Raw genomic sequence first — 51267 nt, 5'->3', positions numbered from 1 at the left:
CCGGGCCAGAATCAACTCCCGCACTTTGGCGGCGTCGGCCTGACCGCGCAGTTCCTTCATAACGGCTCCGATCAGGGCCCCGGCGGCGGCGACCCGGCCAGCACGGATGCTGTCGGCCACGCCGGGATTGGCCTCGATCGCCCGGTCCACGGCGGCGGCCAGCGCGCCATCGTCGGAAACCACTGCCAGGCCGCGCGCCGCTACCACGTCGGCGGGATCGCCCTCGCCGGCCAGCACGCCGTCGATCACCTGGCGGGCCAGCTTGTCATTGATGGTGCCGGCGTCCACCAGGCCCTGCAGCGCGGCCACCTGAACCGGAGTGATCGCGAGTTCCTCCAACTCGACGCCGACCTCATTGGCCCGGCGGGTGAGTTCGGTCGTCCACCACTTCCGGGCGGCCTGAGGGGCGCAACCGGCCAGCACAGTGGCATCGATCAGCTCAAGGCTGCCGCCGTTGACGACGTCGCGCAGTTCCAGGTCGGTGAAGCCCCACTCGGCCTGGAGCCGGGCCCGGCGTGCCGTCGGCGGCTCCGGCAGGGTGGCCCGCAACTCCTCGACCCACGCCAGGCTGGGAGCCACCGGCACCAGGTCGGGCTCGGGAAAATAGCGATAGTCCTCCGCCTGCTCCTTCGACCGCCCCGGCGAGGTATGGCCGCCGTCCTCGTGCCAGTGTCGGGTCTCCTGGTGAACCCGGCCACCCGACGCCAGAATCGCTGCCTGACGGCGGATCTCGTAGGTGAGGGCGTTCTCGATCGAGCGCAGCGAGTTCACATTCTTGGTCTCGGTGCGCAACCCCAGCACGTCTGAACCCTTGGGCATCAACGAGACATTGGCGTCGCAGCGCAGTGAGCCCTGCTCCATCCGGACGTCCGACACTTCCAGCGCCCGCATCAACTCGCGCAGGAAGCCGACGTACGCCTTGGCGACCTGAGGAGCCTTCGCACCGGTCCCCCGGATCGGTCTGGTGACGATCTCGATCAGCGGCACCCCGGCCCGGTTGTAGTCCACCAGGGAGTAGTCAGCGCCCTGGATCCGGCCGGTAGCGCCGCCGACGTGCAGCAGCTTGCCGGCGTCCTCCTCCATGTGCGCGCGCTCGATCGGGATGGCGAAGACCTCGCCGTCCACTTCCACCTCGACCCCGCCGTCGAAGGCGATCGGCTCGTCGTACTGCGAGGTCTGGAAGTCCTTGGTCATGTCGGGGTAGAAGTAGTTCTTCCGGGCGAACCTGCTCCACGGCGCGATCGAGCAGTTCAGCGCCAGCCCGATCCGGATCGCCGACTCGATCGCGTGGGCGTTCACCACCGGCAGCGAACCGGGCAGCCCCAGGCAGACCGGGCAGGTCTGGGAGTTCGGCGGCGCGCCGAAAGCGGTCGAACAACCACAGAACATCTTCGACGCAGTGTTCAACTCGACGTGCACTTCCAGGCCCAGCACCGGGTCGAAACGCTCCATCGCCTCATCGAAGTCCATCAGCTCCACGCTCACGCCAGTTCCCCCTTCAACTGATCGAGCAGGATGCCGCCACCCCAGCGCCGGCCGAGTTCGGCTTCCAGCGCAGCGCCCACCAGGTAGAGCCGGTCGTCGGCCAGTGCCGGTGCCATGATCTGGAAGCCGACCGGGAGGCCGTCGTCCGGACTGAGCCCGCAGGGCACCGAGATCGCGCAGTTGCCCGCCAGATTGGACGGGATGGTGCACAGGTCGGCCTTGTACATCGCCAGCGGGTCGTCCACCCGCTCGCCGATCCGGAAGGCGGTCGTCGGGGTGGACGGCGACACCAGCACGTCGGCCTGCTCGAAGGCGGCCTCGAAGTCGCGCATGATCAGCGTCCTGACCTTCTGGGCCGAGCCGTAGTAGGCGTCGTAGTAGCCCGAGCTCAACGCATAGGTACCCAGGATCACCCGGCGCTTCACCTCGGCTCCGAAACCAGCGCCGCGGGTGAGACTCATCACCTCCTCGGCGCTGTGCTCGCCGTCATCGGCCACCCGCAGCCCGTAACGCATCGCGTCGAACCGGGCCAGGTTGCTGGAGACCTCGGCGGGCATGATCAGGTAGTAGGTGGCCAGCGCGTAGTCGAAGTGCGGGCAGGAGACCTCGACGATCTCGGCGCCCCGTTCCGCCAGGACGGCCAGCGCCTCGGCGAACCGCTGTTCGACCCCGGGCTGGTAGCCCTCGCCGCCGAGTTCGCGCACCACCCCGACCCGCAGCCCGGTCACGTCCGCGCGCCGGGCAGCGCCGACCACATCCGGGACGGGGGCGTTGATCGAGGTGGAATCCTTCGGATCCCAGCCGGCGATCACGGTGTGCAGCAGGGCGGCGTCCAGCACGGTCCGGGCGCAGGGCCCGGGAGTGTCCAGCGAGGACGCCATCGCGATCACGCCGTAGCGCGAGGTGGCACCGTAGGTGGGCTTCACCCCGACCGTCCCGGTGACCGAGGCCGGCTGCCGGATCGAACCACCGGTGTCGGTGCCGATCGACAGCGGCGCCTCGAAGGCCGCCAGTGCGGCCGCCGAGCCACCGCCGGAGCCGCCCGGGATCCGGTCCAGATCCCACGGGTTGTGGGTGGTGAAGAAGCCGGAATTCTCAGTCGAGGAGCCCATCGCGAACTCGTCGAGGTTGGTCTTGCCCAGAATCACCAGGTCATCGGCCAGCAGCCGCCGGGTGATGGTGGCGTCGTAGGGCGGCAGCCAACCCGCCAGGATCTTCGAACCGGCGGTGGTCGGCAGCCCCTGGTAGGCGAACAGATCCTTGACCGCCACCGGGACCCCGGCCAGCGGGCCGAGCTTCTCGCCGCCGGCGCGGCGGGCGTCGATCGCGTCCGCGGTGGCCAGCGCGCGCTCGCCGTCGACGGCCAGGAAGGCCTTCACCCTGCCGTCCACGGCCTCGATCCGGTCCAGGTGGGCGGCGGTGACCTCACGGGCGGAGACCTCGCCGGCGGTCAGTTTCTCCGACAGTTCCCAGGCCGACAGCCGCAACAGCTCGGTCATGCCTGCTCCCCCAGGATGCGCGGCACCCGGAACCGGTCATCCTCGGTGGCCGGGGCGGCAGCGAGCACCTCCGCGGCAGGTAGCGACGGGGTCACCACGTCCGCCCGGAAGACATTGGTCAGCGGCAACGCATGGGAGGTGGGAGGCACGTCCGCCGCGGCCACCTCGGTGATCCGGGCGACCGACTCCAGAATCACGTCCAGTTGCGGCGCGAGACCGTCCAGTTCCTCGGGGGTGAGGCTGATCCGCGCCAGTCCCGCGAGTTTGCCGACATCGGCTGCCGTCAGGGCCACGATCTCACTCCTGTGGTTGCTGCCCGGACGGGTGGTCCGTCCGACGCCTTCTCACTCTATCGGCGGCGGCCCGGTGATCGTCGCACCGGTCTCGCGCCGCGCTCCGACAGGACAGTTTCATGGTTTCGTGACCACTTTGTAACAGAAATCGGCCAGACTGTCGGATGTGTTCCTGTTGAGAGTTGCCCTTCCGGACCGGCCCGGCACCCTGGGTGCCGTGGCTACCGCGATGGGTACCGTCGGTGCCGACATCAACGCTGTCGAGATCGTGGAGAAGTACGAGGGCTATGCCCTGGACGACTTCATGCTCGAACTGCCCGGTGGGGTGCAACCCGACTCGCTGGTCACCGCCTGCACCTCCGTCCAGGGCGTCGAGGTGCTCTGGCTGTCGCGCTACCCGGAACCGTGGGGCTTGCAGGGCGATGTGGACGTGCTCAACCACATGACCGAGTACCCCGAACGGGCTGAGGAGATTCTCACCCTGGAGTCGCCCGAGGTGTTCCGGGTCTCCTGGGCTGTGCTGATCGACCGCGTCCGGTCGCAGGTGCTGGCCCGCACCGACCTCGCACCCGACCTCACCGCGGAGGGCATCGCAGCCCTCGGCCCGCTCGACGAGCTGCGCAGCGACGAGTTGCCGGACGGCTGGCTGAACGGCTGGAGCGAGACGCTGATCGCCGTGGCGCCGTTCCGCAGCGACGCCTCGATCGTGATCGCGCGCCGGGGCGGCCCGGAGTTCCTCCAGTCGGAGCTGGCCCGGCTGCGGCACCTCGCCGCGCTGGCGCTGTGACCGGCTACCTGACCAGGGTGTACATCCAGTAGCCGTAGCCGACCAGGGCGGCCACCACGCCAACCAGGATCAGGATCGTCCACCAGCGCATCCGGCGCTTGGCCCGGGTGGCGGGTACTTCGAGCGGACCCCACTCGCCGATCCGCGGCATCACCCGCGGCGGCGCCCCCTCGTTGAGGTTGAGGTTGGAGTTCAGCCCGTCCATGACCCCAGTGTGCCAGAGCACTCCACGGCCCTCGGGCCCGCTCAGTTCTCCTGGTCGGAGCCGGGATCGCCGAGCGCTGCCGGGCCCTCGGTCACCAGCAGGTGGAACTGGGCGGCATCGATGATCCGCAGGCCGAGAGCCTCGGCCTTGGCCAGCTTCGAGCCGGCTCCCGGCCCCGCGGCCACGAAGTCGGTCTTCTGTGAGACGCTCGACGCCGCCTTGCCCCCGGCCCGGATGATCGCCTCCTGCGCACCCTCCCGGGTGTAGCCCTCCAGGCTTCCGGTCGCCACGACGGTGAGGCCGTCCAGCACGCCGCCCCCCTCGGTCACCGCACCCGGGCCCGGGTGGCCCGGTGTTGACCACTGCACCCCCGCGGCCGTCCACCGCTCGACGATCTCGACGTGCCAGTCGACCTCGAACCAGTCGATGATCGAACCGGCAATGATGTCGCCGACCCCGTCGACGGCTGCCAGTTCCTCGCGTGTCGCGGCGCGGATCGCGGCCAGCGAGCCGAACCACTGTGCCAGGGCGCGCGCCGCGACCGGGCCGACGTGCCGGATGTTCAGTGCGACCAGCAGGCGCCACAGTTCCTTGCGCTTCGCCTTGTCCAACTCCGACAGCAACTTGACCGCGGCTTCGGACGGCAGCACCTGGCGGTAGTCCTTTCGGATCCCCCGCCGGCGCCGCTCCGCGGCGTCCATGGTGTCGGTTCCGGGCGGGTAGCTCGCCGGTCCGAGCTTCTGGAAGGGTGCGCGGCGGACGTACTCCCCGGTCTGTTCATCAACCCGGGGTTCACCGGTCTCCGGATCGCGCACGACCACCTCGATGGGCACGAGTTGGTCGAGGGTCAGGTCGAACAGGCCCGCTTCGGTGCGCAACGGCGGAACCGAGGGCACCTCGGGCTGGGTGAGAGCGGCGGCGGTCACCTCGCCGAGCACCTCGATGTCGAGGGCGCCGCGGGAACCAAGGTGCTCGACCCGCCCCCGCACCTGTGCTGGGCACGACCGGGCGTTCGGGCAGCGCAGGTCGATGTCGCCCTCCTTCATCGGCCGCAGCCCGGTGCCGCACTCGGGACAGGTGGCCGGCATGACGAACTCGCGCTCGGTTCCGTCCCGCAGCTCCGCGACCGGCCCGAGCACCTCGGGGATCACGTCGCCCGCCTTGCGCAACACAACGGTGTCACCGATCAGCACACCCTTGGCCTTGACCACGTCCTGGTTGTGCAACGTCGCCTGCCGTACCACACTGCCGGCCACCCGGGCCGGCGCCATCACCGCGAACGGGGTCGCCCGTCCGGTGCGTCCGACCGAGACCACGATGTCGAGCAGCCGGGTCTGCACCTCTTCTGGCGGGTACTTGTAGGCGATCGCCCACCGCGGCGCGCGGCTGGTCTGGCCGAGTTCGGCGTGCAGCGCCAGCTCGTCGACCTTCACCACGATGCCGTCGAGTTCATGCTCGATGTCGTGGCGGTGTTCGCCGAACCAGGTCACGAACCCGATGACCTGGTCGGCATCGTGGCAGACCCGGGTGTGGGGGCTGGTCGGCAGACCCCATTCCGCCAGCAGCCGGTACACCCCGCTCTGGGTCGGCACCGGCGGGTCGGCCCAGGCCCCGATGCCGTGGACGTAGAGAGCAAGCGAGGCGATCCGCAGCAACGCGGCCTCGCGCTCCAGTCCCTGCTTCTTGTCGAGCTGCTGGCGCAGACCCCCGCTGGCGGCATTGCGCGGGTTGGCGAAGGCCGGGAACCGGCGAGCCGCGGCGGCACGCGCTCGCTCCTGGTCGAACTCGCCAGGTCGTCCCCCGGCGCGCTCCTCCGCCTCGGCGTAGGTCCGCTCGCGGAACTCCGCCTGCGCGGCGTTGAGCCGCTCGAAGGCCGCGACCGGGATGAAGATCTCACCTCGCACCTCGACCAGCGGCGGGTGGCCGTCGCCGGCGAGCCGGCGCGGGATGCCGGCCACCCGCAACGCGTTCTCGGTCACGATCTCGCCAACCCTGCCGTCGCCCCGGGTCGCCGCGGAGGTGAGGACGCCGTGCTGGTAGCGCAGGCTGATCGCCAGCCCGTCGATCTTCAGTTCGGTGAGCCAGGTCACCTCCCGCCCGGCGGCCGCCCGGGTCTTCGCCATCCACTCCCGCAGTTCGTCGGAGGAGAAGACGTTGTCCAGGCTCAGCATCCGCTCGGCGTGCTCGATCGTCGCGGCGTCGGTCTCCCCCGCCGCGCCCACCGTCTGGGTCGGCGAATCCTGCCCGCGCAACGCCGGGAACAGCCGCTCCAGTTCTTCCAGCCGCTGGATCCACCCGTCGTAGGTCGCGTCATCGACCAGCGAGGCATCACGGCCGTAGTAGGCCTCGCGGGCGTCGAGGATGCGCGTTGTCAGCACGTCGGCCTCCGCGCGAGCGTCGTCGGGCGAGAGGGTGGCGGCACCATGATCTGACACGTCGGTCAGTCTACGAGTGGGCTCGCGGTTGCCGTGAAGCCGCTGTCGGCTCACTCCTCGTCGGGAGCAAGCGCACCGGCGATCGCCAGGTGCGCCTTCGCCTCCGGATCGCCCAGCCGCTTCAGCGCCCGGCCGAGCAGGCCGTGCAGGTAGGCGTCGCCGGGGTACCGCTCGACCAGCTTTGCCAGCTTGTCCCTGGCCGGACGCAAGCTCGCCGAGGCCAGCAACGCCCGGGCGGTCAGGATCTCCAGATTGGGATCGCCGTCGTGTTCCTGCCGCAGTGGTGCCAGCACGTACAGGCAACCGTGAGGGTCGCGACGGTCCAGCAGCGCCTCGGCCAGCCGGATCCGGCGGACCTCGTCGGGAAGCTCGCGCGGCAGGGCCGGCGCCGAGGTGATGTGGTTCACCAGGGTCTCGACCGGCTGCGCGCCGACGAGCGCAGCGCCGTGCACCACGAAGGTCGGGGACGAGGCGATGTCGCGGGCCCGTCCGGCCCAGTACGCCTCGCGGGTGGCACGCTCGCCCGGATCCTGCGGATCGAAGCCGGGCTCCAGGTAGGCAGGAGCGTGGCTGGCGTCCCCAGCCCCGGCCGGCGGTCGCAGCCCGAACCGCGCCGCGACCGCGCCCAGGAAGTCCAGCCGGTTGATGTCGGTGCCCGAGAAGTGCGCCGCCATGATCTCCTCCACCACCGCGGACTGGACCTGCGGGCCCTGATCGGCCGCGTCCTGGATCAGGCGGTGCGCCGCCCAGGTGGAGACCCGACAGGCCGGGACAGGCGTCGGCAGCCCCTCGGCGCCAGCCAGTTGCGCCACCCGCTGCTTGAGCAGGTCGACGTTGAACCCTGGCACGGACTGAAGCTGCGCGGCCTCCGCCTCCGGGTTCTCGGCCAGCGAGATCGACTGCCGTGGCGCGGTAGGGTCGAGCAGGTACGGCAGCCAGCGGACGGTGGGCGCGGCTTCGCCCAGCACCGCCAGCGCCGCCTCGAGGCGCCGCTTGCCGACCCACGTCCAGGGGCACACCACGTCGAAGTAAACCTCAATGATCACCCAGCAACGGTAGCGCGGAGGCCGCAAGCCCCGCGCTGCGCCGTCCGGCGCCTACGCAGACTCCCCCAGTTCCTCGTTCACCTGGGCGGTCGCCTTCGCCAGGACGCCGAATACCCGGCTGACCGACGCCTCACCGAAGCCCGCGAGCCCGCAGGCCGGGGTCAGGAAGAGCCGCTCGGCCAGGCCATCCACCCCCAGTCTGTCGATGAAGGCCAGGGCGCTACGTCGCACCTGGTCAACGCCGGCGACGACCAGGGGATCTGCTGTCGGCAGGCAGCCGAGGTAGATCGCGGTTCCGCTCTCCGCGGCGGCTGCCAGGGCGTCCAGGTCCACCGGCCGCACCAGGGACAGATCCAGTGAGACGCCGCCGAAGCCCGCACCGCGATGCCCACCCTGCACCATCGCGGCGATCGGCAACCCCGGTGCACAACAGTGCACGAGGGTCTCCACCTCCAGCCCTCGCCGGGCAGGCTCGGCGGTGAGCAGGGCGAGGTTCGTGGCGATCTCGGGCAGGTCGACGGCGCGGTGCCGGAAGAAGCCGCCGGGCGTCGGCACGGCTCCCGCCGCGACGGCCGGCAGCGAGGGTTCGTCCACCTGTAGTACCAGGTCGAGGTCGGGCAGGCGGCGATGCAGGTCGTCCAGCACCTCACCGATACCGTCGGCGAGGGCTCCGGCCAGGTCCCGGCGGGCCCCGGTGTCGGCCAGCACCCGTCCGGTATGGGCAACACCGGTGGCGGCGGCGAGGGTCCACGGCCCGGCGACCTGCAGCTTGAACCGCCCCCGGTAGCCCTGGGCATGCTCCTGGAGTACCTCCAAGTCGTCGCGCCAGGTCTGCCTGGCCCGGCGCTGGTCGGCCCCCGGTGCCCCCAGCCGCCACTCGCCGGCCCCGTACTCGGCATCCAGTCCGGTGAGCACTCCGAGACCGCGTCCGATCATCCCGGCCCAGGGCCCGCGTGCCGGCAACTCCGGCAGGTAGGGGAAGTCGGGCACCTTGTCGAAGGTCATCCGCACCGCGACGCCGAGGTCGACACCCGGCAGCGAGCCGAGGCCGGTGAAGCCCGCCATCAGCGGGTCTCGGCGATGGTGGCGCTGCCGACCACCCGCTCGCCGTCGTAGTAGACCACCGCCTGGCCTGGCGCGATGCCGTGGGCGGGCTCGTCCAGCTCCACGCTCATCTGCTCGCCGAGAGCACGGATCGTGGCTGGCATCGGCTCGGCGTGCGCCCGCCACTGGGCCAGGCCGCGCCAGGCTCCGGCCACCGGCGCCTCGGTCCAGGTGGGACGGATGCCCGTCATCGCGCGCACTGCCAGCAACTCCTTCGGCCCCACCGTGACCGTGTTGGTCGACGGCGACACCGCCAGCACGTACCGCGGCCGCCCGTCCGCCGCGGGAACGGACAGGTGCAGGCCGTGCCGCTGCCCGACGGTGAACTGGTGCGCCCCGGCGTGGGCTCCCACCACTGCGCCGTGGTCGTCCACGATGTCGCCGGTGCGGCGGCCCAGCCGGGAGGTGAGGAACCCGGCGGTGTCGCCGGAGGGGATGAAACAGATGTCGTGGGAGTCGGGCTTCTTGGCCAGGTAGAGTCCGCGCGCCGCGGCCTCGGCCCGAATCTCGGCCTTGGCGGTGGCCGGACCGAGCGGGAACAGCGAGTGCCGCAGCTGTTCCTGGTTCAGCACCCCCAGCACATAGGACTGGTCCTTGCGCTCCTCGGTCGAACGCAGCAACTGGACGGTGCCGCCCTCCGACCGGGTGCGGGCGTAGTGCCCGGTCGCAACCGCGTCGAAGCCGAGCGCCAGACCGCGTTCCAGGACGGCGGCGAACTTGATCTTCTCGTTGCAGCGCAGGCACGGGTTCGGGGTGCGACCGGCCGCATACTCGGCCAGGAAGTCCTGCACGACCCCGGCGTCGAACTCGTCGGAGAGATCCCAGACGTAGAACGGGATGCCCAGGACGTCAGCCGCCCGGCGGGCGTCGTGGGAATCCTCCAGCGAACAGCAGCCGCGGGCACCGGAGCGATAGGTCTGCGGGTTCTTGCTCAGCGCGAGGTGCACCCCGGTGACATCGTGGCCGGCATCCACCAGGCGCGCGGCAGCGACAGCGGAGTCGACCCCGCCCGACATGGCCGCCAGCACCCGCATCCGAACCCTTTCTTCGGGCCGGAGTCTACGCGGCCCGCCGTGCGCGCCGGACGCCTGACCCCGGGCCAGCACCGCTCAGTAGGCGGCTCGGGCACGGACCAGGGCATCGGGCAGCGCGCCGAGGAGGGCGTCGATGTCAGCCTCGCCAGTGCTCGCCCCGAACGAGAACCGCAGGCTGGCCGACGCCTCGGCAAGGGTGCGTCCCATCGCCAACAGCACCTCGCTGGGCTGATGTACCCCGGCGGTGCAGGCCGAACCGGTCGAGCAGTCGATCCCGGCCGCGTCCAGCAGCAGCAGCAGATCGTCGGCCCGGGTGCCGGCGAAGGTGGCGTTCAGGATCGCCGGGCTGGCCGGCGCGGTGCTGTTGACCACAACCCCGTCCAGTCCGGACAAACCGACCAGCAGCCGGTCACGTAAACCGGCCAGTCGTCGCGGTTCTCGGTCCAGCCGGTCCACCGCCTGCCGCAGGGCGGCAGCGAAGCCCACCGCGAGGGCCACCGGCACCGTCCCCGAGCGCAGCCTGGCCTCCTGGCCGCCGCCGAAGCCCGGAGCCAGCAGAGTGACCCCCCGCCGCACCAGCAGGGCGCCGATCCCCACTGGCCCGCCCACCTTGTGGGCCGAGACGCTCATCAGGTCCAATCCGGCCGCACCGAAGTCGACCGCCAACTGCCCGGCCGCCTGGACTGCGTCGGAATGGGCGAGCACCCCGGCCGCCCGGGCCGCTGCCGCCACCGCTGCCACCGGCTGCACGACGCCGGTCTCGTTGTTCACCCACATCACCGACACCAGCCGGGTGGCCGGCCGGACCCGGGACGGGATCACCCCGGGGTCGACCCGGCCGGAAGCATCCACCTCCAGCACCTGCGCCCGCTCGCCCAGCACGCGGCGAGCCTCGGCCACCGATGGGTGCTCGACCGCGGAGATCAGCACCTCGCCGGCAGCGCCGACCGCTCCGAGCACCGCCAGGTTGTTGGCCTCGGTGCCACCGGAGGTGAACACCACCTCCGACGGATGCGCGCCCAGATCCGCTGCGATCGACTCCCTGGCCTGCTCCAGCAGGCGACGGAACTCCCGTCCGGAGGCGTGCAGCGAGGACGGGTTGCCCGGCCGTCCCCAGACCTCGGCCATGGCCGCCGCGGCCGACCCGGTCAGCGGCGAACTGGCGGCATGGTCCAGATACACCCGTGACAACGATTTCTCCGTCCGTGGTTAAATCGGTACTTCGGTGTGTCCCTGAACGTCCTCACCCTCGGGCTGGGCCACACTCGATTGAACTGTAGATCGTTGCGAAGCGAGTTGAACACATGACGGCAACCGTCCGGCCGGGTCCGGCGGACACGACGGCGCTCGGCGCCCGCGTGGTTCCCGGAGGCACGGAGTTCACCCTGTGGGCACCCCGCGCCACCCGGGTCGAGCTCGCCCTGGTGGATCGCGACCGCCGGCAGCAGAACACCGACATGACGATGGACGACGACGGCGTGTGGTCGGTCTTCGCTCCGCAGGTCGGTGCCGGCCAGCGGTACGGCTTCCGGGTGCACGGCGAGTGGAACCCGTCCCAGGGCCAGCGGTTCAATCCGGCGAAGCTGCTGCTCGACCCGTACGCCCGCGCCATCACCGGCGGGATCGACTACGCCGGCCCGATCTTCGACCACACCCCCGACTCCAACTTCGACCTCGACCCGACTGACTCCTTCGAGTCCGTTCCGCTGAGCGTCGTGGTTGCCGAGAGCGAGCCGCCCGCCCCGCTGGCCCAGCCGGTGGCACCCTCAGAGATGGTGATCTACGAGACCCACCTGCAGGGGTTCACCCGACAGCATCCGGCGGTTCCCGAACACCTGCGCGGCAGCTATGCCGGGATGGCCTATCCGGCGGTGATCGAGCATCTGACCAGTCTGGGGGTCAACGCGGTCGAGTTCCTCCCGCTGCACCACTTCGCGTCCGAGCCGTTCGTCGTCGGACGCGGGCTGACCAACTACTGGGGCTACAACACCCTCGGCTTCTTCGCCCCTCACGGCGCCTACTCGGCCTCCGGCACCGCCGGAGAGCAGGTGGCGGAGTTCAAGGAGATGGTCACCGCCCTGCACGCGGCCGGCATCGCCGTCGTGCTCGACGTGGTCTACAACCACACCTGTGAGGGCGGCCACGAGGGCCCCACGCTCTGTTTCCGCGGTATCGACCACGGCGCCTACTACCGGCTGACCGACGACCAGCTCAACGACTACGACGTCACCGGCACCGGCAACGCCCTGGACACCTCCGACGACGTCGTCCTGCGGCTGATCCGGGACTCGCTGCGGTACTGGGTCACTAACATGGGCGTGGACGGGTTCCGCTTCGACCTGGCCACCACGCTGATCCGCGACGCCCATCACCACGTCGACCAGCACCACCGGTTCAAGCAGCTCATCGAGGACGACCCGGTGCTGCACGACATCGTGATGATCGCCGAGCCCTGGGATCTGGGCCCCTACGGCTACCAGGTCGGACGCTGGGGCCCGCGCTGGTCGGAGTGGAACGACCGGTTCCGCGGCTACACCCGCGACTTCTGGCGGGGTGCCACCCAGGGTGTCCAGGAACTCGCCACCCGGCTGTGCGGCTCGTCCGACATCTTCGACCATTCCGGACGTGAGGCAACCGCCTCGGTGAATTTCGTCACCGCCCACGACGGCTTCACGCTGCGCGATCTGGTCACCTACGACCTGAAGCACAACGAAGCCAACCGGGAACGCAACCGCGACGGGGCCGACGACAACCGCTCCTGGAACCACGGCTACGAGGGTGAGACCGACGTTCCCGAGATCAACGCCGCCCGGCAGCGCACCGCACGCAACCTGATGGCCACCCTGCTGCTGTCCGCCGGGGTGCCGATGATCACCGCCGGTGACGAGTTCGGACGCACCCAGGGTGGCAACAACAACGCCTATTGCCAGGACTCCCCGGTGTCCTGGCTGGACTGGACCGACACCTGGGCCGACCAGGTCGAGCTCACCCGCAGTCTGCTGAAGCTGCGCGCCGAGCACCCGATCCTGCGCCCGGTCGGCTTCCGCCCCTGCCACGAGATCGTCGATCCGAACGGACGGGGGCTGGGCCGCACCTCGGTCACCTGGTTCGCCGAGACCGGCACCCCGATGGCGATCGAGCAGTGGCACGACCTGGGCCGCCGCAGTCTCGGCCTGTACGTCAGCGACCTCGACACCGGTTTCCTGATCTTCTTCCATGCCGGCGACACCCCGCTGGACGTCACCCTGCCCGGGGCGCCCTGGGCGAGGAGCTACACGGTGGCTGCCCACACCGGCCTGCCGGACGAGCTGCCCGCCGACCGGCTCAGCCCCGGCAGCCAGGTGGCCGTTCCGCCCCGCACCGTCGTCGTCCTGAAAGCTGAGGTCACCCGCTGGGCACCACCACCCCGGATTCGGTAGGTTGCCGGTGTGACTGCACAGTCGAAGTCCCGCAAGCCCCGCCCCGCCCGTCCTGCCCAGGCCACAGCAGCGAGCCAGCCGAAGGTCGCGCCCGTCCCCACGCCGGCTGCTCCCCCTGCCTCCGCTCCGGTAGCGGTGACCGGCGTCGGTCCTCAGGTGGTGGGGCTCCCCCGCGGCTTCGGCCGGATCCCGGTGGCGAAGGTGTCGCCGGTGATCGAGGGCGGCGCCTATCCGGCCAAGGCTGTTGTAGGTGAACTGATCCCGATCCGGGCGAAGGTCTTCCGCGAGGGCCACGACGCGGTCAACGCCTCGGTGATCCTCTCCGACCCCGACGGCGTCGAGCTGCGGGTCGACATGGTGCCGGTCGAGCCGGTCGGTCTCGACCCGTGGGAGGCCTGGGTGCGGCCCGACCGCGCGGGTGACTGGAGCTTCCGGGTGGAGGGCTGGTCCGATCCGTGGGCCACCTGGCTGCACAACGCCGAGGCCAAGCTGCCGGCCGGGGTCGACATCGAACTGGTCTGCCTGGAGGGCCGGGCGCTGATGGAGCGGACTGCCGAGGCTGCCGAGGCTGCCGGCGATCCGGTCGAGGCCTCGATCCTGCGCGCCACGGCGATGCTGCTGATCCCGCAGCGCGACCCGTCCGACCTGCTCGAGGTGGCCACCGGCGCCGGTATCCAGCGGGCGATGAAGGCCTACGGTCCACGCGATCTGGTGACGCCCACTGCTGACTTCCCACTGCAGGTCGACCGCCGGCAGGCGCTGTTCTCCAGCTGGTACGAGTTCTTCCCGCGGTCGATCGGCGCCAGCTACGACCCGGCAACCAAGACCTGGACCTCGGGAACCTTCGACTCCTGCCACACCCGGCTGGAGGAGGTCGCCGCGATGGGCTTCGACGTGGTGTACCTGCCGCCGATCCACCCGATCGGTACCGCCTTCCGCAAGGGCAGGAACAACACTCTGATCCCGAGGCCGGCCGATCCCGGCTCACCGTGGGCGATCGGCGGCCCGGCGGGCGGGCATGACGCGATCCATCCCGACCTGGGCGACTTCGCCGCCTTCGACCGGTTCGTCGCCAAGGCCAACTCCCTGGGCCTGGAGGTGGCCCTCGACTTCGCACTGCAGGCCTCACCCGACCATCCCTGGGTGACCACCCACCCGGAGTGGTTCACCACCCGGCTGGACGGCACGATCGCCTACGCCGAGAACCCGCCGAAGAAGTACCAGGACATCTACCCGATCAACTTCGACAACGATCGCGACGGCCTCTACCGCGAGGTGCTGCGGATCCTGCGACTGTGGATCGCGCACGGCGTGACGATCTTCCGGGTGGACAACCCGCACACCAAGCCGCTGGAGTTCTGGGCCTGGTTGATGCGCGAGATCCGCACCACCAACCCCGAGGTGCTCTTCCTGGCCGAGGCCTTCACCAGGCCGGAGATGATGCATGCGCTGGGCAAGATCGGCTTCCACGAGTCCTACACCTACTTCACCTGGCGGAACGAGAAGTGGGAGCTGGAGGAGTACCTCACCGAGCTCAGTACCGAAATGGACTCTTTCTACCGTCCCAATTTTTTCGTCAACACCCCGGACATCAACCCGGCCTACCTGCAGGGCGGAAATCCGGCCGCCTTCGCTATCCGGGCGATCCTTGCCGCCACGCTCTCCCCGGCCTGGGGGGTGTACTCCGGCTACGAACTGTTCGAGCACGAGCCGCTCAAGGCCGGTGGTGAGGAGTACCGCGACTCCGAGAAGTACGAGTACCGGCCGCGTGACTTCGCCGCCGAGCCGAACCTGAACCTGCTGATCGGCACGCTCAACCAGATCCGGCGCGACCACCCCGCCCTGCAGCAGTTGCGACAGATCAGCTTCCAGCACGCCCCGCACGACCAGGTACTCGCCTTCGCCAAGACCGACGGGGACGACACGGTGGTCGTGATCGTCAGCCTCGACCAGAACAACACCGTCGAGTCCGATGTCTACCTCGACTTCGCCGCCCTCGGGCTGGCGGGGGCATCCTCGGTCACCCTGCGCGATGAGCTCACCGGGGCGACCTTCACCTGGACCGACCGCAACTTCGTCCGGCTGACCCCCGCCGCCCCGGCGCATATTCTGCACCTGGTGCACCAGGGCTGACCGTGCCGCTGGAAGAGGCCTGGCTGCGGCACGTGCAGCAGGCACGGTGGTTCGCCGGCAAGGGGCTGGAGGTCCGATCGGTCGCCATCGAGCCGCTGGGCTTCCACACCCCGGCAGGGGCACTGCCGGCCGTCCGCTCCGAGCTTGCCCGGTTCAGCCACCCCGACCGGACCGACGACTATCACCTGCTGGTCGGCTACCTCGCCCCCGGCACCGCGGGCCCGGCGGGATTCGTCGGACGCACCACCCTGCCGGGTCTCGGCCCGGTCGAGGTGGTGGACGCTACCGCCTCCCCGCTGGCCCGCACCGCCTTCCTGACCGCCGTCGGCTGGGCCGACGGTGACCCGGTGCCGCGGCTGTTCGCCGGCGAGCAGAGCAACTCGACGCTCATCGCGGGGCAGACCATGGTGAAGGTCATCCGCCGCGTCGAGGCCGGCCGCAATCCGGACGCCGAGGCGCTCGACGCTCTCACCGCTACCGGGGTGACGCCTCGCCTGCGGGGTGTCCTCTCCGACTCCGGCTACGACCTGGCGATCGCCAGCGAGCGGATCCTGGACGCTGCCGACGGCTGGGCGTTCGCCTGCCGAGCCTGTGCCGACGCGGTGCCGATCGACGCCGAACTGGTCGCTCTCGGGGCAGCGCTGCGCACCGTCCACCAGCGGCTCGCGTCCGCCTTCGGGTTGTCGGTTCGCACCGGTGACGAGATCCGTCAGACCATGCTCGAGCGGCTCGACACCGCCCGGGCCGCGGTGGTGGAACTCCGGCCGTACGCCGCCGGACTGGCCGACCGCTACGCGGTGCTGGCCGGCCGGGAGTTGCCCGTCCAGCGGGTGCATGCCGACTTCCACCTCGGCCAGGCCCTGCTCGCCCCCGACGGCTGGAAGCTCATCGACTTCGAGGGCGAGCCCGGACGTCCGCTGGCCGAACGACGGCTCCCTCACCCGGTGGAGCGAGATCTCGCCGGGCTGCTGCGCTCGCTGGACTACGCGCGCTCGGCGCACCGGCACCCGGACAGGCAGCAGGCCCGGTCCTGGTGCCGGCGTGGCCGCGAGGCCTTTCTGGACGGCTACGGCAAGGCCGGGGTCGACCTGGACGTGCTGCGGGCCTACGAGACCGACCGCGCCGTCTATGAAGTCACCTATGAGGTGCGCAATCGGCCCGATTGGGCTGCCATTCCGCTCGCGGCAGTACAGGATGGGATCAGCAGGTCAGCGGTGACCGCTGCGGCACAACAGGAGGAATCTGATGACGTATGACGTGACCGGCGGGCTCACCGGCCGGGATCTCGAAGGATTCCACAACGGTGGCGACACCGAGTGCTGGCGGCGGCTGGGGGCCCACGAGGTCACGGTCATCGATGACGAGCGCGGCGAGATCAGTGGCACCCGGTTCGCGGTCTGGGCGCCGAACGCCGCCGAGGTCAGGCTGAATGCCGATTTCAATTGGTGGACCGGAGACGCCATGCACCGGGTCCCCGGCTCGGGGGTGTGGGCACTGTTCGTCGAAGGAATCACCACCGGGGCGCTCTACAAGTACAACATCTGCGGCCGCGACGGGGTGTGGCGGGAGAAGGTCGACCCGATGGCCTTCTTCGCCGAGCAGGCACCCGCCAACTCCTCGATCGTCTATTCCAGCAAGTACCTGTGGGCTGACGACACCTGGATGGAACAGCGGGCGGAGGCCGCGCCGCACCGCGCGCCGATGTCGATCTACGAGCTGCACCTGGGCAGTTGGCGCAAGGGCAAGACCTACCTCGAACTCGCCGACGAACTGGTCGAGTACGTGACCTGGCAAGGCTTCACCCATGTCGAGTTCATGCCGGTCACCGAGCACCCCTTCGAACCGAGCTGGGGCTATCAGGTCACCAACTATTTCGCGCCGCAGTCGCGGCTGGGCCGTCCCGACGAGTTCCGCTACCTGGTCGACCGGCTCCACCAGGCCGGGATCGGCGTCATCCTCGACTGGGTGCCCGGCCACTTCCCGAAGGATGAGTGGGCACTGGGACGCTTCGACGGCACGGCCCTGTACGAGCACGCCGACCCGCGCCAGGGCGAGCACATGGACTGGGGCACCTACATCTTCAACTACGGCCGTAACGAGGTGAAGTCCTTCCTGGTCAGCAACGCGCTGTACTGGGTGACCGAATTCCATGTTGACGCCCTGCGGGTGGACGCGGTGGCGTCCATGCTCTATCTGGACTACTCCCGCGAAGACGGCCAGTGGGTTCCGAATATCTACGGCGGCAACGAGAACCTCGAAGCGATCGACTTCCTGCGCTACGTCAACAAGCATCTCTACGAGCGGGTGCCCGGGGTCGTCATGATCGCTGAGGAATCCACCTCCTTCGGCGGGGTCACCCGTCCGGTGCACCTCGGCGGGCTGGGCTTCGGCTTCAAGTGGAACATGGGCTGGATGAACGACTCGCTGCGCTACCTGGCGCTGGAGCCGATCTACCGGCAGTACCACCACCATGAGATGACCTTCGCGATGGTCTACGCCTACTCGGAGAACTTCATCCTGCCGATCAGCCACGACGAAGTCGTGCACGGCAAGGGTTCCATGATCAACAAGATCCCGCAGGACACCTGGCGACAGTTCGCCACCCTGCGGGTGTTCTACTCGTTCATGTGGGCCTTCCCGGGCAAGAAGCTGCTGTTCTCCGGCTGTGAGTTCGGGCAGCGCTCGGAGTTCAACGAGGCGGTGAGCCTGGAGTGGTGGGTCTGCGACCTGTGGGGCCACCACGGCCTGCAGCGCATGATCAAGGATCTCAACGAGCTCTACCGCTCCCATCCTGCGCTGTGGGAGCTGGATTTCGACCCGGCGGGCTTCCAGTGGATCAACGCCGACGACGCCGGTGGGAACACCTACTCGTGGGTGCGCAGCGACGAGGCCGGACAGCAGCTGGCAGTGGTCGCGAACTTCTCCGCAGAGCCGTGGACCCGCTACCGGATCGGTCTGCCGAAGCCAGGGGTGTGGACGGAGATCTTCAACTCCGACGCCGGGGTCTACGACGGTTCCGGGTTCCACGGGAACCTCGGCCAGGTGGTGGCCACCGACGAACCCTGGAACGGCTTCCCGGCCAGCACCACCGTGGTGGTGCCCCCGCTGGGGACGGTCTACCTGCGCTACGACGGCGAGGCATGATCCGGGAGTCGCTCCCCGTCCAGTCAGGCTTCGGCGGGGTGGCCCGGATCGACTTCGCGGGCGACGATCATCCCGAGCGCTACCTGCTGTTGCTGACCACGGCGGTCCGGGAGGCGTTCGCCGACCCGGCGGTGCGTCGAGTGGAGGTGAGTGTGGCTGCCGATGACTGGCCACGGCGTCGGGCACTGCACCGGGCCGGCTTCCGGCTTGAGGGCGTTCGTCGGGAGCGCTGGATCAGCCCCGACGGCTCCCCGGTTGACGAGGTCTGTTACGGCCTGCTGCGGGCCGAGCAGGACGCCAGTGGTGACGCCTTCACCGCCGTGATGAACACCGTTACGCCCCGCAAGCGTGCGATCGCCCACGTCTTGTTGACCGACCAGGCGGGTCGGGTGTGCGTCCTGGAGACCACCTTCAAGCTCGATTGGGAGCTGCCCGGCGGGATCCTCAACCCGTTCGAGACCCCTCGTGCGGGGGCGATCCGGGAGATCGAGGAGGAACTGGGCTATACCAGCGCCCTCGGGCGGCTGCTGGTGGTCGAGTGGCTGGCTCCCTACCTCGGCTGGGAGGACGCTCTGGAACTGATCTTCGACGCCGGGACGCTGAACGAACGCGCCGCGGCGCTGCTGCGGCCCGACCTGCAGGAGATCCGCGCCCTGCACTGGCTGGAGCCGGAGGCGGCCGCGGCGACGCTGGCGCCCTACGCCCGGACGAAGCTGGCCGCCGCGCTGGAGGCGCGCCGGACCGGAAGAACCGCCTATCTGGAGGCTGGCCGGGTGATCAGCTGAGGACTCAGTCCAGCAGGTCCGCCAGCCCGGCCAGCAGATAGGTCGGCTGTTCGTCGGACGGCAGTGCCTCGGCCTCCTCACGGCTGCTGTCGCCGGTCAGCACCAGCGCCGTGGCCATGCCTGCCGCGCGTCCCATCGCGATGTCGGTGGCCAACCGATCGCCCACCATCACAGCTCGCCCGGGCGGCACCGGAAGCCCCGCCAGGGCCTGCTCGACCATGATCGGATCAGGTTTGCCGAAGCTGGCCTGGCAGCGGACCTGGGTGCAGGCCTCGATGGCGGCGGTGATCGCCGCGCAGTCCGGCTCCCCGCGTCCGCCGGGAAAGGGGCAGTAACGGTCGGGATTGGTCTGCACCAGGATCGCCCGGCGGTGATACCACAGCGCGTCGAAGGCGACCTGCAGCTTGCGGTAGTCGAAGCCGCGGTCATAGGAGGCGATCACCACGTCGATCGTCGCCGGATCGTCGCTCAGGGTGAACCCGGCAGCGGTCAGCGCCCGGACCAACGGCTGCTCGGCGATCGGGAAGACCACGGCGTCGGGATGATGGGCACGCAACCAGGCAACCGTGGTCACCACCGTGTTCACGATCTCCTCGACGGGCGTGGGCAACCCCAGCCGTCCCAGCTTGACGGCGTACTCCTCGGGATCCCTGGTCGGGTTGTTGGAGACGAAGCGGAGCGGCACACCGCGCTCCCGCAGCGCACCGATCGTGGCCGCCACCCCCGGCAACAACTGCTCGCCCAAGTAGAGGGTCCCGTCCAGGTCGAAGACGTAGGCGTCGTAGGCGTCCATCACCGGCCAGCTCCGCTGCCCGGCCATCCGCCCGAGAACGCTGGGGAAAACCGCATCCCCACACGCTATTGCATGACGGCGGCGGGGCGGGATCGGCAGCACCGGGCGACCGCCCGACACTACTGGCGTTTCCGGTCGAGCCGGTAGCCGATGCCGCGGACGGTCTGGATCAGCGTCGGACGTGAGGGCGTCGGCTCGACCTTCGCGCGTAGGCGCTGCACCACGGCATCCACCAGGCGCGAATCGGCCGCATAACCGTAGCCCCAGACCTGTTGCAGCAGTTGGTGGCGGCTCAACACCTGCCCGGCATGGTCGGCCAACTCCAGGAGCAGCCGGAGTTCGGTGGGGGTGAGCGCAATTGGCTCACCCTCCCGGGTCACCACCATCGCCACGGTGTCGATGACGAGCCCGCCGAACACCAGCGGCTGCTCTCGGCCGGTGGGGACTGCCCGCCGCAACACCGCCTTGATTCGAGCGTCCAGCACGCGGGGCTCGACCGGCTTGGTGACGTAGTCGTCGGCGCCGCGCTCCAACCCGGCCACGATGTCCACCGGATCCGACCGCGCGGTCAGCATGATGATCGGCAGCAGGGAACCGGCCCGCACCCGCCGGGCGGTCTCGAAGCCGTCGATCCCGGGCATCATCACGTCCAGCAACATCACGTCGAACCGACGAGCTGTCAGCTGGACCAGACCTGATGCTCCATCCGCAGCGAGGTGGACGCGATGACCCAGTGAGGTCAGGGCCAGGCGCAGGGCCTCGGCCACCCCGGGGTCGTCCTCCACCAGCAGCAGCTCACTCATGGACCGCTCCCCCCGTCTTTACCGACGGCAACCGGAGCCGGAACGTGGCGCCATCAGCCTCCAGGGTCAACGAACCACCGAGGAGCCGCGCGTTCTCGGCGGCGATGGCCAGACCGAGTCCTGCCGAACTGCCATGCCGAGCCTGGTCGCCGCGGACGAACCGATCGAAGGCTGTGGCCCGCAACTCCTCCGGCACGCCCGGGCCGCCGTCGTGGACGTCGATCAGTACCTCGTCGGATTCTGGCGTGACGGCGATGGTCGCCGGCGGTGCCCCATGCTGCAGCGCATTGGCCACCAGGTTCCGCAGCACTACCCTCAGTCGGGCAGGATCGGTGCTGGTCAGCAGTTCGGCGGGGCCGTAATAGTCCACCGCCGCGCCCGAGTCGGCGATCACCTCGGCCGCCAGGTCGGCCAGGTCGATCTGGCTGGTGACCAACTCGGCACGACCGGCATCCATCCGGCTGATCTCCAACAGGTCCTCGGTCAGCGACGCCAGGCGTTCCAGTTGGGACGCCACCAGGACGGCAGCCTCCTCGCGGCTGGCCGGATCGAGCAGCGCCTCGGCCGAGGCCAGCAGTGCGCTGGTCGGCGTCCGCAACTCGTGGGCGACGTCGGAGACAAACCGACGTTGAGTCTCGTTGGCGCGCTCCAGTTCGGCGATCTGCCCGGTGAGCCGATCGGCCATGATGTTCACCGCCCGTGACATGACTGCCACGTCGTCGTGCCCGGTCACTGGGATGCGTACCGACAGGTCGCCATCGGCCACCGCGTTCGCCATCTCCCCCGCCCGGGTGATTGGACGAACCACCGTGGTCGACACCCCGCGGGCCAGCAGTGCTGCCAGACCGACCACTGCGATCGACACCAGCACCAGGGTCGTGGCCAGACCCGGAACCGGGCTCTCTTCGGCCTCCATGTGGTAGGCGTGGATCAGCAGCCACGCAAACGGCCCGTTCTGGCCCGGGACCTGGGTGTAGCCGAAGCCGACCAGATAGTCGCCGCAACGCTGCGTCCAGCCGCCCCAGGTGCCGGGCTGGTAGTGGATCTCGGCAATCGAGCGGTCGCTGCCGAACACCCGCTCCGGGTGCGGTGTCACACACTCCGGCGCCCGTTCACTCAGCGGAACCGTCGTGTTGACGAAGCCGTACTGCGTGACCTGCTCAACACGGAATGGACTGCTCTGCTCCTCGTAGACGAACAACCCGGCCTCCACTGACAGCGGCTGATCCCCATCCGGGACGATGTCCTGCCAGTTTCGGCTGGTTGGATGTTCGGCGACGGCGGCCACCACCTGCCTCATATCCGTGGTTAGCCCGATCATGAGCTTGTCGTCGAAGGATTGCCAGTGCTGGGCCTCTGCCCACACCAGAGTGCCCCACGACAAGCCACCGCACGCCAGTGCCACCGCTACGACCAAGCCGACCGCGATGCGCCCGCGCAGCCCCGGCGCCTTCACGATCGTGAACCCGTCGGTGGTATGCCCATCCTGACCGCCTCCTCGTGCTCAACCCTCGCAGAGGAATGTCCCGGTTCTGTCACAAAGCTGCAGGATTCCGGTGCCAATCAGCGGTCACCAACCAGGGAGTCGGCGGCCTAGAACAGCGCGCTCATCAGGTCGCGCCGAGCCTTGAGCACGGCCGGGTCGCTCGGCCCGACGGTCTCGAAGAGTTCCAGCAGCCGCACCCGCAGCCGCTCCCGGTCTGCGCCGGAGGCCAGCCGGATCGCGGCGATCAGCCGCTCGAAGGCTGCTGCCGGGTTGCCGCCGCCCAGTTCGACGTCGGCAGCGGCAGCCTGGGCGTCCAGGTCATCGGGGACGGCGTTCGCCCGCTCCAGGACCGACCGCGGGTCGATCGCCCCGAGTCGGACCAGCAGGGAGGCCTGGGCCCGTCCCGCCTTCGCCTCGGGATCGTTCGGGGTCTGGGCCAGGATCTTGTCGAACTCGGTGACCGCGGCGGCGAAGTCGCCCTTCTCCAGGGCGGCGTCGGCCTCGGCGAACCGCGGGTCAGGACCGGCGTCCTCGTCGATGCTCGCCGGGTCGGCCCGGCCCACCACGCCGGCGCCGGCGGCCGCCTGCAGCAATTGCCCGAGGATGGCCTCGACCTCTGCTTTGGGACGGGTGCCCTGGAACAGCGGGGCCAACTGGCCGCCGACAACCCCGACCACGGTCGGCACGGCTTGGACGCCGAAGGCCTGTGCGATCTGCGGCACCGCGTCGACATTCACCCGGGCCAGCAGATAGGCGCCGGCGGCGGCGTTGGCCAACCCGGCCAGGTCGTCCGACAGCTGCTGGGCGTTGGCCCGCGGCGAGTAGAGCTCCAGCACCACCGGGTGCTTGGCCGAGAGCTGCATGGTGGCGTCGAAGTTGTGCTCGTCCACCTCGAGTACGTAGCTGGCTCCAGGCGGGGACGGCGGGGCTTTCGCCGCAGCGGCGATCCCGGAGAGATCCATGGCACGGGAGGGATTGAAAGCAGCAGGCGTCACAGCGAGCCATTCTGCCAGCAGCCCTCGCGCAGACAAACTGGAGCGGGCAAGATGGGCCCCATGGTTCACGAACGCGCCGGGCAGGTTGCACTGCCGCAAGACCTGATCGATGTCGATGCCCTGTTGCAGGCCTACTACGATCTCACCCCCGACCCGGACAACCCCGATCAGCAGGTGGTCTTCGGGACCTCTGGCCACCGCGGCTCGAGTCTGGACGGCGCCTTCAACGACGCGCACATCGCCGCCACCACCCAGGCGATCGTCGAGTACCGCGCCTCCCAGGGCATCACCGGCCCGCTGTTCATCGGCAAGGACACCCACGGGCTGTCCGGCCCGGCCTGGCGTACCGCCATCGAGGTGCTGCACGCCCACGGCGTCGCCGTCCACGCCGAACGGGACCAGGACTTCACCCCCACCCCGTCAGTCTCCCGGGCGATCATCGTCCACAACCGCGACCACTCCGGCCCGCGCGCCGACGGCATCGTGGTCACCCCCTCGCACAACCCACCGCGCGACGGCGGCTTCAAGTACAACCCGCCTCACGGCGGCCCGGCCGACACCGACGCCACCGGCTGGATCGCCCGGCGCGCCAACGAACTGCTGCGCGACCCGACGCCCATCCCGCGCACCCCCTACGAGCGGGCCGCCAGCGACGTCGTCCGCGTCGACTACCTGGGGGCCTACTGCGAGGATCTGCGCAATGCCCTCGACCTGGACGCCATCGCCTCGGCCGGTGTGCACATCGGCGCCGACCCGCTGGGCGGGGCCTCGGTGCAGTACTGGCAGTACATCGCCGAACGGCTCGACATCGACCTGACGGTGATCAACCCGACGGTCGACCCGACCTGGCGGTTCATGACCCTGGACTGGGACGGCAAGATCCGGATGGACTGTTCCAGCCCGTACGCCATGGCCAGCCTGATCGGCAACCGGGCCGCCTACCAGATCTCTACCGGCAACGACGCCGACTCCGACCGGCACGGCATCGTCACCCCGGACGCCGGGCTGATGAACCCCAATGCCTACCTGGCGGTGGCGATCCAGTACCTGTTCAGCCACCGGCCGAACTGGCGTCCGGATGCCGGGGTCGGCAAGACACTGGTCTCCTCCTCGCTGATCGACAAGGTGGCTGCCGACCTGGGCCGCACCCTCGTGGAGGTGCCGGTTGGCTTCAAGTGGTTCGTGCCCGGCCTGATGTCCGGTGACCTCGGCTTCGGCGGCGAGGAGTCCGCCGGCGCCTCCTTCCTCGCCAAAGACGGCTCCACCTGGACCACCGACAAGGACGGCATCCTGCTGGCGCTGCTGGCTTCGGAGATCAAGGCGGTGACCGGCAGGTCTCCGTCCGAGTTGTACGCCGACCTGGAAGCCAGGCACGGTGCCTCCAGCTACGCCCGGGTGGACGCCCCGGCCAGCCGGGAACAGAAGGCCAAGCTGGCCAGGCTCTCCCCCAGCGACGTGACCGCCACCGAACTGGCCGGCGAGCCGATCGTCGCCACCCTGACCAACGCGCCCGGCAACGGGGCGCCGATCGGCGGTCTCAAGGTGGTGACCGAATCGGCCTGGTTCGCCGCCCGGCCCTCCGGTACCGAGAACGTGTACAAGATCTACGCCGAATCGCTCAAGGGGCCCGAGCATCTGAGCCAGGTCCAGCAGCAGGCGCGGGACGTTGTCAACGCGGTCCTCGGCTGAGCCATTCGGCCGGTACGGCGGGACTGGATGTGAAAAGGTATGACCATGAGTAATGACGATCTCTTCACCTGCATCGATCACGTCGGCTACGCCGTGCTGAACCTCGACGACGCCATCACCTTCCACACCGAGGTACTCGGCTGGCGTCTGCTGCACCGCGAGACCAACCAGGAGCAGGGCGTCGAGGAGGCGATGCTCGGCACCGGCGAGCAGCTGCCGCAGAATGCCCAGGTCCAGTTGCTGGCTCCGCTGAACGAGAACAGCACGATCGCGAAGTGGATCGAGCGCAACGGCGGCAAGGGCGGTATCCAGCAGGTCTGCTACCGGGTGGCCGACCTCGACCGGACCTGCGCGGCTCTGCGGGAACGCGGCGTCCGGCTGCTCTACGACACCCCGAAGATCGGTACCGGCGGCTCCCGGATCAACTTCGCCCACCCGAAGGATGTCGGCGGCATCCTGCTGGAGATCGTCGAGCCGGCGGCGCAGGCTCACTGATCCACCTCACCGCGGCGGGTAGCATGTGCCGGACCGGACCGACAACCAGGCGGAGGCGAACAGCGAGGCCATGACCCAGCCCCCTCACGACCCGACGCCTCCGGTGCCCACGCCGGTCTCGCCGCCGCGTGCCCCGCTGGCGGGTTCGGCGCCCACGCCCTCCTCGGAGCCTGCCACCAAGAACTGGCTGCTGCGCTGGCGTCGGGTCACCCAGCCAACCCCGCCCGACCTCAGCGAGGGGGCCAGCCCGGTCAGTTCCGGACGGGTGTCGCTGCTGAACCGCAACCCGTTCACCATCGGCTTCTTCCTGGCCGCCGGCGCGTTCACCGCCTACGCCCTGCTGACCTCCCTGGGCCGGCTCAGCAATGTGATCGTGCTGATCCTGCTCAGCCTGATCCTCGCGCTGGGGCTCAATCCGGTGGTGGAGTGGATCCACAACCGCGGGATCCGCCGCGGTCTCGCGGTGCTGGTCGTGGCACTGGCCCTGCTGATCCTGCTCGCGCTCGCACTCTGGGCGATCGTCCCGGTGGTCTCCGAACAGGTGACGAACCTCTACAACGATGCGCCCACCTACCTGCGCGACCTGCGCGAGAACCCGCAGATCGCCGCCTTCGACGAGCAGTTCCAGGTCATCAACCGGATCATCTCCTTCCTCACCTCCGGTGAGCTGATCTCCGGCCTCTTCGGCGGCATCATCGGCGCCGGGCAGATCGTGGCCACCACCGCCTTCTCGATCACCATCACCGTGGTGCTCACCTTGTACTTCCTGATCTCGCTGCCGAGCATCAAAGAGGTCATCTACCAGCTGGCACCGGCCTCCCGGCGGCCGCGGGTGAAGTACCTGGCCACCGAGGTGTTCAAGCGGGTCGGCGGCTATGTGTCCGGGCTGTTCGTCGTGGTCTCGTTGTGGACCATCGTCTCGCTGCTGCTGTTCACCTTCACAGGCCTCAACCGGTTCGCGGTGGCGCTCGCCGTGGTGGTGGGGATCTGCGCCTTCATCCCGCTGGTCGGGACCACGATCGGCATCGTGATCAGTGGCATCGTGGCGCTCTCGATCTCACCGATCACCTGCCTGATCGTCGTCCTGGTGCTGCTGGCCTACCAGCAGTTCGACGCCTACTTCGTCCAGCCCCGGATCTTCTCCCGGTCGGTGCAGGTGCCCGGCGTCCTGGTCATCCTGGCAGCCACCTCGGGGGGCCTGCTGCTCGGCCTGGTCGGAGCGATCCTGGCCATTCCGATCACCGCCGCACTGCTGCTGCTCTACCGCGAGGTGCTCGTCCCCCACCTCAACCGGCTCTGAGCCGGCGGTTCAGAACAACCGGTCCGCCGCGTTGTCGAGCCCGCGCAGCGCGTCGTAGTCGACCAGGACGCAGTCAATCCCCCGGGTGGACGCCAGCACCTTCGCCTGCGGCTTGATCAACTGTGCTGCGAACACCCCACGCACCGGGGCCATCAGCGGATCGGCGTTCATCAGTTCGAGGTAGCGGTTCAGCTGCTCGACCCCGTCGATCTCGCCGCGTCGCTTCACCTCGACCGCCACGTAGCCGCCGGCGGCGTCCCGGTAGAGCAGATCAACCGGACCGATCGGCGTGAAGTACTCCCGCTGCACCAGCGTCCAGCCCTCACCAAAGGTTGCCGGATTCTCGGCCAGCAGCACCTGGAGGTGCGCCTCGACACCGTCCTTCTGCAGCCCGGGGTCGATCCCCAGGTCGTGGGAGGAGTCGTGCAGCACCTCGGCGATGGCGATCTGCAGAGTGTCACCGTCGCCGTTCTTCACCTCCCAGACCTCGGTCAGTCCGGCCTCGTCCCCGGCGGGCACTGCCTCGACGTCGGCCTCCGGTTCCCGCACCGCGATCGTGCACGGCGCGCTCATCCAGTTCAGCGGCTTGTAGGCGCGGTCATCGGCGTGGATCGACACCGAACCGTCAGCCTTCACCATGATCAACCGGGTGGCCATCGGGAGATGCGCGGTGAGCCGTCCGGCATAGTCGACCTGGCAACGAGCGATCAGCAAACGCACTCGGCAAACCTACCCGATCCGGCTGGTTAGTCTTGTACCCGTGCCCAAACGACCCTCCAAACACACCCAGCCGCCACGTCCGTTGCACAGCGGCTCGTTCGCCACCCTCGTCGAGAAGGCGGACGGGGAGTGGCTGGTGCAGTCCATGCCGGCTGGCAATGCCACCAAGCCCTACACCTGCCCGGGCTGCGGGCTGACCGTCCCGGTCGGGCAGGCCCACCTGGTCAGCTGGCCGCGGCAGGCCAGCATCGGTTCGCCTTCCGCCGTCGAGGAGCGCCGGCACTGGCACACCTCCTGCTGGAACCGGCGGCATTGATGCCCGGGCTGCACACCGAGGTGGTCGGCACCGGACGACCGGACTTCGCCTTCCTGCACGGCCTGTTCGGCCGCGGCCGCAACTGGACGGGCATCGCCCAGGGCCTGGCTGCCCAGGGGCACACCAGCGTGCTGTTCGACCTGCCCAACCACGGTGCCAGCGGCTGGACGGGCGAGTTCAGCTACCCCCAGATGGCCGAGGCGGTCGGCGACGAACTCCGGTTGCGGCTGGGCTCGGCCGCCCGGCTGAACGTGGTCGGGCATTCCATGGGCGGCAAGGTGGCGATGCTGCTGGCACTGTCACGTCCCGAGCTGGTCAGCGGCCTGGCCGTGGTCGACATCGCGCCGGCGGTCTCGGAGGGGGTGGACGGCTTCGGTCCGCTGATCGAGGCGCTGCGCAGCGTCGACCTCGCCGGGCTGACCTCACGGGGCCAGGCCGAGGCAACCCTGAAGCCACTGATCCCCGACCCCGGAGTGCGCCAGTTCCTGCTGCAGAACCTGCGGGTGCGGCGCCACCCCGGTCACCCCGGTGCGAGCCAGTGGTACTGGCAGCCCAATCTCGACCTGCTGGAGGCAAGCCTCGACCGGGTGGCTGGCTGGCCCGATCCGGGGACCGCCGTCTATCCCGGACCGGTCTGGTGGCTGGCCGGTGAGCTGTCGGACTACGTTGCGCAGCGGTACGTCCCCGCCATGCGGGCGCTGTTCCCCGAACTGCACCAGGTGGTGATCCCCGGTGCCGGGCACTGGGTGCACGCCGACAACCCCCAGGCGGTGATCGACGCCATCGCCGACCTGGCGGCCTCAGCGCAGCTGCGCGGGTAGCGGCTCGGCGTGCAGGACGGTGAGGCTGGTCACCGCCCGGGTCAGGCAGACGTAGAGCCGGCGCAGCCCGGTCTCCTCGTCCGCCTCCTGGGCCACCAGCCGGGCCGGCTCCAACAGCAGGACGTGGTCGAACTCCAGGCCCTTCGCCAGCGCGGCGTCCACCACCTCGACCCGGACGAAAGCCTCCGGATCCCGCGGTTCCCGGCCCAGCAGGTGGTGCTGGAGACCGGCCAGCGCCCCGCTCACCGGCTCCACCCAGGCCGACGGGGTGATGATGCCCAGCGTGCCCTCCCGGGAGGCGAGGCCGGCGGCAACCGCTGCCACCTCGGCCAGCGGATCGCCGTGGCGGAGTTCCAGTTCGCCGCGAGAGTGCCGGATCGAGTGCGGCACGGTGAGCCCGGGAGCGATCCTGGGCAGCAACCGGGCGGCGAAGTCGATCACCGCGCCGGGCACCCGGAACCCCTCGACCAGCTCGCTCAGCACGGCGTCGGGGTGGCCGATGTGCGCCAGGGCGCTGGGCCAGTCGCGCACCCCCCACGGCGTCGTGGTCTGGGCGAGGTCGCCGAGCAGGGTCACAGAGCCGGTCGTCGCCCGCCGTCCGGCCGCCCGCAGCATCATCGCCGACAGGTCCTGGGCCTCGTCGACGATCACATGTCCCAGGCTCGGCTGCCGGCGCAGCAGGTCGGCCACCTCGTCGACCAGCACCAGGTCAGCCGGCGTCCAGGCCCGCGACCGCACCGAGCGGGCCCGGCTGCCCGCCAGCAGCAATTGCTGCTCGGCAGCGGTCAGGATGCCCTCGGCGGCCGGCGCCAGCGCCGCCGGATCGCCGAGCACGGCATGGACGACGGCCGGTGCCGTCAGCCGGGGCCACAGGCTCTTGCAGTACTCCCGGACCGGCCCGGAGCGGGCGATGGCGTTCTGCACCCGGTCGTCGGTGCTGTCGCCGTCGGCCTCCATCTGCAGCAGGACGTGGTGGGCCAGCGCCTGCGGCAACAGCTCTCGTCCGGACTCGTACCGGGTACCGCGGGCGACCAACTCGTCGACCACCCGGCCGACGGTGCGCGGACTCAGCCGGTGCAGCCGGTGCCCGGCCGGTACCTCCAGCACGGCTGACGGGCTGCCGAGATGGCCCCACACTGCCCGCCGCAGCACCTCGGCCAGGCGCGGGTCGCCTTTCAGCACCGCCAGTTCGGCCGCGTCCTGGCCGGACACGACCAGGCCGGACTCTCCACCGACCAGCGACTCGATGGTCTCCTGGCGGGCGTCGATCTCGCCGAGGGCGGGCAGGACGTCACCGATATAGCCCAGGAAGGAGTCGTTCGGCCCGATCACCAGCACCCCGGAACGGGACAGCTGCGAGCGGTAGGCGTAGAGCAGGTAGGCGGCGCGATGCAGGCCCACGGCGGTCTTGCCGGTGCCGGGTGCCCCCTGGATCGCCAGTGAGTCCGCCAGCGCGGTACGCACCAGCACGTCCTGGTCGGGCTGGATGGTGGCCACGATGTCACGCATCGGACCGGTGCGGGGACGCTCGATCTCGGCCTCCAGCAGCCCGCTGACACCCGACGAGCCGCCGTCGGCCAGTTGCTCGTCCTCGTAGGCGGTGATCGCACCGTGCTGGAAGCCGAACCGGCGGCGCAACTCGACCCCCATCGGTTCACCGGGCCGGGCACGGTAGAACGGCAACGCCATCGGCGCCCGCCAGTCCATCACCAGCGGGTCGGCCCCGACCGCGTCCTCGACATGCCGGCGGCCGATGTAGCAGACCTCGTCCAGCTCGGCACCGAGGGCGCTCGCGTAGTCGATCCGCCCGAAGAACAGCGGCACGCCGGGGTCGTCGGCCAGCGCCTCACGCCGCCGGTACAGCTGCTGCCGCAGGTGCTGGGTCGAGACGTGGTCGCCGGCCACCGCGTGCGTCCAGTCGGCCGAGGCCGCCCGCATCGCCGCCAGAGCGGCCCGGGACCGGTCGAGGTGGGCGCGCTCGGCGAGCAGCACCGGGTCGTCGGACATGATTCCTCCCGTCAGGCGGACGGCCAGACCCGGGGATCAGGCCGGCTTGACCGACGTCACCGCCGCGGGCAGATTCGGGACGCCGTCGGCCGGACTGCCGTAGGCGCCGTCGGTGCCACCGGCAGCGAGCTTCGCCACCACTGCCACACCGGCGGGGTCCACGGTGCCGAAGACGGTGTAGTCGGCCGGCAGCGGGGTATCGGCGTAGACGATGAAGAACTGTGACCCACCGGAGTGCGGCGCCTGGGTGCGGGCCATGGCCAGCGTCCCTGCCGGGTAGCCGGTGATGCCGTCGAGTTCGTCGGGGATGGTGTAGCCCGGGCCACCGGTGCCGGTGGCGGTCGGGTCGCCGCACTGCAGCACGAAGATCCCGGCAGTGGTCAGCCGATGACAGACGGTGCCGTCGAAGTAGCCCTGGGCGGCCAGCGATTCGAAGGAATGGACGGTGCACGGCGCCTTGGCGCGGTCCAGCGTCAGGGTGAGCGGGGTGTCATTCAGCGTCAGCAGGTAGTCGACGGTGCCGCTGGCCGGGACGTCAGAGGCCGAGGGCTGGTCGACCGTGCGGGCCGCACCGCCCTCCGGCTGGTAGTCGCAGCTCACCGTGCCTGCTGCCGAGGCCGGCGAGGACTGCGCCGCCGGGTCCTGGTCCCGCGGGGCCGCCGGCACCGCAGCGGTGCACCCGGTGAGCAGGATCACGAACAACGACACGGCGAGGACCCGAACACGATTCACCTCTCCACCCTGCCAGACCTGCAGCCGGCGCGCACATCGTGTTGAATGGCCCCATGGTCAACCTCAACCGGATCTACACCCGCACCGGCGACGCCGGCAGCACCCGGCTCTCCGATCTCTCCGAGGTGCGCAAGACCGATCCTCGGGTCGAGGCCTACGGGGCGGTGGACGAGGCCAACGCGATCCTCGGCCTGGTGGTCACCCGCGACGACCTGCCCGCGGCGGTCCGCGAGGTGCTGCGGCACGTCCAGAACGAGCTGTTCGACGCCGGCGCCGACCTGTCGAACCCGCTGGCCGAGAACCCGCCCTACGAGCCGCTGCGGATCACCCAGCAGAGCATCGACCGGCTGGAGGGCTGGTGTGACGAGTTCGGCGATCCGCTGCCCAACCTGCGGTCGTTCATCCTTCCCGGCGGCACCTTCACCGCCGCCCTGCTGCACCAGGCGCGCAGTGTCGTCCGGCGGGCCGAGCGTGAGGCCTGGCGGGCGGTGGAGAGCTACGGCACCGAGCCTGCCGGCGAGGATTCACCCGGTGGGGTGAACCTGCTGGCGGTGACCTACCTGAACCGGCTCTCCGATCTGCTGTTCATCCTCGCCCGAGCGGCCAGCGTCGAGGTCGGCGAGGTGCTCTGGGTGCCCGGCGGCGAACGTCGTCCGTCCGACCCGAAGGGACGGCGGCAGCGGGAACGGATCCTCAGTCAGGCGTCGGAGAATGCCACGTCCGCTGGTGGCCCTGACCAGGTGGCGCCGCCTCCAGCCAGCTGAGCAGGCCGAGCAGCGCCTGGTCCGACATCGACAGTTCCCAGCCCTGGCCATCAGGGGCATCCAGCCTGATGATCCGCTGGTCCTCCAGCAGGGCGAGCGCCTCCACCGGGTCGGGGAGCCGCTGCCGTCCGGCGCGAGTCTCCGACCGTTCGAAAGCCATCCGGGGGCGCAGCGACGCCGAGAAGGTCCGGAACCACTCCAGCCGGTCGCCGCGGTAACGCGCGACTCCGAGCACCCAACCAGCGCTCGGAGTCGTCGTGTGCAGTCGCAGGCTACAGTCGAACAGCCCGCCGGACCGACCCAGCCATCGGCGGCGGAGGATCAGCCAGCAGACCGGCAGGCCGATCACCAGCACCGCGACCAGCGCGACGACCTCACCCACCTCCAGCCAGAGCATCGCCGCAGTCTATTCCCCGCTCAGGCCCGCGCCTGGTCCTGGGCGAGTCGCGCAGCCTTCACCTGGGCCTGGGCCCGCTGGTAGTGGTGCATCGTCTCCTCGTCGGTCTCGCCGGCGTTCAGGCGTCGCTCGGCGGCGGCGAACTCGAGTTCGGCGGCATGCAGGTCGATCTCCCTGGCGACCCGGGCGTACTGGCTGAGCAGCGACACCCGGTTGTCGGCGACCGAGATGAAGCCGCCGTCGATCGCCAGCACCTCACGGCGTCCGTCGGTGGTCAGCACTTCAGCCGCACAGGGCACCAGGCTGGCCAGGAAGGGCTCGTGGTTGGCCAGGATGCCGATGTCACCCTCGGTCGTCCGGGCGAGCACGCTCAGCGCCTCGCCCTCCCAGGCGATCCCCGTCGCGGAGACCACCTCGACCCGGATGGTGTCGGCCATCTCAGCCTTCCTTCTGGATCTTGGCCCAGTTCTCCATCACCATGTCCATGCCGCCGACGTTGAAGAAGGCCTGCTCGGCGATGTGGTCGACCTCGCCGTCGCAGATCATCGTGAACGAAGCGATGGTCTCGTCCAGGGGTACCGTCGAGCCCGGGACGCTGGTGAACTTCTCGGCCATGTAGGTGTTCTGCGAGAGGAACTGCTGGATCCGGCGCGCCCGGGCGACGATGATCTTGTCCTCCTCAGAGAGTTCGTCGACACCGAGGATCGCGATGATGTCCTGGAGTTCCTTGTTGCGCTGCAGGATCTGCTTGACCCGGATGGCGGTGTCGTAGTGATCCTGCCCGATGTACTGCGGGTCCAGGATCCGGGAGGTGGAGCTCAGCGGGTCCACCGCCGGATAGAGGCCACGCGAGGCGATGTCGCGGGACAGCTCGGTGGTGGCGTCCAGGTGGGCGAAGGTGGTGGCCGGCGCCGGGTCGGTGTAGTCGTCGGCCGGGACGTAGATCGCCTGCATCGAGGTGATCGAATGGCCCCGGGTGGAGGTGATCCGCTCCTGCAACTGCCCCATCTCGTCGGCCAGGTTGGGCTGGTAGCCCACCGCGGACGGCATCCGGCCCAGCAGGGTGGAGACCTCCGAACCCGCCTGGGTGAACCGGAAGATGTTGTCGATGAACAGCAGCACGTCCTGGTTCTGCACATCACGGAAGTACTCCGCCATGGTCAGCGCCGACAGCGCCACCCGCAGTCGGGTGCCCGGCGGCTCGTCCATCTGGCCGAAGACCAGGGCGGTGTCCTTCATGACGCCGGCCTCGATCATCTCGTGGATCAGGTCGTTGCCCTCACGGGTGCGCTCCCCCACGCCGGCGAACACCGAGGTGCCACCGAAGTTGTGGGCGATCCGGTAGATCATCTCCTGGATCAGCACGGTCTTGCCGACGCCTGCGCCACCGAACAGGCCGATCTTGCCGCCCTGGACGTAAGGGGTCAGCAGGTCGAGCACCTTGATGCCGGTGTGCAGCATCTGGGTCTTCGGCTCCAGCGCGTCGAAGGCCGGGGCCGGACGGTGGATCGGCCAGCGTTCGGTGATCTCCAGCTTCGAGCTGTCGTCGTTCAGGCACTCGCCGGTGACATTCCACACCCGGCCCTTGGTGACATCGCCCACCGGGACGGAGATCGGCGCGCCGGTGTCGCGTACCCGGGTGCCCCGGCGCATCCCGTCGGTCGGCTTCAGCGAGATCGCGCGCACGGTGTTGTCGCCGACGTGCAGCGCCACCTCGGCAGTGATGGTGTGGACGCCCTGGTCGGTGTCGATGTCGATCAGCAGGGCGTTGAGCAGGTCGGGCATCTCGTGGGCGGCGAACTCGACGTCCACCACGGGTCCGATCACCCGGGCGACCCGTCCGATGCCGGTGGTCTGCGCGGCGGGGGTGTCGAGAGTGACTGTCATCGCAAGTACCTATCCTCTAGTCCTGCTCGGCCAGCGCGCCCGCGCCGCCGACGATTTCGCTGATTTCCTGGGTGATCTCCGCCTGCCGGGCCTGGTTGGCCTCCCGGGTCAGGCGTTCGATGAGCTGCTGAGCGTTGTCGGTGGCCGACTTCATGGCACGCTGCTGGCTGGCCAGCTGGGAGGCGGCCGACTGCAGCAGGTAGAACCAGATCCGGCTTCGAACGTAGAGCGGCAGCAGGTTGTCCAGCACAGTCTCGGGGTCGGGCTCGAAGCCGTACAGCGGCACCAGGTCGGTCTGGGAGACGTCGCGCACGCCCTCGACCACCTCCAGGGGCAGCACCCGGCGAACCCGCGGGCTCTGGGAGATCATCGATTCCATCCGGGTGTAGACCGCCCAGATCTCGTCCACCCCGCCCTCGTCGGTCGGCTTCAGGAAGTCGTCCACCAGTCGGTCGGCGATCTCGATCGCCCGATCATAGGTGGGCGAGTCCGAGAACCCCTCCCAGCTCTCCTCGATCGGCAGGCCGCGGAAGGAGACATAGCTGATCCCCTTGCGTCCCACGATGTAGCGGACCGGCTCCTTGCCTTCCTCGCGCAGCCGCTGCACCATCCGGGCAACCGTCTTGATCACATTCGAGGAGTAGGCACCGTTCATCCCCCGGTCGGAGGTGATGAACAGGATCGCCACCCGCTTGACCTGGGCACCGTGGCGGGTCAGCGGGTGGTCCAGCCGGGAGTACTCCGCGACCGCCGACACCGCGCGGTTCAATTCGCGGGTGAACGGCAGTGCCCGGGCGGCCGCCTGCTGGGCCTTCACGACCCGCGAGGAGGCGATCAACTCCATTGCCCGGGTGATCTTCATGGTCGCCGCCACCGACTTGCGTCGCTGGCGGAGCTCCCGGAGGCTGGCTGCCATCGATCAGCCCCTCTTCTTGGTCACGACGATCTGCTCGGCCTCCAGATCCTCGTTGCCGATCGCCTCGGCAGCGGGGTCGCCCGAGACCAGCGGTTTTCCCTCACCGGTGGTGAAGCTGAGTTTGAAGGCGTCGATCGCGCTGCCGACGGCCTGCGCGGTGTCGTCGTCCCAGGCGCCGGTGGTGGCGATGGTGGACAGGATCTGGGTCTCGCGGCGCAACTGGTCGAGCAGTTCTCGCTCGAACCGCAGCACATCGGAGACCGGCACGTCGTCCAGGTAGCCGTTGGTGCCGGCCCACACGCTGACCACCTGCTCCTCGACCGGGTAGGGCGAGTACTGCGGCTGCCGGAGCAGTTCCACCAGCCGCTGGCCACGCTCCAACTGCCGCCGGGAGGCGGCGTCCAGATCGGAGGCGAACATCGCGAAGGCCTGCATGTCGCGGTACTGCGCCAGACCGATCTTGAGCGTGCCGGAGACCTTCTTCATCGCCTTCACCTGGGCGTCGCCGCCCACCCGGGAGACCGAGATGCCGACGTCGATGGCCGGTCGCTGGTTGGCGTTGAACAGGTCGGACTGCAGGAAGATCTGGCCGTCGGTGATCGAGATCACGTTGGTCGGGATGTAGGCCGAGACGTCGTTGGCCTTGGTCTCGATGATGGGCAGGCCGGTCATCGAGCCGCCACCCAGCGCGTCCGACAGCTTGGCGCAGCGCTCCAGCAGGCGGGAGTGCAGGTAGAAGACGTCGCCGGGGTAGGCCTCGCGGCCCGGCGGACGGCGCAGCAGCAGCGACATCGCCCGGTAGGCCTCGGCCTGCTTGGTCAGGTCGTCGAAGACGATCAGCACGTGTTTGCCGGCGTACATCCAGTGCTGCCCGATCGCCGAGCCGGCGTAGGGGGCAATGTACTTGTAGCCGGCCGGGTCGGACGCCGGGGCGTGCACGATGGTGGTGTACTCCAGCGCACCGGCCTCCTCCAGGGTGGTGCGCAGGGCCGCGATCGTGGAGCCCTTCTGCCCGATCGCGACGTAGATGCAACGCACCTGCTGCTTCGGGTCGCCGGTCGCCCAGGCAGCCTTCTGGTTGATGATCGTGTCAACCGCGATCGCGGTCTTGCCGGTCTTGCGGTCGCCGATGATCAGCTGCCGCTGGCCGCGTCCGATCGGGGTCATCGCATCGATCGCCTTCAGGCCGGTCTGCAGCGGCTCGGAGACGCTCTGGCGGTCCATCACGCCTGCGGCCTGGAGTTCCAGCGGACGGCGGGAGTCGATCCCCTTGATCTCGCCGAGGCCGTCGATCGGCTCGCCCATCGCGTTCACCACCCGGCCGAGGTAGCCGTCACCGACCGGCACCGACAGCACCTCGCCGGTGCGCTTGACGGTGGAGCCCTCCTCGATGCCCTCCGACTCGCCCAGCACCACGACGCCGATCTCGCGCACGTCCAGGTTGAGCGCGATCCCGAGGGTACCGTTCTCGAACTGCAGCAACTCGTTGGCCATCGCCGAGGGCAGTCCCTCGACCCGGGCGATGCCGTCGCCGGAGGTGACCACCGTCCCCACCTCGTCGCGGGTGGCGGTCTCGGGGTTGAAGTTGGACACAAACTTGTCGAGTGCGTTCCGGATGTCCTCCGGACGAATCGTCAGTTCCGCCATCTGCGTACCTTTGTCTCTCGTTCTCGTGTCGGGTCGCCGGGCGTCCGGCCACCGGGGATGCTCAGTTCAGTTCTCTCTTGGCGGCTTCCAGCCGGGCCGCGATCGTGCCGTCGATGACCTCGTCGCCCAGCTGTACCCGGACACCGCCGAGCACCGCCGGATCGACCGTCAGCTGCAGGTTGACCTCGCGGCCGGCCTGGCTGGCCAACGCTGCCCGGAGCCGGTGCTGCTGGTCGGCCGACAGCGGCTTCGCCGCGGTCACATAGGCGATCGACCGGTGGCGGGCGGCAGCGGCGAGCGCCAGGTCGGCGGCGATCGCGGCCCCGAAGCCCTGGTCGATACTGCGCGCAGCCCGCCGGGCCAGCGCCAGGCTGGTGGACAACACCTTGCCCAGCGCGAGATCGGTAATCAACTGCTCACGTCCCTCGGCAGAGACCGTGCGGTCCTCCAGCACCCCGCGCAGGCCGGGATCGCCGGCCACCAGGCGTTCGAGCTTGAACAGCTCGTCCTCCACGGCGTCGAGCTGCCCGGCTGCCTGCGCCAACCCGATCAGGGTGCGGGCACCCTGCCGTTCCAGCCCGGCGACCAGCCCCGCTGCCGAGCTCCAGCGCTGCCCGGCCGCAGCGGTCACCACCGCGAGCGCGGCCGGTGACACCGTCCCGGTCAGCACAGCGGTCGCCAACTCCTGCCGGGCGGCCTGCGGTGCGGTCGGGTCGGACAGCGCGGTGCGCAGCGCCACCTGGGACGCCAGCAGTCCCACCACCGCGAACAGGTCGTCGGCCAGGGTAGGAGTCAGCACCTGGCCGTCCAGGAAACGGTCCAGCTCCGACAGGCGGGCTTCGGCGACGCTCATGCCCGCTCCGACGTGCTCTCGGTCTCGAGCTCGGCGATGAAGCGCTCGACGGCGCGCGTGGCACGGTCGTCGTCGGTCAGCGACTCACCGACGATCTTGCCCGCCAGATCGGTGGCCAGACCACCGATCTCGCCGCGCAACTGGTGCACGACCAGCGCGCGCTCGGCGTCGATCTGGGCTTTGGCCGTGGCCAGCATCCGGGCCGACTCGTCCTGCGCCTGCTGCCGGATCTCGGCAGCGATCGAGGCAGCCTGGGTCTTGGCATCCTCGCGGATCTTCGCGGCCTCCTCGCGGGCACTGGCCAGCTGGGCCTTGTACTCGGCGAGCGCGGCGGCGGCCTCGGCCTGCGCGGCCTCGGCCTTCTCGATACCCCCCGAGATCTCGGCGGTGCGTTCGGCATAGGTGGCCTCGAACATCGGGACCACCTTCTTGGCCACCACCCACCAGACCACCAGGAAGAGCGCGATGCCAGCGAACAGCTCGCTCAGGTGCTCGGGAAGCAGCGGCCCGAGAGGGCCTTCGCCTTCGAGCGGCAACATGGCAGGCCTCACCCGAGCACGAAGGCCAGGGCGATACCGATGATGGCGAGCGCCTCAACCACCGCGAAGCCGATCCACGCGGTGCCCATCATGGCGCCCCGGGCCTCAGGCTGGCGGGCGGTGCCGTTGATGACCGACGCGAAGATCCAGGCCACGCCGATCGCCGGGCCGAGGGTGGCCAGGGCGTAGCCGATCATGTTGATCGAGCCAGTGATTTCCATGGGTGCTTTCCTTTCGGAGGGGTCAGTGCTCTTCAGCGATCGCCGAGGAGACGTATTGGGCGGTCAGGACGGTGAAGATATAGGCCTGCAGGGTGCCGACCAGCAGTTCGAGGGCGAAGATCGCGAAGCTGAATAGCAGCGAGACCACGCCGGCGGTGTTCAGCAGCGGGACGGCGAACCGCCCGGCCGGCTCGGTCATGGTGAGCAGCATGCTGCCGCCGACGACGAAGACCATGATCACCAGGTGGCCGGCGAACAGGTTGGCGAACAGACGCAGGGCCAGCGTGATCGGCCGGGCAACGAAGTTGGAGATGAACTCCAGCGGGATGATCAGTGGCCACAGCGGCCACGGCACGCCCTCGGGCAGGGTCATCTTGCGCATGTAGTGCCCGAACCCGTATTTCCGGATGCCGGCGCCGTTGTAGAGCAGGAAGGTGCACAGCGCCAAGCCGTAGGCGAAGCCGATCTTGGAGAAGGTCGGGAACATGAACAGGAAGAACTGCCCGAACAGGTTGTTCACCAGGATGAAGCTGAACAGCGCGACCAGGTAGGGCAGGTACTTGCGGTAGTCGTGGCCGAGGATGTCGCGGGCGATCGAGTTGCGCAGCAGGTTGTAGAGGAACTCTCCGACGAACTGCTTCTTGCCGGGCACCACCTTCTGGTTGTGGGCCATCCACAGCCAGAACCCGATCACCAGCACGGCACCGATCACAGCCTGTGCCAGGTGGTTGTTCAGCCAGACCCAGTTCTCGCCGAGCCCTGGGAAGAGCGGGCGCGAGTCGAAGCTGTGCACCCCGGGCGGCCAGGCGTGGGTCTCTGAGTCCATGGGAATCAACAGCGGGATCATTCCCCGGAATCCTCCTGCCTACTGGTCAACTCATCGTCCGAATGCCCGAATTGCACGATCACCAGGTAGATGCTCGCCACCATTCCCACGATCAGCCCCACCGGCAGGCACCAGGAGGTACCGAACCACCAGTCCGCCAACCAGCCGAGGCCGCCGTAGAAGACCACGCCCGAGATCAGAATGCTCACGATCCGGAGCCCCTGGTCCGCGTTGCCCTGTCCGCTCATCGCACGCCGGACTTTATCAGCGAACCCACCCGACTTCACCTTTGCCTCTACGTAGTGATACCACCTTCGGTGGAGTCGTAGACCGGGATCCGCAGCCGGGCGAACACCCAGAACTCCCCCACCAGCCATCCGATCACGGTGGCGATGGTCGCCACCACCAGCCCGATCCGGTCGAGCGCGGCGAAAGTCACCGGATTGCCGAGCACCACCATGAGCAGCACCCCGAGCACGCTGACCCGGAAGGCGTAGGACGCCAGCGCCGAGATCAGCACCACCCGCGGCTCGGCGTCGGCGACCACCATCTGGACGCCCTGCCCGATCGTGAAGAAGGCGATCACCACCACCGCGGCCACGGCGGCGCTGAGTGCCCCCACCAAGCCGGACGCAAAGCCGAAGACCACCACCGTCGCGAACCCGGCGATGTGCCCGCCGGCGAGTCCGCCCAGCAGCAGGCGCCTGGCCCGCAGCCGGTTCGGGCTCACCTCAGCCATGGTCAACCTTCGTCCGCCGGGTCAGCACCGTCCACACCCGCCGGCCCCAGGTCAGCCCGGCTGCCACCACCAGGCCGGCCACGAACCCGGCGATCACCCCCGGCTGGGGGTACAGCGCGACCAGCACCACCCCGAAGGCGACCAGCGCCGACCACAGCCACAGCAGGGCGACCGCCTGGCGGTGTGGATGACCGAGGTTGAGCATTCGATGGTGCAGGTGCTGCTTGTCGGCCTGATACCACATCTGCCCACGCAGGGTGCGCCGCACATAGGCCATGGTGAGGTCCAGCAGCGGGAAGGCGAGCACCGCGAAGGGCAGCAGAATCGGCAGGTAGGTTGCCAGCACACTCACCCCGGCGGTCTGCAACCGCGACGGGTCCAGTTGGCCGGTCAGGCTGATCGACGAGGTGGCCATCAAGAAGCCCAGCAGCATCGCCCCGGAGTCGCCCATGAACATCCGCGCCGGATGCACGTTGTACGGCAGGAACCCCAGACAGATGCCGAGCGTGGCCACCGTCACCAGGCTGGCCGGCGTGGCGCGGACCAGCTCCTGCTCGTAGGCCAGCAGGTAGGCGTAGAGGAAGAAGGCGCCCGAGCCGATCGCCACCACGCCGGCCGCCAGCCCGTCCAGGCCGTCGATCAGGTTGATCGCATTCACCGCGACGAAGATCAGCACCACCGTGATCGCGATGCTCGCGCCGTCGTCCAGCGAGAGGATCGCGTCCGGCAGCGGGATCCAGTAGAGCTTGACGCCGTTCATCACCACCACGCCCGCCGCCAGCAGCTGGCCCGCGATCTTGGCGATCGCGTTGAGCTCAAGCAGATCGTCAACCACTCCCACCGCGCAGATCAGCGTCCCGGCCAACAGGATCGCCTGGGCATCGTGCCGCACCGACTCGAACCCGCCCAACCAGGGCAACTGACCAGACACCAGGAAGGCCGCCGCCAGTCCCAGGCACATCGAGATCCCGCCGAAGTACGGAATCGGCCTGGTGTGGACGTCGCGGTCGCGCACCAACGCCACGGCGTTGAACCGGAAGGCGAGCCGGCGGGCCAGGTTGCTCAGCAGATAGGTGACCCCGGCGGCGACCAGCAGGACCAGGAGGTACTCGCGCATTCCTCAGCCTTCGGCCAGGGCCTTCACGACCGCTCCCAGTTCGGCGCGAGTGATTCGTCCCTCCCGCAGGATGCGTGGCGCGGCGCCCGACAGGTCGACGATCGTGGACGGCACCGGACCGCTGGAACGACCGGCGTTGAGGTAGACCGCCACACTCGACTTCAACTGCTTGCGCGCCCCGCTGATGCTGGTGGCCGCGGGCTGCCCGCTCACATTCGCCGAGCTCACCGCGAGCGGGCCGGTGGCGCGCAGCAACTCCCGGGTGAAGGCGTGGTCAGGAATCCGGACCGCGATGGTCTCACCCCGGTCACCGAGGTCCATTCGCAGGGTCGGGTGCGAGGCGACCACCAGGGTCAGCGCGCCCGGCCAGAAGGCCTCGGCCAGAGCCTGCGCGTCGTCCGACACCGAAGCGGCCAGGGAACGCAGCATCGCGGACTCGGCGATCAGGACCGGCGGCGGCATGTCCCGGCCACGCTGCTTGGCCTCCAGCAACCCCTGGACGGCGGCGGCGTTCAACGCGTCGGCACCGATTCCGTAGACCGTGTCGGTGGGCAGCACGATGCACTCCCCCGCCTGGACCGCTGCCAGGGCCCGGTCGATCCCGGCTGCGGGATCGGTGCGGACGTCGACCACCGTGCTCATGCGCCCCATCCTGTCACGTGTCTCACCCGACCGAAGCGAGGCGCTCGGCGAGATCCGCGGCCTGGAGCGCATCGATGACGGCCTGCAGGTTGCCGTTCATCACCTGGTCGAGGTTGTAGGCCTTGTAGCCGATCCGGTGGTCGGCGATCCGGTTCTCTCCGAAGTTGTAGGTGCGGATCCGTTCCGAGCGGTCCACGGTGCGCACCTGGGAATGCCGCGCGGCCGACGCCTGCTGCGCCGCCTCCTCCTCGGCGAGCGCCACCAGCCGGGCGCGCAGGATGCGCAGCGCCTGCTCCTTGTTCTGCAACTGGCTGCGTTCGTCCTGGCAGGTGACCACGATGCCGGTCGGCAGGTGGGTGATCCGCACCGCTGAGTCGGTGGTGTTGACTCCCTGGCCGCCCTTGCCGGTCGAGCGGTAGACATCGATCCGCAGGTCGTCGGGATCGATCTCCTCGACCTCGGACGGCTCCACGTCCGGCATCACCAGCACGCCGGCGGCCGAGGTGTGGATCCGTCCCTGGGACTCGGTGACCGGCACCCGCTGGACCCGGTGCACCCCGCCCTCGAACTTCATCACGCCGTAGGGCATGGTGTCCGGGTCGGTCTGGTGGGGCGCCTTCAGCGCCAGCGTGACGGTCTTGAAGCCTCCCAGGTCGGTTTCCTGGGCGTCCAGCACCTCGGTCTTCCAGCCGCGGCTCTCGGCGTAGCGGGTGTACATCCGGAACAGGTCGGCCGCGAACAGCGCGGACTCCTCGCCGCCCTCGCCGGATTTGATCTCGATCAGCGCGTCGGCGGAGTCGTTGGGGTCGCGCGGGGCCAGTAGCCTGGTCAGTCGCTCGGTGACCTCGGCCAGCTCGGAGCTGATCGCCGTCGCCTCGTCGGCGAAGGAGGCGTCGGCCTCGGCCAGCTCGTTGGCCGCCGCGAGGTCGTCGCTGAGCTGCCGGTAACTGGCCAGCGCCTTCACGATCGGGGTGAGCTCGGCATACCGCCGTCCGATCCGACGGGCACGCGCCAGGTCGGTGTGGGTGGCTGGATCCGCGAGCTGCTGTTCCAGCTCGGCGAACTCGGCCACCAAGGGCTCGGCTGCCTCGAACATCTCACTCCTCCTCCGGCTCTGCCCGCGGCACAGGCTGCCGCCAGGCTGGACACAACAGACGCCGGGAACCAGCTGAGCTGGCTGCCCCGGCGTCTGGAGGAGCTACTTGCCGGCCTTCTTGCCGTATCGCTTCTCGAAGCGGGCGACCCGGCCGCCGGTGTCGAGGATCTTCTGCTTACCGGTGTAGAACGGGTGACAGGCGGCGCAGACCTCGGCGTGGATGACGCCGTTCTTCGCGGTGCTGCGGGTGGTGAAGGTGTTGCCGCAGGTACAGGTGACCTGGGTCTCCTTGTAGTCGGGGTGGATCCCCTGCTTCATGATTCTCTCCTCGCGATCGTGCCGGGTCGCTGATGATGTGGGCTGGATGGACCCGCTGCGTGAACCGGCACCGACTGGCTATTCTTCCGCACTCCTGGTCTGGAACAAAACTGGCGGGCCGGTATTCCCGGCCGGGGGCCTATTCCGGGTTCGGCGTGGTGCGCGAGATCACCTGGAGGAACTCGCGATTGGTCTGGGTCTTGCGCATCCGGTTCAGCAGCATCTCCAGGGCGGCCTGGGTCTCCTGCCCGGACAGCACCCGGCGCAGCTTCCAGATGATCGCCAGCTCGTCGCGCGGCATCAGCATCTCCTCGCGGCGGGTGCCGGAGGCGATCGGGTCGATGGCCGGGAAGATCCGCTTGTCGGCCAGCTCGCGGCGCAGCCGCAACTCCATGTTGCCGGTGCCCTTGAACTCCTCGAAGATCACCTCGTCCATCTTCGAACCGGTCTCGATCAGGGCGGTGGCGAGGATGGTCAGCGAGCCGCCGTCCTCGATGTTGCGGGCGGCACCGAAGAACTTCTTCGGCGGGTAGAGCGCCGCGGAGTCCACGCCGCCGGAGAGGATCCGGCCAGACGCCGGGGCGGCCAGGTTGTAGGCCCGGCCGAGGCGGGTGATGCCGTCCAGCAGGACCACGACATCGCGGCCGAGTTCGACCAGCCGCTTGGCCCGCTCGATCGCCAGTTCGGCGATGGTGGTGTGGTCGTCCGCCGGACGGTCGAAGGTGGAGGCGATCACCTCACCGGAGGTGGTCCGCTGGAAGTCGGTGACCTCCTCGGGGCGCTCGTCCACCAGGACGACCATCAGGTGCACCTCGGGGTTGTTCACCGTGATCGCATTGGCGATCGCCTGCATGACCAGCGTCTTGCCGGCCTTGGGCGGGGAGACGATCAGGCCACGCTGGCCCTTGCCGACCGGGGAGACCAGGTCGATGATCCGGCCGGTCATGTTGAGCGGCGTGGTCTCCAGCTTCAGCCGCTCCTGCGGGTACAGCGGGGTGAGCTTGTTGAACTCCGGACGGTCCTTCGCCTTCTCGGGGGCATCGGCGTTCACCGTGTCGATCCGCACCAGCGGGTTGAACTTCTCGCGCCGCTCGCCCTCGCGGGGCTGGCGGATCGCGCCGGTGATGATGTCGCCCTTGCGCAGCCCGTAGCGGCGCACCATGGACAGTGAGACGTAGGCGTCGTTCGAGCCGGGCAGGTAGCCGGAGGTGCGGACGAAGGCGTAGTTGTCCAGGACATCGAGAATGCCGGAGATGTCGACCACCACGTCGTCCTCGGAGACCGTGGGCTCGGCCTCCATCCGCTCCAGGCCCAGGCCGCCCCCGCCGGTGCGGTTGTTGCGGCGGTTGTTGCGGTCGCGGTTGCGGCGGCGGCGGCCACGGCGGCCCGAACCGAAGTCGTCGTCGACCAGGTCGCGCTCAACCCGCGACTGCTGCTGCGGCTGCTGCTGGCGGGACTCGGCCGGCGCCGGCGTCTCGGCGCCGTCCTGGGTGCGGTCGGGGGCGGACTGCTGCCCGCGGCTGCGGCGGCTACCACGGCCGCGTTCGGCGCCGAGGGCCTCCAGCCGGGCGGCGACATCGTCGGAGCCGACCAGCGGCTCCTGGTTGGCGTCGGGCTCGGCCTTGCGCGCCCGGGCAGGCTGCTCGGCCTGCGGTGCGGCGGCCTGCTCGGCCAGAGCTCGCGCGATCGCCGCCTCGTTGTCGGCCTGGGCCGCGCTCTTCGTCCGGCCCGCGGCTTTGCCCGCCGACGCGCGCTTGGCCTGGGCCGGGGCGTTGTTCACGTCCGTCTTCGGGGCAGTGGATGCCTTTTCGGCGCCGGCCGCCTTCGTGGCGCCAGCCGCCTTGCCGGTCGCGGGAGCCTGTCCAGCGCCGGAACTGCGCGCCGCGTTGATCGCCTCCACGAGCGCGCCCTTGCGCAGCCCGGAGGCGCCTTTGATGCCCATGGAGGACGCCAGCTGCTTCAGCTCCGGCAGCAGCATCGACTCGATGTTGCCTTTGCGGGAGCCAGCTGCCGACGTCGGGTTGAGCGTGTCGGTCACGGGATTCCTTTCGGAAAGGGGTGTGCCAGTGGGCTGCGACAAGGTGACAATCCAGGTTGCGGCCGGTGGCGAACTAGCGAGACCAGATCCCCGGGTGCCACCCCGGTCGTGGGGCGACGATCACGTTGACGGTGAAAGACCATCGCGCCCGATCTGTGGAGCGCTTCGCACATCTGCGACAGCTACACGGTAGCACCGGGAGCCAAGAAACTCGCAAAACCGGCCGTCAGGCACCCCTCCCCGCGGCATCGAACCCGTGGCATCGAACCGCCCAGGAACGATTCCGGCGGATCACGGGCCGGGTCAGTGGCCTTCGGCCAGGCTGGTGAAGGCGGCGGCGAACAGTTCCGCCAGCTCGTCCAGGTTCGCAGCCACCGGGAACTGCGGGAACTCGGTCACCACGTTCGCCGGCGGATGGATCAGGATGCCCCGGTCGGCCTCGGCCAGCATCGCGGTGTCGTTGTAGGAGTCGCCCGCGGCCACCACGGTGTAGTTCAGGTCATGGAAGGCCCGCACTGCCGCCCGCTTCGAGTCCGGCTGACGCAGGTGGTAGCCGACGATGCGGTCGTCGGCCACCTCGAGCTGGTGGCAGAACAGGGTCGGGAACCCGAGCTGGGCCATCAGCGGCATACCGAACTCGTAGTAGGTGTCGGAGAGGATCACCACCTGGGCCCGACGGCGCAGCCCGTCCAGGAACTCGAGCGCGCCCGGCAGTGGGCCCATCTCGGCGATCACCTGCTGGATCAGCGACAGCCGGATGCCGTGCTCGTCCAGGATCGACAGCCGGTGACGCATCAAGGCGTCGTAGTCAGCCAGATCGCGGGTGGTCAGCCGCAACTCGTCAATGCCGGTGCGTTCGGCGACGTTGATCCAGATCTCGGGAACCAGAACGCCTTCCAGGTCCAGCGCGGCCAGATACATGGTCAGCGGCCCTCCACCCTCATCACGGTGATCCCCGGGCCGACCTCGGGCAGTTGCTCGAGCTCGGCCAGGGTTGCCCGGACGTCGGCGTCCCTGGCGGTGTGGGTCCGCACACCCAGCCGTGCCCGGTCACCGGCACCGCCGTCCCCAGCATCCTGCCGGACGGCCTGCAGCGAGACGCCATGGGCGGCGAAGCAGGCGGCCACCTTTGCCAGCACACCCGGCTCGTCCTCCACCAGCAGCGAGACGTAGTACCGCGACCTGGCCTCCCCCGAGGGGGTGATGCCGCGGGCGGAGTAGGCCGACTCGCCCGGGCCGATCGCCCCACGCACCCGGTTGCGGGCGGCGGTGACCAGATCGCCCAGCACGGCCGACGCCGTCGGCGAACCGCCGGCGCCTGGACCCATGAACATCAGCCGCCCGGCATACCGGGATTCAATGAAGACCGCGTTGTACGCCCCGGGAATCGAGGCCAGCGGATGACTCAGCGGCACCATCGTCGGATGCACCCCGACGGCGATGCTGCCGTCGGGCGAGAGCGAGCAGTCGGCCAGCAGCTTGATCACGCAGCCCATCTCACGGGCTGCCTCGATGTCGGCCAGGGTGACCCCGGTGATGCCCTCCCGGTCAACATCGGACAGCCGAACCCGGGAGTGGAAGGCCAGGGAGGCCAGGATCGCGGCCTTGGCGGCCGCGTCGTGCCCTTCGACGTCCGCCGTCGGGTCGGCCTCGGCGTAGCCCAGCGCCTGCGCCTCGGCGAGCACGTCGGGAAAACTCTCGCCGGCGGTGTGCATCTTGTCGAGGATGAAGTTGGTGGTGCCGTTGACGATGCCCTTGACCGCCAGCACCTCGTCGCCGACCAGTGACTCCCGCAACGGCCGGATGATCGGGATTGCGCCCGCCACCGCCGCCTCGTAGTAGACGTCGACGCCCTGCTCGGCGGCGGCGGCGTAGATCGAGCCGCCGTCGGACGCCAGCAGCGCCTTGTTGGCGGTGATCACCGACGCGCCAGCTCCGATCGCCGCCAGGATGAGACTGCGGGCCGGCTCGATACCACCCAGCAATTCGATCACCAGGTCGACGTCTGCACGCTGCACCAGCTCCTCGCCGTCGGTGGTGAGCAGGGCACGGTCGATCCCGGGGCGGTCCTTGGCCAGGTCGCGGACGGCGATCCCGACCAGTTCCAGCGGGCGTCCGATCCGGGCACGCAGTTCGTCGGCCTGGGTGATCAGGATGCGGGCCACCTGAGAGCCGACCACCCCGCAGCCGAGCAGGGCAACCTTCAAGGGGGTACTCGTCGCGATCACGTCCTTCATTCGGCTGCACCCGCGTCGAGCGCCAGCAGGTCGTCCAGGGTCTCGCGGCGGATCAGGGTGGTGACCCGGCCGTCTCGCACCGAGACCACCGGGGGCCGCGGGGTGTGATTGTAGTTGCTGGCCATCGAGCGGCTGTATGCCCCGGCGGCCGGGACGGCGATCAGGTCACCCACGCCGAGGTCGGCAGGCAGGAACTCGTCGCGGACCAGGATGTCGCCGCCTTCGCAGTGCACACCCACGACGCGCGAGACCACCGGCTCGGCGGCCGAGGTGCGGGAGGCCAGCGCGGCAGAGTACTCGGCGGCATACAGGGCCGGCCGGATGTTGTCGCTCATCCCGCCGTCCGCGGACACGTAGCGGCGGGTCATGCCGCCACCCACCTCCACGTTCTTCACCGTTCCGACCCGGTAGACCGCCAGCCCGGACGGGCCGACGATCGCCCGGCCCGGCTCGATCGAGATCGCTGGGACGGGCAGGCCGAAGGCACGGCACTCGTGCTCGACGATCTCCCGCAGGCCGGCAGCCAGCTGCTCGGCGGGTGCCGGGTCGTCCTCCTTGGTGTAGGCGATGCCGAAGCCGCCGCCCAGATCAAGCTCGGGGAGCTCAAGGCCGGTCGCCTCGGTGAACTGGCTGAGCAGTTTCAGGGTGCGCCGGGCAGCCACCTCGAAACCGTTGGTGTCGAAGATCTGCGAACCGATATGGGAGTGCACTCCCCGAAGCTCCAGCCGCGGGCTGTTGGAGCAGCGCACCAGAGCGACCAGCGCCTGGCCGCCGGAGATCGAGAAGCCGAACTTCTGGTCCTCGTGGGCGGTGGCGATGTACTCGTGAGTGTGCGCCTCGACGCCGGTAGTCACCCGCACCAGCACCCGGGCGGTGGTGTCGAGTTCGGCGGTGAGCCTCTCCAGCCGGCTGATCTCGTCGGCGGAGTCGACGATGATCCGGCCGACACCGTGTTGCAGGGCCAGCCGGAGTTCGCTCTCACTCTTGTTGTTGCCGTGCATGCCGATCCGTTCCGGCGGGAAGCCAGCCCGCAGGGCGACGGTCAGCTCGCCCAGAGAGCAGACGTCCAGGCTGAGTCCCTCCTCCTCGACCCAACGGGCAACCCCGGTGCACAGGAAGGCCTTGCCAGCGTAGAACACGGTCCAGCCGGCGAAGGCATCGCGCCAGGCGCGGGCACGCTCGCGGAAGTCGAGTTCATCGAGGACGTAGGCGGGGGTGCCGACCTGGTCCGCCAGGTCGGTGAGCTTCAGTCCGGCGACCGACACGACGCCGTCGGAGTCCCGTTTGACACCCGAACTCCACAGCTTCGCGGTGAGCACGTTGACATCGTCGGGGCGCGTCAGCCACACCGGGGCCGGAGAGGTTGCGTCGGCGTGGATCGATCCCGCGACGTGCATGTGGGTCATGGCGACAACTGTGCCATGACACTCCCCCGGCAACACACCGCGGTGGTGGTTCCGGGACGAAGGTGCGCTAGAGTTGCCGAGGCCCGCTGGTTCCAGTGGGGCAAGCCCCCGTAGCTCAGGGGATAGAGCACCGCCCTCCGGAGGCGGGAGCGTGGGTTCGAATCCCGCCGGGGGCGCACGCCGCGTGCAGCCGAGGTCGATTCCTCAGGCAGCGCTGAGATGCCTGAGGTCGACCGTGATCTCCCACCGTGGAGGTTCGTGGGGAACTGCGAGCTCCGGGCTTCGATACTCATGTCCGGTCGGGGTGGTCGTGATCACCGTGCCAGCGGGCCCGGGCCGGGCCATCCAGCCACGCGATTCCTTGGCTTGGTTGCAGCGTTCGCACAGGCCCTGACCGTTGGCCAGGGTGGTCGGACCGCCTGCGGCGCGGGGGACGATGTGGTCGGCGTGCCGCATCGGAGCTCCACACCACGGGGTACGACACACCTCGTCGCGAAGGGCGAGGAAGTTGCGCATCCCCGCGGGAAACCGACGCCGGCGCGACTCCATCGCCACAAGCTGGCCGGTGCCGGGCGAGGCGTACAGCCGGCGGACCCAGGCACGGTTCTCACGGCTCGCGGCGGCAACCAGCCGCCGCGCCACCCCAGCCGGGATCGGGCCGTAACCGACCACCCGCGCCGGAGTCTCACTGCCTGCCAGCAACGCCTGATCAGACATCACCAACTGCACCTCCACACCCGCGACCGTAGCGGCGTCACCTCCGGTGACCCGGGAGACCAGAGTGTCTGCCATCGCCTGCCCCAGGCCACGCGGATCACCCGCAGCCCGCAGACCGTCAGCCGTCCGCTTCAAGGCCGCATAGACCGCGACTCCGAGGGAGACCGGCAGCAGCGCGGAGACCAGAGCCATGGAGTCGGGCGCCGGGCGGATCGTGACTCGGCGGTCAGCCTCCGCCCGCGCGGCACGCTCCACCACGCTCTGCGCGTCCAACGCGTAGGCAGCACAGCGGGCCCGGGCAGCAACCTCACGATCCGACAGCGCATCGAGCTGACCCGCAAGCTCGGCATCCACCCGGAGCCGATCCGCCCGGCTGATACAGGCCGTCTCCCGCGCGATCAGGCTGGCCCGCCACTCGGTGATCCGCCCAGCCACAAACGCCGCCATCGTCGCAGGCAACTCCTGGTCGAGGACCCGAGCCAGGCCAACCAGGCGGGCAGCCCGATGCGGTGATTCCCGGCGGGCCAACGCCACCTCTGCGACCACCCCGGCAACCGCCTTCTCCACCGGAGCACCCGCCGCACGCGCCTCGCCCTCACGCAGCTGCCGCAGCGCCACCGTGAGACGGGTCTGGGCTGCCGCGGCAGCGTTCTTCAGGTTCTCCAACTCCCGCAACTGGTCAACCAGCTCAGCCGCAGACGACTCCGTCGACAGGCGAGCCACAGCCGCCACCAGGGTGGCGAGGGCGGTGGCATCAAGCTTGGCGAGTGCTTCCATCTCCCCATCATATTCGAACAAATGTTCGATCGCAAGGGGTGTGCCGGAGTTTCTACCGTGTGATGTCTCAGGAGACCGGTGACAGTTCTGTATCAGGACATCGGTCACGGTTGGTGTATCAGGACTTCGGTGACGGTCGGGGTCGGCCGCCGCCAGCTCACCCCGACAGGCACCCGAGCCGTCGTTGGGTCAGGGCTACCGGCCGACGCGCCAGGACCAATCACGTCAAGCCGGAACTCGCGTGGGCCGGTATCGCAGGACGACTGCCCCGGCCCGAACTCCTGGCGATCCACCAGCTCAGGGTGCTCGACACGACGTACTTCTTCGCCCGGTCGATGGCCTCGGCGAACGGGATCTCCCGCTCACCCATCCAGTCGGGCCACCTGCCCGTGGCCGGCCTCCGCCACGCCGACTCCATCATCTGGTAACTCTCCCTCCGGGCGCGCCCCGAGCCAGGGGCCCCTGCCTGCTAGGCTGAAACAAATGTTTCGATGTCGAAATACGTATCGGTACGCAAGACGACCCGCGAGTTGAACATTCAAAGCCGAAGCCGTCTCGCGTAGCATCGGAGCACGGAACAACCGCAGGCTTACCCCAGGAAGAA

49 protein-coding genes and 1 tRNA gene are annotated in these 51267 nt (G+C 69.4%); 14 read left to right on the top strand and 36 right to left on the bottom strand.

Features of this window, described 5'->3' with window-relative positions; all coding sequences use genetic code 11:
- The 3 genes from gatB to gatC form a co-directional block, all read right to left on the bottom strand.
- On the bottom strand, window positions 1-1470 hold a 1470-nt coding region (gatB, locus tag VB080_RS01995; protein WP_416339583.1), incomplete at its 3' end, for an Asp-tRNA(Asn)/Glu-tRNA(Gln) amidotransferase subunit GatB.
- 11 nt (window positions 1471-1481) lie between these two features.
- Entirely contained in the window at window positions 1482-2984 is a 1503-nt protein-coding gene (gene gatA, locus VB080_RS01990) for an Asp-tRNA(Asn)/Glu-tRNA(Gln) amidotransferase subunit GatA (protein WP_323416741.1), read from the bottom strand.
- On the bottom strand, window positions 2981-3277 hold the full coding sequence (gatC, locus tag VB080_RS01985; RefSeq protein WP_416339580.1) for an Asp-tRNA(Asn)/Glu-tRNA(Gln) amidotransferase subunit GatC: 297 nt from the start codon (window positions 3275-3277) through the stop codon (window positions 2981-2983). The genes gatA and gatC overlap by 4 nt, the downstream gene beginning before the upstream one ends.
- A gap of 172 nt (window positions 3278-3449) precedes the next feature.
- Here gatC and VB080_RS01980 point away from each other — a divergent pair, with 172 nt between their 5' ends.
- The gene (locus tag VB080_RS01980; protein ID WP_323416744.1) at window positions 3450-4064 is read left to right on the top strand and encodes an amino acid-binding protein; all 615 of its coding nucleotides are present in this window, start codon (window positions 3450-3452) and stop codon (window positions 4062-4064) included.
- Window positions 4065-4068: 4 nt separating this feature from the next.
- Here VB080_RS01980 and VB080_RS01975 read toward each other — a convergent pair whose 3' ends face one another.
- The 6 genes from VB080_RS01975 to VB080_RS01950 form a co-directional block, all read right to left on the bottom strand.
- Window positions 4069-4269, bottom strand: coding sequence for a hypothetical protein (locus VB080_RS01975; protein WP_323416740.1), 201 nt, complete (start codon window positions 4267-4269; stop codon window positions 4069-4071).
- Window positions 4270-4310: 41 nt separating this feature from the next.
- The gene (ligA, locus tag VB080_RS01970) at window positions 4311-6713 is read right to left on the bottom strand and encodes an NAD-dependent DNA ligase LigA (RefSeq protein ID WP_416339582.1); all 2403 of its coding nucleotides are present in this window, start codon (window positions 6711-6713) and stop codon (window positions 4311-4313) included.
- 41 nt (window positions 6714-6754) lie between these two features.
- Window positions 6755-7750 carry a DsbA family protein gene (locus tag VB080_RS01965; RefSeq protein WP_323416738.1) on the bottom strand — a complete coding sequence of 332 codons (996 nt, stop codon included), beginning with the start codon at window positions 7748-7750 and terminating at the stop codon, window positions 6755-6757.
- A gap of 51 nt (window positions 7751-7801) precedes the next feature.
- Entirely contained in the window at window positions 7802-8815 is a 1014-nt protein-coding gene (locus VB080_RS01960) for a methionine synthase (protein ID WP_323416737.1), read from the bottom strand.
- The gene (mnmA, locus tag VB080_RS01955) at window positions 8815-9888 is read right to left on the bottom strand and encodes a tRNA 2-thiouridine(34) synthase MnmA (protein WP_323416736.1); all 1074 of its coding nucleotides are present in this window, start codon (window positions 9886-9888) and stop codon (window positions 8815-8817) included. The genes VB080_RS01960 and mnmA overlap by 1 nt, the downstream gene beginning before the upstream one ends.
- A gap of 75 nt (window positions 9889-9963) precedes the next feature.
- Window positions 9964-11070, bottom strand: a complete 1107-nt coding sequence (locus tag VB080_RS01950; protein WP_323416743.1) for a cysteine desulfurase family protein — start codon at window positions 11068-11070, stop codon at window positions 9964-9966.
- Window positions 11071-11192: 122 nt separating this feature from the next.
- On the opposite strand from VB080_RS01950, the gene glgX reads away from it, so the two are divergent.
- Genes glgX through VB080_RS01925 form a run of 5 tightly spaced genes read left to right on the top strand, consistent with a single transcriptional unit; the run spans window position 11193 to window position 19369 of the window.
- Window positions 11193-13307, top strand: coding sequence for a glycogen debranching protein GlgX (gene glgX / locus VB080_RS01945; protein WP_323416735.1), 2115 nt, complete (start codon window positions 11193-11195; stop codon window positions 13305-13307).
- A 9-nt stretch (window positions 13308-13316) separates the two neighbouring features.
- A complete protein-coding gene (locus VB080_RS01940) occupies window positions 13317-15440 on the top strand; it encodes an alpha-1,4-glucan--maltose-1-phosphate maltosyltransferase (RefSeq protein ID WP_323416734.1) in 2124 nt (707 codons plus the stop codon).
- A 2-nt stretch (window positions 15441-15442) separates the two neighbouring features.
- Window positions 15443-16696: a phosphotransferase gene (locus VB080_RS01935; protein WP_323416733.1), complete on the top strand. Its 1254-nt coding sequence runs from the start codon at window positions 15443-15445 to the stop codon at window positions 16694-16696.
- Complete coding sequence (gene glgB, locus VB080_RS01930; RefSeq protein WP_323416732.1) at window positions 16686-18584, top strand: 1,4-alpha-glucan branching protein GlgB; 1899 nt, start codon at window positions 16686-16688, stop codon at window positions 18582-18584. Before VB080_RS01935 ends, glgB begins: the two co-directional genes overlap by 11 nt.
- Entirely contained in the window at window positions 18581-19369 is a 789-nt protein-coding gene (locus VB080_RS01925) for an NUDIX hydrolase (RefSeq protein WP_323416731.1), read from the top strand. The genes glgB and VB080_RS01925 overlap by 4 nt, the downstream gene beginning before the upstream one ends.
- 4 nt (window positions 19370-19373) lie before the next feature.
- Here the strand turns inward: VB080_RS01925 and VB080_RS01920 are convergent, their stop codons facing one another.
- From VB080_RS01920 to VB080_RS01905, 4 genes are all read right to left on the bottom strand, one after another.
- On the bottom strand, window positions 19374-20189 hold the full coding sequence (locus tag VB080_RS01920) for an HAD-IIA family hydrolase (RefSeq protein ID WP_323416730.1): 816 nt from the start codon (window positions 20187-20189) through the stop codon (window positions 19374-19376).
- Between the two features lie 92 nt (window positions 20190-20281).
- Window positions 20282-20965, bottom strand: a complete 684-nt coding sequence (locus VB080_RS01915; protein ID WP_323416729.1) for a response regulator transcription factor — start codon at window positions 20963-20965, stop codon at window positions 20282-20284.
- Window positions 20958-22265 carry a HAMP domain-containing sensor histidine kinase gene (locus VB080_RS01910; RefSeq protein WP_323416728.1) on the bottom strand — a complete coding sequence of 436 codons (1308 nt, stop codon included), beginning with the start codon at window positions 22263-22265 and terminating at the stop codon, window positions 20958-20960. The genes VB080_RS01915 and VB080_RS01910 overlap by 8 nt, the downstream gene beginning before the upstream one ends.
- Window positions 22266-22558: 293 nt before the next feature.
- Complete coding sequence (locus VB080_RS01905) at window positions 22559-23446, bottom strand: tetratricopeptide repeat protein (protein WP_323416727.1); 888 nt, start codon at window positions 23444-23446, stop codon at window positions 22559-22561.
- Between the two features lie 60 nt (window positions 23447-23506).
- On the opposite strand from VB080_RS01905, the gene pgm reads away from it, so the two are divergent.
- The 3 genes from pgm to VB080_RS01890 all read left to right on the top strand — a co-directional run bounded on the left by pgm (window position 23507) and on the right by VB080_RS01890 (window position 26930).
- On the top strand, window positions 23507-25135 hold the full coding sequence (pgm, locus tag VB080_RS01900; RefSeq protein ID WP_323416726.1) for a phosphoglucomutase (alpha-D-glucose-1,6-bisphosphate-dependent): 1629 nt from the start codon (window positions 23507-23509) through the stop codon (window positions 25133-25135).
- A gap of 45 nt (window positions 25136-25180) precedes the next feature.
- On the top strand, window positions 25181-25630 hold the full coding sequence (gene mce, locus VB080_RS01895; protein ID WP_416339579.1) for a methylmalonyl-CoA epimerase: 450 nt from the start codon (window positions 25181-25183) through the stop codon (window positions 25628-25630).
- A 70-nt stretch (window positions 25631-25700) separates the two neighbouring features.
- Window positions 25701-26930, top strand: coding sequence for an AI-2E family transporter (locus VB080_RS01890; RefSeq protein ID WP_323416724.1), 1230 nt, complete (start codon window positions 25701-25703; stop codon window positions 26928-26930).
- 9 nt (window positions 26931-26939) lie between these two features.
- On the opposite strand, the gene nucS is transcribed toward VB080_RS01890, so the two are convergent.
- Entirely contained in the window at window positions 26940-27650 is a 711-nt protein-coding gene (nucS, locus tag VB080_RS01885) for an endonuclease NucS (RefSeq protein WP_323416723.1), read from the bottom strand.
- A gap of 40 nt (window positions 27651-27690) precedes the next feature.
- Here nucS and VB080_RS01880 point away from each other — a divergent pair, with 40 nt between their 5' ends.
- Window positions 27691-27966, top strand: a complete 276-nt coding sequence (locus VB080_RS01880) for a hypothetical protein (RefSeq protein WP_323416722.1) — start codon at window positions 27691-27693, stop codon at window positions 27964-27966.
- Window positions 27966-28787, top strand: a complete 822-nt coding sequence (locus VB080_RS01875) for an alpha/beta fold hydrolase (protein WP_323416721.1) — start codon at window positions 27966-27968, stop codon at window positions 28785-28787. Before VB080_RS01880 ends, VB080_RS01875 begins: the two co-directional genes overlap by 1 nt.
- On the opposite strand, the gene VB080_RS01870 is transcribed toward VB080_RS01875, so the two are convergent.
- Window positions 28767-30794: an AAA family ATPase gene (locus VB080_RS01870; RefSeq protein ID WP_323416720.1), complete on the bottom strand. Its 2028-nt coding sequence runs from the start codon at window positions 30792-30794 to the stop codon at window positions 28767-28769. The two genes, VB080_RS01875 and VB080_RS01870, sit on opposite strands and share 21 nt — an antisense overlap.
- A 36-nt stretch (window positions 30795-30830) precedes the next feature.
- Complete coding sequence (locus VB080_RS01865; protein ID WP_323416719.1) at window positions 30831-31526, bottom strand: peptidylprolyl isomerase; 696 nt, start codon at window positions 31524-31526, stop codon at window positions 30831-30833.
- A 53-nt stretch (window positions 31527-31579) separates the two neighbouring features.
- On the opposite strand from VB080_RS01865, the gene VB080_RS01860 reads away from it, so the two are divergent.
- Window positions 31580-32290, top strand: a complete 711-nt coding sequence (locus VB080_RS01860) for a cob(I)yrinic acid a,c-diamide adenosyltransferase (protein WP_323416718.1) — start codon at window positions 31580-31582, stop codon at window positions 32288-32290.
- Here VB080_RS01860 and VB080_RS01855 read toward each other — a convergent pair.
- From VB080_RS01855 to lysA, 19 genes are all read right to left on the bottom strand, one after another.
- Complete coding sequence (locus VB080_RS01855; protein WP_323416717.1) at window positions 32220-32687, bottom strand: DUF2550 domain-containing protein; 468 nt, start codon at window positions 32685-32687, stop codon at window positions 32220-32222. The two genes, VB080_RS01860 and VB080_RS01855, sit on opposite strands and share 71 nt — an antisense overlap.
- Before the next feature lie 20 nt (window positions 32688-32707).
- Window positions 32708-33124, bottom strand: coding sequence for a F0F1 ATP synthase subunit epsilon (locus tag VB080_RS01850; RefSeq protein ID WP_323416716.1), 417 nt, complete (start codon window positions 33122-33124; stop codon window positions 32708-32710).
- Between the two features lies 1 nt (window position 33125).
- The gene (atpD, locus tag VB080_RS01845) at window positions 33126-34574 is read right to left on the bottom strand and encodes a F0F1 ATP synthase subunit beta (protein ID WP_323416715.1); all 1449 of its coding nucleotides are present in this window, start codon (window positions 34572-34574) and stop codon (window positions 33126-33128) included.
- Window positions 34575-34590: 16 nt separating this feature from the next.
- Entirely contained in the window at window positions 34591-35490 is a 900-nt protein-coding gene (locus VB080_RS01840; protein ID WP_323416714.1) for a F0F1 ATP synthase subunit gamma, read from the bottom strand.
- 3 nt (window positions 35491-35493) lie between these two features.
- Window positions 35494-37137, bottom strand: coding sequence for a F0F1 ATP synthase subunit alpha (gene atpA / locus VB080_RS01835; protein ID WP_323416713.1), 1644 nt, complete (start codon window positions 37135-37137; stop codon window positions 35494-35496).
- 61 nt (window positions 37138-37198) lie between these two features.
- Entirely contained in the window at window positions 37199-37990 is a 792-nt protein-coding gene (locus tag VB080_RS01830) for a F0F1 ATP synthase subunit delta (RefSeq protein WP_323416712.1), read from the bottom strand.
- Window positions 37987-38529 carry a F0F1 ATP synthase subunit B gene (locus tag VB080_RS01825; RefSeq protein WP_323416711.1) on the bottom strand — a complete coding sequence of 181 codons (543 nt, stop codon included), beginning with the start codon at window positions 38527-38529 and terminating at the stop codon, window positions 37987-37989. Before VB080_RS01825 ends, VB080_RS01830 begins: the two co-directional genes overlap by 4 nt.
- Before the next feature lie 8 nt (window positions 38530-38537).
- A complete protein-coding gene (gene atpE, locus VB080_RS01820; RefSeq protein ID WP_323416710.1) occupies window positions 38538-38750 on the bottom strand; it encodes an ATP synthase F0 subunit C in 213 nt (70 codons plus the stop codon).
- Window positions 38751-38772: 22 nt separating this feature from the next.
- Window positions 38773-39597, bottom strand: a complete 825-nt coding sequence (gene atpB / locus VB080_RS01815; protein ID WP_323416709.1) for a F0F1 ATP synthase subunit A — start codon at window positions 39595-39597, stop codon at window positions 38773-38775.
- Window positions 39594-39824 (bottom strand): AtpZ/AtpI family protein, encoded by a 231-nt coding sequence (locus VB080_RS01810; RefSeq protein WP_323416708.1) that lies wholly within the window; start codon window positions 39822-39824, stop codon window positions 39594-39596. Before VB080_RS01810 ends, atpB begins: the two co-directional genes overlap by 4 nt.
- A gap of 47 nt (window positions 39825-39871) precedes the next feature.
- The gene (locus VB080_RS01805; protein ID WP_323416707.1) at window positions 39872-40315 is read right to left on the bottom strand and encodes a hypothetical protein; all 444 of its coding nucleotides are present in this window, start codon (window positions 40313-40315) and stop codon (window positions 39872-39874) included.
- A complete protein-coding gene (locus tag VB080_RS01800; RefSeq protein WP_323416706.1) occupies window positions 40308-41432 on the bottom strand; it encodes an MraY family glycosyltransferase in 1125 nt (374 codons plus the stop codon). The genes VB080_RS01805 and VB080_RS01800 overlap by 8 nt, the downstream gene beginning before the upstream one ends.
- A gap of 3 nt (window positions 41433-41435) precedes the next feature.
- Window positions 41436-42074: an L-threonylcarbamoyladenylate synthase gene (locus VB080_RS01795; protein WP_323416705.1), complete on the bottom strand. Its 639-nt coding sequence runs from the start codon at window positions 42072-42074 to the stop codon at window positions 41436-41438.
- A 22-nt stretch (window positions 42075-42096) separates the two neighbouring features.
- Window positions 42097-43170, bottom strand: coding sequence for a peptide chain release factor 1 (gene prfA, locus VB080_RS01790; RefSeq protein ID WP_323416704.1), 1074 nt, complete (start codon window positions 43168-43170; stop codon window positions 42097-42099).
- 102 nt (window positions 43171-43272) lie between these two features.
- Window positions 43273-43488 (bottom strand): 50S ribosomal protein L31, encoded by a 216-nt coding sequence (gene rpmE, locus VB080_RS01785; RefSeq protein ID WP_323416703.1) that lies wholly within the window; start codon window positions 43486-43488, stop codon window positions 43273-43275.
- A 139-nt stretch (window positions 43489-43627) separates the two neighbouring features.
- Window positions 43628-45466: a transcription termination factor Rho gene (gene rho, locus VB080_RS01780; protein ID WP_416339581.1), complete on the bottom strand. Its 1839-nt coding sequence runs from the start codon at window positions 45464-45466 to the stop codon at window positions 43628-43630.
- A 363-nt stretch (window positions 45467-45829) separates the two neighbouring features.
- Complete coding sequence (thrH, locus tag VB080_RS01775) at window positions 45830-46447, bottom strand: bifunctional phosphoserine phosphatase/homoserine phosphotransferase ThrH (protein ID WP_323416701.1); 618 nt, start codon at window positions 46445-46447, stop codon at window positions 45830-45832.
- A 2-nt stretch (window positions 46448-46449) separates the two neighbouring features.
- Window positions 46450-47763 carry a homoserine dehydrogenase gene (locus VB080_RS01770; protein ID WP_323416700.1) on the bottom strand — a complete coding sequence of 438 codons (1314 nt, stop codon included), beginning with the start codon at window positions 47761-47763 and terminating at the stop codon, window positions 46450-46452.
- A complete protein-coding gene (lysA, locus tag VB080_RS01765) occupies window positions 47760-49169 on the bottom strand; it encodes a diaminopimelate decarboxylase (protein WP_323416699.1) in 1410 nt (469 codons plus the stop codon). The genes VB080_RS01770 and lysA overlap by 4 nt, the downstream gene beginning before the upstream one ends.
- A gap of 104 nt (window positions 49170-49273) precedes the next feature.
- Here lysA and VB080_RS01760 point away from each other — a divergent pair.
- Window positions 49274-49345 (top strand) — tRNA-Arg (locus VB080_RS01760).
- Window positions 49346-49373: 28 nt separating this feature from the next.
- Here the strand turns inward: VB080_RS01760 and VB080_RS01755 are convergent.
- Window positions 49374-50663, bottom strand: coding sequence for an HNH endonuclease (locus VB080_RS01755; RefSeq protein WP_323416698.1), 1290 nt, complete (start codon window positions 50661-50663; stop codon window positions 49374-49376).
- 302 nt (window positions 50664-50965) lie between these two features.
- Here VB080_RS01755 and VB080_RS01750 point away from each other — a divergent pair, with 302 nt between their 5' ends.
- Entirely contained in the window at window positions 50966-51091 is a 126-nt protein-coding gene (locus tag VB080_RS01750) for a hypothetical protein (protein WP_323416697.1), read from the top strand.
- The last annotated feature ends 176 nt before the right edge of the window (window positions 51092-51267 follow it).

This window comes from Propionicimonas sp. (assembly GCF_034927565.1).
Classification (GTDB): Bacteria; Actinomycetota; Actinomycetes; order Propionibacteriales; family Propionibacteriaceae; genus Propionicimonas.
The sequence above is the reverse complement of the archived record's forward strand: the minus strand, read 5'-3'. Positions and strand labels throughout refer to the sequence as shown.

Bases quoted from the DNA above. Each gene is read 5' to 3' on its own strand.
- gatA (WP_323416741.1), bottom strand. From the start codon at position 2,984: ATGACCGAGCTGTTGCGGCTGTCGGCCTGGGAACTGTCGGAGAAACTG.
- VB080_RS01975 (WP_323416740.1), bottom strand. From the start codon at position 4,269: ATGGACGGGCTGAACTCCAACCTCAACCTCAACGAGGGGGCGCCGCCG.
- VB080_RS01960 (WP_323416737.1), bottom strand. From the start codon at position 8,815: ATGGCGGGCTTCACCGGCCTCGGCTCGCTGCCGGGTGTCGACCTCGGC.
- mnmA (WP_323416736.1), bottom strand. From the start codon at position 9,888: ATGCGGGTGCTGGCGGCCATGTCGGGCGGGGTCGACTCCGCTGTCGCT.
- glgX (WP_323416735.1), top strand. From the start codon at position 11,193: ATGACGGCAACCGTCCGGCCGGGTCCGGCGGACACGACGGCGCTCGGC.
- glgB (WP_323416732.1), top strand. From the start codon at position 16,686: ATGACGTATGACGTGACCGGCGGGCTCACCGGCCGGGATCTCGAAGGA.
- VB080_RS01925 (WP_323416731.1), top strand. From the start codon at position 18,581: ATGATCCGGGAGTCGCTCCCCGTCCAGTCAGGCTTCGGCGGGGTGGCC.
- VB080_RS01920 (WP_323416730.1), bottom strand. From the start codon at position 20,189: ATGGCCGGGCAGCGGAGCTGGCCGGTGATGGACGCCTACGACGCCTAC.
- VB080_RS01915 (WP_323416729.1), bottom strand. From the start codon at position 20,965: ATGAGTGAGCTGCTGCTGGTGGAGGACGACCCCGGGGTGGCCGAGGCC.
- VB080_RS01910 (WP_323416728.1), bottom strand. From the start codon at position 22,265: ATGAGGCAGGTGGTGGCCGCCGTCGCCGAACATCCAACCAGCCGAAAC.
- pgm (WP_323416726.1), top strand. From the start codon at position 23,507: ATGGTTCACGAACGCGCCGGGCAGGTTGCACTGCCGCAAGACCTGATC.
- mce (WP_416339579.1), top strand. From the start codon at position 25,181: ATGAGTAATGACGATCTCTTCACCTGCATCGATCACGTCGGCTACGCC.
- VB080_RS01890 (WP_323416724.1), top strand. From the start codon at position 25,701: ATGACCCAGCCCCCTCACGACCCGACGCCTCCGGTGCCCACGCCGGTC.
- VB080_RS01875 (WP_323416721.1), top strand. From the start codon at position 27,966: ATGCCCGGGCTGCACACCGAGGTGGTCGGCACCGGACGACCGGACTTC.
- VB080_RS01870 (WP_323416720.1), bottom strand. From the start codon at position 30,794: ATGTCCGACGACCCGGTGCTGCTCGCCGAGCGCGCCCACCTCGACCGG.
- VB080_RS01860 (WP_323416718.1), top strand. From the start codon at position 31,580: ATGGTCAACCTCAACCGGATCTACACCCGCACCGGCGACGCCGGCAGC.
- VB080_RS01855 (WP_323416717.1), bottom strand. From the start codon at position 32,687: ATGCTCTGGCTGGAGGTGGGTGAGGTCGTCGCGCTGGTCGCGGTGCTG.
- VB080_RS01850 (WP_323416716.1), bottom strand. From the start codon at position 33,124: ATGGCCGACACCATCCGGGTCGAGGTGGTCTCCGCGACGGGGATCGCC.
- atpD (WP_323416715.1), bottom strand. From the start codon at position 34,574: ATGACAGTCACTCTCGACACCCCCGCCGCGCAGACCACCGGCATCGGA.
- VB080_RS01840 (WP_323416714.1), bottom strand. From the start codon at position 35,490: ATGGCAGCCAGCCTCCGGGAGCTCCGCCAGCGACGCAAGTCGGTGGCG.
- atpA (WP_323416713.1), bottom strand. From the start codon at position 37,137: ATGGCGGAACTGACGATTCGTCCGGAGGACATCCGGAACGCACTCGAC.
- VB080_RS01830 (WP_323416712.1), bottom strand. From the start codon at position 37,990: ATGAGCGTCGCCGAAGCCCGCCTGTCGGAGCTGGACCGTTTCCTGGAC.
- VB080_RS01825 (WP_323416711.1), bottom strand. From the start codon at position 38,529: ATGTTGCCGCTCGAAGGCGAAGGCCCTCTCGGGCCGCTGCTTCCCGAG.
- atpE (WP_323416710.1), bottom strand. From the start codon at position 38,750: ATGGAAATCACTGGCTCGATCAACATGATCGGCTACGCCCTGGCCACC.
- atpB (WP_323416709.1), bottom strand. From the start codon at position 39,597: ATGATCCCGCTGTTGATTCCCATGGACTCAGAGACCCACGCCTGGCCG.
- VB080_RS01810 (WP_323416708.1), bottom strand. From the start codon at position 39,824: ATGAGCGGACAGGGCAACGCGGACCAGGGGCTCCGGATCGTGAGCATT.
- VB080_RS01805 (WP_323416707.1), bottom strand. From the start codon at position 40,315: ATGGCTGAGGTGAGCCCGAACCGGCTGCGGGCCAGGCGCCTGCTGCTG.
- VB080_RS01800 (WP_323416706.1), bottom strand. From the start codon at position 41,432: ATGCGCGAGTACCTCCTGGTCCTGCTGGTCGCCGCCGGGGTCACCTAT.
- VB080_RS01795 (WP_323416705.1), bottom strand. From the start codon at position 42,074: ATGAGCACGGTGGTCGACGTCCGCACCGATCCCGCAGCCGGGATCGAC.
- prfA (WP_323416704.1), bottom strand. From the start codon at position 43,170: ATGTTCGAGGCAGCCGAGCCCTTGGTGGCCGAGTTCGCCGAGCTGGAA.
- rpmE (WP_323416703.1), bottom strand. From the start codon at position 43,488: ATGAAGCAGGGGATCCACCCCGACTACAAGGAGACCCAGGTCACCTGT.
- rho (WP_416339581.1), bottom strand. From the start codon at position 45,466: ATGCTGCTGCCGGAGCTGAAGCAGCTGGCGTCCTCCATGGGCATCAAA.
- thrH (WP_323416701.1), bottom strand. From the start codon at position 46,447: ATGTATCTGGCCGCGCTGGACCTGGAAGGCGTTCTGGTTCCCGAGATC.
- VB080_RS01770 (WP_323416700.1), bottom strand. From the start codon at position 47,763: ATGAAGGACGTGATCGCGACGAGTACCCCCTTGAAGGTTGCCCTGCTC.
- lysA (WP_323416699.1), bottom strand. From the start codon at position 49,169: ATGACCCACATGCACGTCGCGGGATCGATCCACGCCGACGCAACCTCT.
- VB080_RS01755 (WP_323416698.1), bottom strand. From the start codon at position 50,663: ATGGAAGCACTCGCCAAGCTTGATGCCACCGCCCTCGCCACCCTGGTG.